At 69.1% G+C, this 57,671-nt stretch carries 41 protein-coding genes and 1 pseudogene (1 of these 42 only partly in view); 23 read left to right on the top strand and 19 right to left on the bottom strand.

Annotated features, from left to right (window positions below; translation table 11 throughout):
* From ABN034_RS11375 to holA, 4 genes and pseudogenes are all read left to right on the top strand, one after another.
* Window positions 1-253: the end of a phosphotransferase family protein gene (locus ABN034_RS11375; protein WP_349690960.1), read on the top strand. It extends 662 nt beyond the left edge of the window; the window shows 253 of its 915 coding nt (coding positions 663-915); its start codon lies off the left edge, out of view; it ends in the stop codon at window positions 251-253.
* Between the two features lie 363 nt (window positions 254-616).
* Window positions 617-1,624 carry a ComEA family DNA-binding protein gene (locus ABN034_RS11370; RefSeq protein WP_349690959.1) on the top strand — a complete coding sequence of 336 codons (1,008 nt, stop codon included), beginning with the start codon at window positions 617-619 and terminating at the stop codon, window positions 1,622-1,624.
* Window positions 1,625-1,983: 359 nt separating this feature from the next.
* Window positions 1,984-3,699 (top strand): annotated as a pseudogene (locus ABN034_RS11365) (ComEC/Rec2 family competence protein); the annotation flags it as partial.
* A 484-nt stretch (window positions 3,700-4,183) separates the two neighbouring features.
* Window positions 4,184-5,296: a DNA polymerase III subunit delta gene (gene holA, locus ABN034_RS11360; RefSeq protein WP_349690958.1), complete on the top strand. Its 1,113-nt coding sequence runs from the start codon at window positions 4,184-4,186 to the stop codon at window positions 5,294-5,296.
* A 332-nt stretch (window positions 5,297-5,628) separates the two neighbouring features.
* Here the strand turns inward: holA and rpsT are convergent, their stop codons facing one another.
* From rpsT to ABN034_RS11320, 8 genes are all read right to left on the bottom strand, one after another.
* Complete coding sequence (gene rpsT / locus ABN034_RS11355) at window positions 5,629-5,889, bottom strand: 30S ribosomal protein S20 (RefSeq protein ID WP_349690957.1); 261 nt, start codon at window positions 5,887-5,889, stop codon at window positions 5,629-5,631.
* A 425-nt stretch (window positions 5,890-6,314) separates the two neighbouring features.
* On the bottom strand, window positions 6,315-7,031 hold the full coding sequence (locus ABN034_RS11350) for an ABC transporter permease (protein ID WP_349690956.1): 717 nt from the start codon (window positions 7,029-7,031) through the stop codon (window positions 6,315-6,317).
* Window positions 7,032-7,077: 46 nt separating this feature from the next.
* Window positions 7,078-7,995 carry an ABC transporter ATP-binding protein gene (locus ABN034_RS11345; protein ID WP_349690955.1) on the bottom strand — a complete coding sequence of 306 codons (918 nt, stop codon included), beginning with the start codon at window positions 7,993-7,995 and terminating at the stop codon, window positions 7,078-7,080.
* Window positions 7,996-8,080: 85 nt separating this feature from the next.
* Complete coding sequence (locus ABN034_RS11340; RefSeq protein WP_349690954.1) at window positions 8,081-9,007, bottom strand: ABC transporter permease; 927 nt, start codon at window positions 9,005-9,007, stop codon at window positions 8,081-8,083.
* A complete protein-coding gene (locus tag ABN034_RS11335; RefSeq protein WP_349690953.1) occupies window positions 8,991-10,058 on the bottom strand; it encodes an ABC transporter ATP-binding protein in 1,068 nt (355 codons plus the stop codon). Before ABN034_RS11335 ends, ABN034_RS11340 begins: the two co-directional genes overlap by 17 nt.
* 102 nt (window positions 10,059-10,160) lie before the next feature.
* Window positions 10,161-11,120 (bottom strand): phosphotransferase family protein, encoded by a 960-nt coding sequence (locus tag ABN034_RS11330; protein WP_349690952.1) that lies wholly within the window; start codon window positions 11,118-11,120, stop codon window positions 10,161-10,163.
* A 481-nt stretch (window positions 11,121-11,601) separates the two neighbouring features.
* Window positions 11,602-12,138 carry a hypothetical protein gene (locus ABN034_RS11325; RefSeq protein WP_349690951.1) on the bottom strand — a complete coding sequence of 179 codons (537 nt, stop codon included), beginning with the start codon at window positions 12,136-12,138 and terminating at the stop codon, window positions 11,602-11,604.
* Window positions 12,135-18,695, bottom strand: coding sequence for an RHS repeat-associated core domain-containing protein (locus ABN034_RS11320; RefSeq protein ID WP_349690950.1), 6,561 nt, complete (start codon window positions 18,693-18,695; stop codon window positions 12,135-12,137). Before ABN034_RS11320 ends, ABN034_RS11325 begins: the two co-directional genes overlap by 4 nt.
* Window positions 18,696-19,240: 545 nt before the next feature.
* On the opposite strand from ABN034_RS11320, the gene ABN034_RS11315 reads away from it, so the two are divergent.
* The gene (locus tag ABN034_RS11315; RefSeq protein WP_349690949.1) at window positions 19,241-22,003 is read left to right on the top strand and encodes an ATP-binding protein; all 2,763 of its coding nucleotides are present in this window, start codon (window positions 19,241-19,243) and stop codon (window positions 22,001-22,003) included.
* 68 nt (window positions 22,004-22,071) lie between these two features.
* Here the strand turns inward: ABN034_RS11315 and lanL are convergent, their stop codons facing one another.
* The gene (lanL, locus tag ABN034_RS11310; protein WP_349690948.1) at window positions 22,072-24,762 is read right to left on the bottom strand and encodes a class IV lanthionine synthetase LanL; all 2,691 of its coding nucleotides are present in this window, start codon (window positions 24,760-24,762) and stop codon (window positions 22,072-22,074) included.
* Between the two features lie 354 nt (window positions 24,763-25,116).
* Complete coding sequence (locus ABN034_RS11305) at window positions 25,117-26,085, bottom strand: phosphotransferase (protein WP_349690947.1); 969 nt, start codon at window positions 26,083-26,085, stop codon at window positions 25,117-25,119.
* A 229-nt stretch (window positions 26,086-26,314) separates the two neighbouring features.
* Here ABN034_RS11305 and lepA point away from each other — a divergent pair, with 229 nt between their 5' ends.
* The 3 genes from lepA (at window position 26,315) to hemW (ending at window position 31,688) form a co-directional block, all read left to right on the top strand.
* A complete protein-coding gene (gene lepA / locus ABN034_RS11300; protein ID WP_349690946.1) occupies window positions 26,315-28,276 on the top strand; it encodes a translation elongation factor 4 in 1,962 nt (653 codons plus the stop codon).
* A gap of 127 nt (window positions 28,277-28,403) precedes the next feature.
* Entirely contained in the window at window positions 28,404-30,254 is a 1,851-nt protein-coding gene (locus ABN034_RS11295) for an AMP-dependent synthetase/ligase (RefSeq protein ID WP_349690945.1), read from the top strand.
* 183 nt (window positions 30,255-30,437) lie between these two features.
* Window positions 30,438-31,688, top strand: a complete 1,251-nt coding sequence (gene hemW / locus ABN034_RS11290) for a radical SAM family heme chaperone HemW (protein ID WP_349690944.1) — start codon at window positions 30,438-30,440, stop codon at window positions 31,686-31,688.
* 52 nt (window positions 31,689-31,740) lie between these two features.
* Here hemW and ABN034_RS11285 read toward each other — a convergent pair whose 3' ends face one another.
* Both ABN034_RS11285 and ABN034_RS11280 read right to left on the bottom strand, forming a co-directional pair.
* Window positions 31,741-32,622: a DUF3097 domain-containing protein gene (locus tag ABN034_RS11285; protein WP_349690943.1), complete on the bottom strand. Its 882-nt coding sequence runs from the start codon at window positions 32,620-32,622 to the stop codon at window positions 31,741-31,743.
* Window positions 32,623-32,642: 20 nt separating this feature from the next.
* Window positions 32,643-33,497 (bottom strand): MBL fold metallo-hydrolase, encoded by an 855-nt coding sequence (locus ABN034_RS11280; protein WP_349690942.1) that lies wholly within the window; start codon window positions 33,495-33,497, stop codon window positions 32,643-32,645.
* Between the two features lie 137 nt (window positions 33,498-33,634).
* Here ABN034_RS11280 and hrcA point away from each other — a divergent pair, with 137 nt between their 5' ends.
* The 6 genes from hrcA (at window position 33,635) to ABN034_RS11250 (ending at window position 39,508) form a co-directional block, all read left to right on the top strand.
* Window positions 33,635-34,654, top strand: coding sequence for a heat-inducible transcriptional repressor HrcA (gene hrcA, locus ABN034_RS11275; RefSeq protein ID WP_349690941.1), 1,020 nt, complete (start codon window positions 33,635-33,637; stop codon window positions 34,652-34,654).
* 76 nt (window positions 34,655-34,730) lie between these two features.
* On the top strand, window positions 34,731-35,864 hold the full coding sequence (gene dnaJ, locus ABN034_RS11270; protein WP_349690940.1) for a molecular chaperone DnaJ: 1,134 nt from the start codon (window positions 34,731-34,733) through the stop codon (window positions 35,862-35,864).
* Window positions 35,865-35,870: 6 nt separating this feature from the next.
* Window positions 35,871-36,227, top strand: coding sequence for a histidine triad nucleotide-binding protein (locus ABN034_RS11265; protein ID WP_349690939.1), 357 nt, complete (start codon window positions 35,871-35,873; stop codon window positions 36,225-36,227).
* A 220-nt stretch (window positions 36,228-36,447) separates the two neighbouring features.
* Window positions 36,448-37,482, top strand: coding sequence for a PhoH family protein (locus ABN034_RS11260; RefSeq protein WP_349690938.1), 1,035 nt, complete (start codon window positions 36,448-36,450; stop codon window positions 37,480-37,482).
* 157 nt (window positions 37,483-37,639) lie between these two features.
* Entirely contained in the window at window positions 37,640-38,107 is a 468-nt protein-coding gene (gene ybeY / locus ABN034_RS11255) for an rRNA maturation RNase YbeY (RefSeq protein WP_349327642.1), read from the top strand.
* Window positions 38,108-38,203: 96 nt separating this feature from the next.
* Window positions 38,204-39,508, top strand: a complete 1,305-nt coding sequence (locus ABN034_RS11250; RefSeq protein ID WP_502879009.1) for a hemolysin family protein — start codon at window positions 38,204-38,206, stop codon at window positions 39,506-39,508.
* A 27-nt stretch (window positions 39,509-39,535) separates the two neighbouring features.
* Here ABN034_RS11250 and ABN034_RS11245 read toward each other — a convergent pair whose 3' ends face one another.
* Both ABN034_RS11245 and ABN034_RS11240 read right to left on the bottom strand, forming a co-directional pair.
* On the bottom strand, window positions 39,536-40,822 hold the full coding sequence (locus tag ABN034_RS11245; protein WP_349690937.1) for a sensor histidine kinase: 1,287 nt from the start codon (window positions 40,820-40,822) through the stop codon (window positions 39,536-39,538).
* Window positions 40,819-41,475, bottom strand: coding sequence for a response regulator transcription factor (locus ABN034_RS11240; RefSeq protein WP_349327646.1), 657 nt, complete (start codon window positions 41,473-41,475; stop codon window positions 40,819-40,821). Before ABN034_RS11240 ends, ABN034_RS11245 begins: the two co-directional genes overlap by 4 nt.
* Before the next feature lie 193 nt (window positions 41,476-41,668).
* Between ABN034_RS11240 and ABN034_RS11235 the strand changes: the two genes are divergently transcribed.
* From ABN034_RS11235 to ABN034_RS11220, 4 genes are all read left to right on the top strand, one after another.
* Entirely contained in the window at window positions 41,669-42,265 is a 597-nt protein-coding gene (locus ABN034_RS11235) for a hypothetical protein (RefSeq protein ID WP_349690936.1), read from the top strand.
* A gap of 182 nt (window positions 42,266-42,447) precedes the next feature.
* Window positions 42,448-43,572 (top strand): peptidoglycan-binding protein, encoded by a 1,125-nt coding sequence (locus tag ABN034_RS11230; RefSeq protein ID WP_349690935.1) that lies wholly within the window; start codon window positions 42,448-42,450, stop codon window positions 43,570-43,572.
* Entirely contained in the window at window positions 43,569-44,366 is a 798-nt protein-coding gene (locus ABN034_RS11225) for an ABC transporter ATP-binding protein (protein WP_349690934.1), read from the top strand. Before ABN034_RS11230 ends, ABN034_RS11225 begins: the two co-directional genes overlap by 4 nt.
* The gene (locus tag ABN034_RS11220; RefSeq protein ID WP_349690933.1) at window positions 44,366-45,601 is read left to right on the top strand and encodes an ABC transporter permease; all 1,236 of its coding nucleotides are present in this window, start codon (window positions 44,366-44,368) and stop codon (window positions 45,599-45,601) included. The genes ABN034_RS11225 and ABN034_RS11220 overlap by 1 nt, the downstream gene beginning before the upstream one ends.
* Before the next feature lie 253 nt (window positions 45,602-45,854).
* Here the strand turns inward: ABN034_RS11220 and ABN034_RS11215 are convergent, their stop codons facing one another.
* The gene (locus ABN034_RS11215; protein ID WP_349690932.1) at window positions 45,855-46,631 is read right to left on the bottom strand and encodes an SDR family NAD(P)-dependent oxidoreductase; all 777 of its coding nucleotides are present in this window, start codon (window positions 46,629-46,631) and stop codon (window positions 45,855-45,857) included.
* Between the two features lie 100 nt (window positions 46,632-46,731).
* Between ABN034_RS11215 and ABN034_RS11210 the strand changes: the two genes are divergently transcribed.
* The 3 genes from ABN034_RS11210 to ABN034_RS11200 all read left to right on the top strand — a co-directional run bounded on the left by ABN034_RS11210 (window position 46,732) and on the right by ABN034_RS11200 (window position 49,121).
* Entirely contained in the window at window positions 46,732-47,079 is a 348-nt protein-coding gene (locus ABN034_RS11210) for a cytidine deaminase-like protein (protein ID WP_349690931.1), read from the top strand.
* Window positions 47,080-47,141: 62 nt separating this feature from the next.
* The gene (gene era, locus ABN034_RS11205) at window positions 47,142-48,080 is read left to right on the top strand and encodes a GTPase Era (protein WP_349691215.1); all 939 of its coding nucleotides are present in this window, start codon (window positions 47,142-47,144) and stop codon (window positions 48,078-48,080) included.
* A gap of 51 nt (window positions 48,081-48,131) precedes the next feature.
* Window positions 48,132-49,121, top strand: a complete 990-nt coding sequence (locus ABN034_RS11200; RefSeq protein ID WP_349690930.1) for a TIGR01777 family oxidoreductase — start codon at window positions 48,132-48,134, stop codon at window positions 49,119-49,121.
* Here ABN034_RS11200 and ABN034_RS11195 read toward each other — a convergent pair.
* Window positions 49,094-50,080, bottom strand: coding sequence for a GNAT family N-acetyltransferase (locus ABN034_RS11195; protein ID WP_349690929.1), 987 nt, complete (start codon window positions 50,078-50,080; stop codon window positions 49,094-49,096). The genes ABN034_RS11200 and ABN034_RS11195 overlap by 28 nt on opposite strands.
* Window positions 50,081-50,336: 256 nt before the next feature.
* Between ABN034_RS11195 and leuA the strand changes: the two genes are divergently transcribed.
* On the top strand, window positions 50,337-52,040 hold the full coding sequence (leuA, locus tag ABN034_RS11190; protein ID WP_349690928.1) for a 2-isopropylmalate synthase: 1,704 nt from the start codon (window positions 50,337-50,339) through the stop codon (window positions 52,038-52,040).
* A gap of 104 nt (window positions 52,041-52,144) precedes the next feature.
* On the opposite strand, the gene ABN034_RS11185 is transcribed toward leuA, so the two are convergent.
* Genes ABN034_RS11185 through ABN034_RS11175 form a run of 3 tightly spaced genes read right to left on the bottom strand, consistent with a single transcriptional unit; the run spans window position 52,145 to window position 55,108 of the window.
* Window positions 52,145-53,287 (bottom strand): Gfo/Idh/MocA family protein, encoded by a 1,143-nt coding sequence (locus ABN034_RS11185; protein WP_349690927.1) that lies wholly within the window; start codon window positions 53,285-53,287, stop codon window positions 52,145-52,147.
* A complete protein-coding gene (locus tag ABN034_RS11180; protein ID WP_349690926.1) occupies window positions 53,284-54,051 on the bottom strand; it encodes a ThuA domain-containing protein in 768 nt (255 codons plus the stop codon). The genes ABN034_RS11185 and ABN034_RS11180 overlap by 4 nt, the downstream gene beginning before the upstream one ends.
* 40 nt (window positions 54,052-54,091) lie before the next feature.
* On the bottom strand, window positions 54,092-55,108 hold the full coding sequence (locus ABN034_RS11175; protein WP_349690925.1) for a LacI family DNA-binding transcriptional regulator: 1,017 nt from the start codon (window positions 55,106-55,108) through the stop codon (window positions 54,092-54,094).
* A gap of 396 nt (window positions 55,109-55,504) precedes the next feature.
* Between ABN034_RS11175 and ABN034_RS11170 the strand changes: the two genes are divergently transcribed.
* The gene (locus tag ABN034_RS11170; protein WP_349690924.1) at window positions 55,505-57,616 is read left to right on the top strand and encodes an ABC transporter substrate-binding protein; all 2,112 of its coding nucleotides are present in this window, start codon (window positions 55,505-55,507) and stop codon (window positions 57,614-57,616) included.
* Window positions 57,617-57,671: the final 55 nt, after the last annotated feature.

The raw sequence follows: 57,671 nt of genomic DNA, 5'->3' as shown, positions 1-57,671 counted from the left end.
CTTCGACACGGCCACGCTCGTCGACTGGGGAGATGCCGCGTGGGCCGACCCGGCGGTGGACTTCGCGAAGATCCCGTTGCGAGCGGTGCCGTTCGCGTTGGAGGGGTATCTGGCCGGCGTGAGTGCGCGGTCGCGGGCAGAGGCGTTGCAGGGCTGGGCGGCTCGGATCCTGTGGTACCACCTGAGCTGGGCGCTGCACGGTGCCCCCAGGAACCGCGGACGGACGAACGCACCTGGACGGCACCGCCGCTGAGCCGGTTGCTCGAGGTGCTGCGTTTCTTCGCCCAGTCGCCGCCTGAGCCTTGGGCCTCTCTGGCCTGAGGATCCTGCCGACTGCCTCTCAGGACCTGCCGTGAAGTCCGAGGAGCGGTGACGTCGTGAGGTGGCTTGCCTGCCCCCACGACGGGCCGGGAGCTTGCCGGGGGCCGTGAGGTGCCCGGCCCCACGACGTCCGGGAGATACAGGCGGCCGGATTTTGTCCACAACCTGCGAAACAGCTGGTTCATCCACAGGTCTGGCGGCTTCCGCGGACGGCGGGCTCGCATCTCCCTACCGTCGTGGCGTGTTTCGTCGCCACACCACTCGTCGCCGGGTCCGGTCCGACACCGTTCGTGCGGTGCGCCGCGTCCAGGCTCTGTGGCGAGCGCCTGCGCGAGAGTTCCGGGTGGGTGGCTGGTTGCCGAGCCGGGCGGGCGGCCCGGTCCGTGGTCAGGGGGAGCCGGGCGGCGCACCCGACGGGAGTGAGGAGCCCGACGTGCCCCAGGAGCCCGAGCCGGATGAGCAGCCTGAGCCCGACAAGAGCTTCCCGTATGTCGATCGACTTCGGCATGACGACGGGTTGCTGGGTGACGACCGGTTGCTGGGTGACGACCGATTCCGGGATGAGGATCGGGTTCGGGATGAGGATCGGTTCCGGGTCGACGGCCGAATTCCGGGGGACGAGGAAATGGCCGGCGGGGAGCTGGGTGGCGTCGCCACCTGGGGTCTGCGGCGAGGACACCTGGTGGTCATCGCCGTGCTGTTACTGGTCGCCGTCGGCGGTGTCGGCGTCATGGTGCTCCGCGAGCGACCGGTGCGCGAGAGCGTCACTCAGCGTCCGATCGCCACCGCGTCGGTGGTGGCATCGACCAGTCCGGGTGCAACCGCGACCAGCGCCTCGCCGACACCGCCGACGCTGGTCATCCATGTGGCAGGGAAAGTCCGCAAGCCAGGTGTGGTCCGGCTTCCGGCAGGCTCGCGGGTGATCGATGCCGTCTTGGCATCAGGCGGCGCCCTGAACGGCGTCGACCTGGCCGCACTCAATCTCGCGCGCCCACTCGCCGACGGTGAGCAGGTCCTGGTGGGGGTCACCGCGCCTCCCGGCGTACCCGCCCCGGGTGCGCCCCTCCAAGGCGGTTCGGCTGCAGGCTCAGCCGGCACCGGCCTGCCCGCCACCCCGGTCAACCTCAATACCGCCACGCTCGAGGAACTGGACACACTGCCGGGAGTCGGCCCCGTGCTGGGGCAGCGCATCATCGAGTTCCGCACGTCGCAGGGCGGCTTCACCAGCATCGAAGAGCTGCGCAATGTCACCGGGATAGGCGAGCGGACGTACGCGGACCTTCGTGACCGGGTCACCGTGTGAGGCGTGCAGTGAGTGTCGTTCACCAGGTTCGCGGGCGCCTGGTTCGGAGCGTGACGAGGGCGTTTCGCCCGGGGAGGTCGAGCCGGCCCGGGCCGCCGGCCGCAGCTGGGCGCGGGCGGCCTCCGGCCCCGGCAGGCGATCCGGCTGCATCGCGTCAGCCCGTAGACGCCCGGCTGGTGCCGCTGGCCGTAACCGCCTGGCTGTGCACGCTCGTCGTTCCGCTGCTGCCTCGCCTGCCGGTGGTCGTCGCGGCGGTGGGTCTCGTCCTCGTGGCAATCGCGTTCATCGCCCTGGATCGGCGGCGGCGGTTCCACCGGCGTGCCGCGGCGCTGGCCGTGGTCTGTCTGGGCGGCGGCGTCATGTGCCTCGTGACGGTCGCCCACATCGCCGTGTCGCGAAGCGGACCCCTCTCCGACCTCGCCGCTGACTCCGCCGTGGTGACCGCCGAGCTTCGGGTGGGGACCGATCCGCTGCGGAGGGAGTCCAACCGCGGATTCCGGTCCACCTACGTCGTGGTGGAGGCGGACATCATCCGGGTCGTGGCACGCGGTACGACCACCCGGCTGAAGGCGCCGGTCGTTCTCACCGGATCTGTGGCATGGGTCGATGTCGACCCCGGCACCGTCGTACGCACCGTAGGAAGGCTCGCCGAGACCAGGCCCGGCGAACGAGAGGTGGCCCTCCTCGCCGCCCGGTCGCCCCCGGAGCTGGTCGAGCCTGCAGGCTGGCTCGACCGGGGGGCGAGCCGGCTGCGGGCCGGTCTTCGCGCCGCGGTTGCCGGGCTTCCGGAGGCCGAACGTGGCCTCGTGCCCGCCATCGTGGTCGGGGACGTGTCGGGCATGCCGGAGCACCTCGTCGACGACTTCCGTACGGCCGGCCTTTCGCACCTGACCGCTGTGTCCGGAGCGAACTTCACGATCGTGCTTGCGTTCGTCCTCGGTCTCGCGCGTTGGGCAGGTCTTCGATCGTGGGGCCTGCCGGTGCTCGGAGTGCTGTGTGCCTTGGGGTTCGTCGTCCTGGCAAGGCCTGAGCCGAGTGTTCTCCGTGCAGCGGCGATGGGGCTGGTCGGCCTCGCGGGGCTCGCGGCGGGATCGCGCCGGTACGGCGTTCCCGCCCTTGCCATCGCCGTAGTCGCCCTGCTCCTCGTCGATCCGTGGCTCGGGCGGTCGTTCGGGTTCGCCCTCTCGGTCCTAGCCACCGCGGGAATCCTCGTGTTGGCACCGGTCTACACCGCAAGCCTCGCGGGCTGGCTGCCACGGTTCGCCGCCGCGGCGGTCGCCGTGCCGCTTGCGGCTCAGCTCGCCTGCACACCGCTGGTCGCGATCCTGTCCGGGTCGGTCAGCGTGGTCGCGGTCGTCGCCAACCTCGTCGCTTCACCAGCGGTGTTCCCGGCGACAGTCTTCGGGTTGGTGGCCACCATCCTGGCGCCGCTGAGCGTTGGCATCGCCTCGGTTCCCGGCTTTCTGGCCGGAGTGGCGGCCCGGTGGATCGTCGAGGTCGGGGCGCTCGCGGCGCGGGCGCCCGGCGCGAGCCTGTCGTGGCCGGCGAGCGGGCCGGGTATCGCGGTACTGGTCGCGCTGTGCGGCGTCGGCGTTCTCGCCGCACCGGCACTGCTGAGGCGGCGCGGTCTCAGTCTCGTCCTGGCAGGCGCGGCCGCAGTGTGGATTGTCCATCCGGTCCGCATGCCCGTCCCCATGACGTGGATCACGGGCTGGCCGCCGCAAGGCTGGATCCTTGTCGCCTGCGATGTCGGGCAAGGTGACGCACTCGTCCTGCGGTCCGGGCCCCGCACTGGCGTGGTGGTCGACACCGGACCCGACCGCGCGAAGATGGACGCCTGCCTGGCCGACCTCGGCATCACGCGGGTTCCGTACGTCCTGCTCACCCACTTCCATGCCGACCACACCGCGGGACTCGCCGGAGTCGTTCGCGGTAGGACGGTGGGGGAGGTCGGTATCCGCCCACAGGCGCCCGCCAGCGAGAAGACCGTTCGTGTCGGGGACTCGGTGCTCGGAGCCGGCGTTCGGGTCACCGAGGTCGTCGCGGGTGAGCGCCGGCGGTCAGGCGACGTGACCTGGACCGTGCTCAGTCCGCACCCGGCGACGCCAGGGGCTAGGCCGCCTCCGGGTGCCACGTCCGGAACTGCGCACGACGAGGAGGGTTCGGCGGAGAACGACGCGAGCGTCGTGGCGATGGCCGAGATCCGGGGCATCCGGATCCTCCTCACCGGTGACATCGAGCCGGCGAGTCAGCGGGCGCTGCTGCGGTCCGGCCATGACCTTCGCGCGACGGTGCTCAAGGTTCCTCACCACGGGTCGCGCTACCAGGACCAGGAGTTCCTGCGAGCAACTGGCGCGACCATCGCGCTGATCACTGTCGGTGCCGAAAATGACTATGGACATCCCGCACCGACGACCGTCTCGACGGTGGAGGCGTTCGGCGGCACGGTGGCGCGGACCGATCTCGCGGGTGCCATCGCCGTCGTCAAAGACCGTGGTGGGCTGGGCATCGTGAGCCGGGGAGCGGCCGACGAGGGCGTACGAACCGACGCGGGTACGGATGGTGGGGCTGCCAGCGCTGAAGTCGGGCACGCGGAGTCGCAGGCGGGCGCGGGCCGGACCTCACGGTCGACGGGAGGTGAGACCAGGATTGTCGGACCTTCGTGGGATGCTGACGTCGATGGCAGCCAAATCTCGTTCCGCACCGGCCACTGGCGAAGCTCTCGGCGGGGTCACGCTCGTGCTCGGCGCCGAAGACCTGCTGGCCGATCGCGCGGTCGCGGCGGCAGTCGATGCCGTCCGTTCGGTCGATCCAGGAGCCGACCTCACCGAGATCGACGCGGTGAACCTGGCACCCGGGAGTCTCGCCGAGCTCACGAGCCCGTCGCTGTTCGCATCCGCACGGATCGTGGTGGTCAGGTCGGTCGAGACACTGCCGGCCGAATCCACCGACGCGGTCCTCAGCTACGCCGGCAGTCCAGAGCCCGATGTCGCCATGGTCCTGGTCCACCGCGGCGGGCAGAAGGGCCGGTCCGTTGCCGACAAACTCCGCAAGGCCGGCGCACGTGTCGTCGCGTGTGATCCGCTGCGGAGTTACGAGCTGCCCGGTTTCGTCCAACGTGAGGGCCGGGCGGCGGGCGTCCGCATCAACGACGACGCGGCGGGCCTGCTGGTGGATGCGGTCGGAAGCGACCTTCGAGTGCTCGCGGGGGCGACGGCCCAGCTGATCTCCGACAGCGCCGGAACGGCGATCACCGAGGAAGTCATCCGCCGATACTTCGCCGGTCGCGCAGAGGTCAACAGCTTCGCGGTGGCCGACGCGGCACTGGCGGGTCGCACGGCGCATGCGCTGGAGCAACTCCGCTGGGCGATGCGTGCCGGGGTCGCCCCTGTGCTGGTGACCTCCGCGCTCGCCTCCGGCCTGCGCGGTCTGGCCAAGCTCGAGGGTGCACCTCGAGGCCTGCGCGAGGGCGACCTGGCCCGTGAGGTCGGCGTGCCTCCGTGGAAGCTCAAGACGCTGCGCGCCCAGCTACGCGGCTGGAATTCCGAGGGACTTGCGTTGGCGATCCAGGCGGCGGCTCAGGCCGATGCCGATGTCAAGGGTGCCGCCGATGATGCGGACTACGCGCTGGAGAAGGCGGTCCTCGCTGTGAGCCGTGCACGACAGCACTAGCGGGACATCGCCCGGGTCCTGGTCCGTCTTTTCGACCAGAAGGGGCTGCGATTGGTCACCTCGGGTCCAGGTCACTGCACACTTGACCAGTGACTCTCCGGCGTACGGTGCACCGGTCTCGCTCGGTGCCCACCTCGGGCACGCCGGCAGCCGGGACGCAGGCCGGGTACGCCTAGATCCGGGAGCGACTGGCGGACAGGAGCCTCAGCAAGTGCCGCCCGCAGTCGACGTGGGAGTCGCGAGCCAGGCGTGACCTGGAAGAGACGCCGCCGCCTACACGGGGCCCGGGAGAGACGCGCCAGCTAGAGGTGACCTGGGGGACACGGCCCCGACTAGAGGGAGCCGGCCCGCTTGAAGATGGCGGACTTCTTGTTGGCCGCGTGATTCTTGTGGATCACGCCCTTGGAGGCCGCCTTGTCGAGCAAGCGGCCAGCAGCGCGGGCGGAGTCCTGCGCCGTGGCGGCGTCGCCGCTGTCGGCGGCCTCGCGGAATTTGCGAATTGCCGTCTTCACCGACGAACGTACCGACTTGTTGCGCTGCCGGCGGCGCTCGTTCTGCTTGATCCGCTTGATCTGGGACTTGATGTTCGCCACTGAGTCAATGCCTCGATCGGACGTTGTGCTGATGGACGATGGGAGCGTGCCGGACCAGGCCGGACACGCGAACGGACAGCTTACCAGCCGTCGGAGCCGGGCCTACACTCGCGAACGCGGGGGCGGCCGAGCCGGTGGCCAGCCGGAACTCAGCGCAAACGTGATCATGTCGATGATCATGAAGGCCCGCGGGTAGTGGCCGCCCTGTCGTGGGCGGAGGTGGGGCGCGCCCCGGCCCAGACGCTTCATGATCACCGGCATGATCAAGGGCCGCCGGGGCCGGCGGGCGAGCTGGCGGGTCTGGGTGCGCTGACTGGAGGGTGTGTGGGTGTGCGGGCTGGGGTGCGGGGCTGGGGTGCGGGGCTGGGGTGCGGGGCTGGCCGTCTCCCAGGACCGCCGGACCTTCCAACCTCCGGACCAACTCCCTACTCGGTCTCGGTGAGGGTGAGGGAGCGGAGCCGGTGGCCCGCGAACCAGGTCGCGGCCACGGTCACGGCGACGAGGAGCACCAGGGCGGTGCCCGCGCTCATGACCGACTCGATCGCGTCCTGCTTGATCACGCTGTCGGCGACGGCCAGAGCCCACTGCTGGATGCTGAGCGTTTTCGCCCCCGGTACGAATCCGCCGACGAAGCTCTCCCAGATCAGTGCGTAGACGAGCCCGAAGACCACCGCGTGCCGGGTGAGTACGGCCAGGAGCAGGAACACCGCGCTGTAGGTGAGGCCGGCGATCGCCGTGCCCACGCCGAACCCGAGAGCGACACCCCCGTCGAGACCCGACACGACGACTGCGGCGACGAACGTCGGTACGGCCGCGAAGGCGAGCAGGCAGCCAGCCGCGATGGCGAGCTTCGTCACGATGATGATCGGCCGCGACACGGGCTTGGCGAGAATGTAGACGATCGACCCCTCGTCGACCTCGGGCCCGATGACGCCGGTGCCGGCGATCAGGCCGAGCAGCGGCACCATGGTGCCGAGAGCGAACGCCTGCAGCAGCGGCGTACCCACCACCGAGTCCGGACCGGCGACGCCTCTGATGACCGCGGCAAGCGCCAGGAGGAGGACCGGCAGGATGAACAACAGCAGCACCCGGCGCTTGCCGAGGAGCGTGCTCGTCGTGAGTCTGGCGATGGTTGCGTTCATGGCATCCTCGTAGGTGGTCAGGCCGGGCGGGTCGGCGCTGTCGTGCTCACGCGCTGATGAGATAGGCGAAGACGCTCTCGAGGGACTCGTCGGACGGCGACACCTCGAAGAGCCGGACTTCGGCGTCCCGCGCCATCTGCGGCAGCAGCCAGGTGAACCGGGCGAAATCGACCGCCTGCACCCGGAGACACTGGTCACGTACGTCGAGTTCGACTCCCGCCGACGAACCGTCGGAGATGAGCCATGAGGCGAGCCGCCGGTCGTCGCTGGAGCGGATGACGTACTGATGTGGCCGGTCGGCCATCAGCCGGCGGATCTCCCGGAAGTCGCCGGACGCGGCATGTCGCCCCGCGACGACCACCTCGATGTGGGAGGCGACCTGCTCGACCTCCTCGAGGATGTGCGAGCTGAACAGCACGGTGCGTCCCTGCGCCCCCATCGAACGCAGAAGATCCATCAGGTGCAGACGCTGCCGAGGGTCCATGCCGTTGAAAGGCTCGTCGAGGAGCAGGACCGGCGGGTCGTGGACGAGAGCGGTCGCCATCTTGATCCGCTGTTTCATGCCCTTGGAGTACGTACCGACGCGGCGGCCCTGTGCGTACGCCATCTCCACCGTGGCGATCGCGGCCCGCGCGGCCGCCCGCGGGTCGGGCAGCTTGTGCAGCTTCGCGTTGGCGAGGACGAACTGCCAGCCGGTGAGGTTGTCGTAGAGGGCTTCGCGTTCGGGGACCAGGCCGATCCGCCGGTAGGCGAGATGGTTTCGCCAGACGGCGGAGTCGTCCAGCGTGACCTTGCCAGCTGACGGCGCCAGGAAGCCGCCCATCATGTGGATCAGCGTCGACTTGCCGGCGCCGTTAGGACCCAGGAGTCCGGTGACACCCGGACCGATGGTCATCGTGATGTCGTTGACCGCGACGACATTGCCGTACCAGCGGGAGGCACGGTCGATGTGGACGACGCTCATGCTGGTCTCCGTTCGCATGACCACAGCGGTGCCTCACTCCGGCACACCTCGTTCCTCGGCGTACCTGCGTGGGGGCTCCTCGCGCTCATGCGTTCGCCACCGTCCGGTATCGCAGGAGCAGCAGGCCGAACGAGCCGACGACGACCGCCGCCGCGGTGAGGACGAAGGCCAACAGACCGACGGTCGTGTCCGGTGGCGGAATCACGCCGGAGTACTCCGCCCCGAACGCGGTCACCTGCACGCCGTCGACCAGGGTGATCGGCGAGAGGAGTCCGAAGTAGCCGGCGAGTGTGGTGTTGTTCTCCGACTGCGCGATCCCAGAGGCGATCGTGACACCGGAGTAGCTGAGAACGAGTACCGTGATGATGGCCGCGACGCCGAATCCGCGCCGCGTCGTGAGGGACGCGATGACGCCGCCGACCCCGGCGAGCACGAGCGCGAGGACCACCACACCGGCCAACCCGGCGGCGAAGTTCTTCGTCTGCTCACCGAAAGACAACTTCGCCAGCAGGGTGCCGGCGTACAACACGATCAGCGGCGCGAGCACGAGGATCGCGATCGAGGTCGCGAGAGCGGCGAACTTCGCGGTCACGTAGTCGAGCCTGGTAAGCGGCCGGGAGAAGTACAACGTGATCGTGCGGAACCGCAGGTCGCGGGAGAACAACTGCGGTGCCTGCGAGGCCACGAAGATGCCGATGACCGCCTGGGTGACGACGAAGTACCGCTCATACGGAAGTGGCAGGTCCTGGAGCCTGGCGAACATCATGACCGCGACGACGATGACGGCCGGCAGGAGCATCGCCCCGGCGAGCAGGAACGGCAGCACCTTGGACTTTGCCGACCGTCCGAGACCGTAGGTCGACCGGAGGCTCTGTACGTACAACGACCGCAGGATGTACGCCCGACCGAGGCGAGCCCCGTCGTAGTTCCGGTAGCCGATGTCGTGGATGACGCCACCAGGTGCGGCAGCGCCGACCGGACCGGCAGGTAGGGCCTCACGGGGCACTGGCATGCCGTGCTCCTCCGTCGCTGTGGGCTTCGTCGGTGTGCGTTGCGTCGACATGAGCCCTGTCGACATGAGCCCCGTCGGTGTGGGCCCCGCCAGGATGGGCTCCGTCGACGTGGCTCGGTGCCTGCACTTCGTTGGCGCGGAAGACCTCCTCGATCCTGTGCCGGCGCTGCTGCATCCGGACCAGTCCGAGATGGAGTTCTGCCGCCGTGTCGCGTACGACGTCGTAGATGCGTTCGTCGGTGGCGTCGATCACCAGCATCCGGCCGTCGGGCGAGACCGAGTGGCCACGGGCGGCGAGGGCCTGGCCGAGCCGGTCACGCCCGATGGTGGTGCCCGCGCCGGAGTCGTGTGCACTCACCTCGACGAGGAGCATGGGGGTGGCGCGGGTGAAGTCAGCCGTCGAGGACGACCGCAGAAGCCGTCCACCGTCGATGATCACCACGTGGTCGCTGATCTGCTCGAGTTCGCCCAGCAGGTGCGAGGTGACCAGGACGGAGATGCCGAAGTCGGCACCGATCCGGCGGATCAGGGCCAGCATGTCGTCGCGGCCGGCCGGGTCGAGGCCGTTGGTCGGCTCGTCGAGGAAGACGAGGCTCGGGTCATGGACGAGTGCCTGGGCCAGTTTGACCCGCTGTCGCATGCCGGTGGAGTAGCCCCCGATGGGTCGGTAGCGCTCCTCGTACAGGCCGACGTGGCGGAGCGTGTCGGCGGTCCGTTCGCGAGCGCTGGCGGCCGGAAGCCCGGACATCCGCGCCATGTGGACCACGAACTCCGTTGCCGACACGTCCGGAACCAGGCAGTCGTGTTCGGGCATGTAGCCGACCCGGTCGCGGATGGCCGAACCGTCGGTGCTGACGTCGAGGCCGAGCACGCGGGCCGTGCCTGAGGTGGCCGGCGCGAGGCCGAGCAGGATCTTGATGAGCGTGGACTTTCCCGCGCCGTTGGCGCCGACCAGCCCCGTGACCCCCGGGCCGACCTCGATGCTGAGCTGCTCGAGGGCGGTGACGCGGGGGAACCTCTTGGTGAGGTCTTGGGTGGAGATGACGGTCACGGTCACGACGCTAGTGCACAGGGGCGCCTCTGACCGTCCATCTCCAGGACGAGGCGTGGCATTCCTGCCCGTAGGGGTTCCCCTGGTGATCCGGGCGAAGCGTCAGCCGACCCAGCCGCGGCGTACGGCGATCCAGGACAGGCATGCCTGCGCGTACCACGCCTGGTGCGTACGCAGATGCGGCGATCCGGGGACGGCCGGTTCGAGCGACGACCGGGTGAAGTAGCCGCTCAGCCCGGCGAGGGCCGCGTCGACCGCTTCGGGATCCACATCGGCGCCGAGGGGATGGGCGGCGAACAGGGCGTCGCCGTCGTAGCCGTCTCCGCGGGCGGAGATCAGCAGGGAGAGGAGGTCGAGCCAGGGCGCTCCACGGCTGGGCCAGTTCCAGTCGCAGATCCAGACCTGTCCGTCGTCGCCCATGATCACGTTGTCGTCGCGGAGGTCGCAGTGGACCACTGAGTCGCCGGCGAGGGCGTCCAGCGCCTGGTCCTCGAGGGTCGCGAGCTCGGCGACCTGTGGGTCGGGTGCGTCGGCGCCCGCGGAGGCGACCTGGCGCCAGTACCCGAAGTCGTCGGCCAGCCAGTCTCCGAGGGCGGGGACGACAAGATCTGGTGGTCCGGGCGTGAGGGCTTCCGCCATCGGTGTCAGTGCGGTGATGACGCGGGCGAGCTCGGTGGCGTCCCACGGCCGGGCCGGTGGCTGGCCAGGCACGTCGTCGAAGCACAGCACGACCCAGCCCTCGTGCTCTGAGGTCCAGCGCACCCGAGGCGTGGGCACGCCGTCGGGGAGCCGTGGGACGATCCGTGCCTCGGCCTGGTAGCAGTCGGCGATCACCGGGCTGTCCTCGGACGAGGCTGCCTTCACGAACGCGGTCCCGCCCTTGCCGTAGACCAGCCGGGACGCGAAACCCGGGGTGAACCCCGACCCCTGGTTGGCGACGGCGGTGACGGGCCCGCCGAGCCGTTCCTCGATGTGCGTACGAAGGAAATCGGGCAGGTCGGGCCACTCCGGCCGGAGCGCGGTTGCTCCGTGCGGGACCAGGGGTGCGGCTGGCGCGGTCATCGGTCGATCCTGACAGCCCGGGACCTCGCCCAAGTTCAGCGGGGTGGTCGGTCTCGGTTTCGTTCGGTCCGTCACGACAGCGGGCCGGTCCGCGCCTGACTAAATACTGACTGCTTCAACCAAGATACGGCCGATGGCTGAGGTGGTCGGGTTCTGGATCGCGCCTGGCGCCGCCAAGTCAACGATCCTTCCCAGGCGACGGAGTGTGAAACAGCGAGTGCTCGACGGGAGCCATCAGCCGGTCGAGGGCTCTGGTCGGCGCGGCGGCGTCGGCCGCGGCAACCACCACATGCACCAGCGTGCGCAGGTTGGTGGGCTGGCTGACCAGAAACTCACGGGCACGCTCGTGCACATCGACCGCGAGCAGCCCGAGACCGCGACGACGAGAGTCGTGACAGCGAGCAGGCCGTACAGCAGGACGTCGCTGACTGCGCGACGCGTATCTCGGCAAAGCGGCATGGGGGCAAGCGCAACGCAACGCTCAGGGAAGCAACGGATATATCTGCTCCCACGTGTCTAGTCGAGCGTCATCGAGGGCGTCCTTCATCATGAGCGCAGGTGTTAACAGATTCTTGATGAAACGGAGCTGGCGTATTTCTTCGATGTCGAGCTCCGTCCATCTTGACGCCAAGGCCCGGGCTTGCTCTGGGGCGATCGGAATCTCGCGAAAGAGTAGTTCTGCAGTCTGGTCCGCGCTCAGCAGATCGATTTCCTCGTTGGGAGAGACCTTCTGGAACAGGGCAGCGGTGAGGTTGAGCCGCCGAACCGCAGTCTCCCCGGGGCCCAGGGCACCAGCCGCACTGGCAGACTCGAGTACGTAACCCAGCGCACGACTGCTGGACCTCCACTCCGCAGCAGTCAATCCTACGCATTCATCAATGATGCGTGTGGTCAGCAACTGCACGAGGCCAAGCCACTCTTCCGAATCCATGCTGGCGACAACGAAGTTCTGGGAAGCCAGGGTTGCCACGAGCTGCTTTCGGTCAAGCCGAACAAGCTCCTGGAATGGACTTCTCATGGGAAGACGATGCCCGCCATTCCAAATGCTTCCTTCCCGATCTGAACACTCCTTGCCGATGCGCTGGCCGGTAGGCCCTGTAAGAAGTGACCGCTGTGCGGATTGATATCCAGCCCGAAATACCCTCCGGCGGACGAGCCGGCGATGTCTGCCTCTCCGGCTGCGCGTACTGGAGCACCTCGGCTGAGTACCGCATGCGATATCTCTTGTCCATTGACGAACTTCGGCTGGATCACAAGGTTGCCATCTTCCAGAACGGCCCACTTGACCGTCCCTGAGTTTACAGCTTCGTCGAACCCCGACGTTCCGGGCCGCGAAGGCGTCACTCCCAATCCGTCCGCGCGAGCGAGCTCATCATCGAGCTGGTCACCCATCTGGTTCGGGAAGGTGTCGCAGTTGTGGACGAGTACCGGCGTCTCACCCGCCAGCACATAGTACGCATGGGTGGTGTTGACGGTGAGGTCGTAGGTGATCTGCGTACCGGCGTACTCCCGTACGCCACCGACCCGGACGTCACCGCGGCCGGGCGTGAGAAGTCGCTCGCCGCGCCGGAGATCTCCTGCATCGATCCAGCGTTTGCTGGTCTTCGACCAGAAGGGGTGGTGGTCGGTTGTGGTGATCGTGTGCTTGCCACCGGCGGTGCGGACGGTGACGTCGACGAACCGCTTGTCGTGATCGGTCCGGATGGTTTGTGTGACTTGACGCTTCGCGGTCTTCCCGGTTCGGGGGTTGGTGGCAACTATCGTGTCACCTGGCTCGACCTTCTCGATCCGTTTGCGGGTGCCGTCGGCGAGCAGGACCACGGTCCCGGCTACGAAGCTGTTGCATCCTGGGCGTGTTGGGGGTGCTTTGCTCGGGCCGTCGGCGTTGTCGCCGGTCTTCTTGGCTTTGGACCTGAGCGCTTTCGCCTTGGCGGCTGCTCGTTCTGCTGCCTCCTTGGCGGCTCGTTTGGCCGCCGCTCTGGCGGCTGCTGCCTTTTGCGCCGCCTTCTTCGCCGCCGCGGCGGCGGCGTCCTTGGCGGCCTTGGCCGCGTTCTTCGAGCCCTTGATGATGGCGCGTGCCCATTTGATTTCCTTGGAGAACGTGATGACGGCCTTGCCGGCGCGGTAGATCGCCTCAGCAATCTTCTTCGCCTTGAAGATCTTGCCCCACGGCAGCATCCCGACAACCAGTGATACACAGCCGACGATGTCGCCCTTGAGACAGTTGAGCAGGTCGTTGATGCCGAGGAACTCCATGAGGACCTGGCCGCCGGCCTCCAGAATCACGTCGACCCAGCTCTTGCTCTGGATCTGCTGTGCCTTGGCCAGCTCCTCCGGGCTCGGCCCGTTGACCTCATCCGGGCTCGTTCCCGGGTCAGTCTCAACGGACGAGCCGCCGCCACCTCCGCCGCCGTCTGCGGCCAGCATGGCTCCGGTCGGGTCGGTATGGGAGAGCGGGTTGTTGTTGACGTAGGCGTACGACGAGATGGCCGTGAGGCTGTCGGGCATCGGGTCGGTGGCGGTGAACCGGCCGGTCCCAGGGTTGTAGTTGCGCGCCCGGAGGTAGTAGTTGCCCTCACCAAGGCTGGAGTCCTGGTACGCCCCGGCGAAGCGCAGTGGATTCTTCGGACCCGCCGCCGTGTCCGCCTTGCTCTTCGGTGCTGCGGCCACAGACTTGCCGGCCTTGCTCTTTGTCGCGGTGGGCGTCGGGCTGGTTGTCGGGCTGGCCGACCGGTCAGGCCCGCTGCCGAGCACGCCATCGAGCAGCCCACCATCCGAGCCGTCGGAGGACTTGTCGGACGAGCCTGCGAGCAGCCCGCCCAGCAAGCTCCCGCCCGAACGGTCCGATGAGCCACCGGACGAGCCACCCAGAACGCCGCCGAGCAGGCCGTCGTCGTTGCCCTGCTTGTCGCGGTTGCCAGTCTCGCCTTCGGCCGCTTCGGTTTCCTCGCCACCGCCGAGCGTTGGCCCGTCGCGCGGGTTGCCGAACGGGTCGTAGTCGTAGCCCGCCTCCACCTGACCGGTCGGCGACAGCATGGTGGCGACGCCGCCGAGCCAGTCGTGGGTGTAGGAATGCGCGCCGGTCGACGGGTCGAGCAACGCCAGCGGCTCGTCATCGGGACCGTAGCTGAAGCCGCGCTTTTCCAGCGTCTGCCCGTCGCGCCCCGTCACCGTGTCGAGCGCGATCTGCGGAAGAGCGCCGTTGATGTCCCACGCCCAACGCTGCGTCGCGGCGTTCTGGCCACTGCCCATCGTGGCGGACACTCGTAGCCCGGTCGCTTCATAGGCGAACTTGGCGTTCTGCCCGTCGACGGTGGCCTTGGCCAGGCTGTGGTCGAGGTTGTAGGCGAAGGTGTCCTTCCCGGCCCTGATCTGGTTGCCCTGCTCGTCGTAGTCGTAGCCGGTGGCGTGGACACCCAGGTCGACGTCGAGTCCCAGTAGAGCACCGATGTCCAGACTGGCGCCGAAGTCGTCGAGATCGAGCTCCAGAAGGGCGTCGATGTCCAGCTGCGCGTCGATGTCGGGGCCGGCTAGCTTGACTTGCTTCTGGAGCTGGTCGGCCGCGTCGTAGAAGTAGCGCGTGACGTCGTGACCCGCACTGCCGGTGCGTTTCTGACTGGTCCGGTTGCCTACCAGGTCGTAGGTGTAGTCGATCCGGCCCGCGGACCTGCCGTCACAGGAGATCGCGCCATAGCAGGCAGAGGTCACCCGATCTGCCTTGTCGTAGTCGTACGCCACCGACTCCGAAACCCCGCCACGCGTGGTCACCACCCTTGTCGGGTTACCGACCTCGTCCAGGTCGAGCGCGAACTTCGACACCGGATCCTGGACGCCCGGAGCCGGTTCTGAACCGGGCGTACGGGTGGTGCCGATGTCGGTGAGCCGGCCAGCGTCGTCGTAGCTCCGCCGCTCGACCAGCCCGGTCGCCTCCGGGAGCGTGGTAGACGTCCGCCGCCCCGCAACGTCGTAGCCGAATCGCCACGTGGCCGGGTTGGCGCCGGCAGCACCGTCGACGCTGGTCAGGCTGGTGATCCGGCTGTCCGCGTCGTAGTCGGCGGTGATCCGCGTACCGTCCGGGTATGTGCGGGAGCTGATGTTGCCCCGCGCGTCGTAGTCGTAGGAGAACCGCTCCTCCGCGCCACCCGCCCACTCACGGATGACCTCCTGGATCTGGTCCTCGGCGTCGTAGTTCACGTTGCGACGGCCGGTCGGGTCGCCGTAGGAGGTGATCTTGTCCTCGGCGTCGTAACCCCAGGTGTAGACCGGACCGTCCGAGCCGAGTGTCCGCTTCACCCGGCGCCCGACGATGTCGTAGGTGTCGACGATGGTGCGCTCGGCCCGCTCCTCGTCGGAGAGCTCCTCGTGCTTGCCGATGGTGATCATCGACACCGGGTTGTTCTCCGGGTCGTAGCCGATCTCTGCCCGCCGGCCGAGCGGATCGGTGCTGCTGGTCACCCGACCGGCCTCGTCGTAATCGAGCCGGGTCCGGTGGTGGTTCGGGTCGCGGACGGAGGCGAGCAGACCGTCGTCGTAGTAGTCGTAGACGGTGGAGCCGTGGGAGGGCAGGTGGCGCCGGTGCGACGCGTCAGGGGCGATCGCGGTACGGATCTGGTCGTCTTCCCGGTAGCTGTAGCGGGTGGTATTGCCCTTGGCGTCGGTGACCGCTGTCTGCCGGTTGTTGGCGTCGTAGGTGAAGGTCGTGGTGTGGTCGAGCGGATCGATCACCTTGGCGAGGTTGCCGGCCAGGTCGTACTCGTAGTGAGTGGTGAAGCGCTCCTTGTCGGCGCCATCGACGTTGCCGCGCGGCTCCGTCATGGCGACCATGAAGCCGTCGTCGTCGTAGGTCCAGGTCGTCTTGCCGCCGGTGGCCGTCGTGGCGCTGGTCTTGTTGCCGGCGGCGTCGTAGGTGAAGCGGGTGGAGTTCCGGCCGGAATCGGTGAGGCCGGTCTGCCGCCCGTTCCTGTCATACGTCAGTCGGGTGGTACGACCCAGCGTGTCGGTGGCGGCCGTCACGTTGCCGGTGTTGTCCCGGCGGAATGCCGAAGTCTTGCTGAACGCGTCGACCGTCGAGGTGGTCCGGTCGAGCGCATCGGTCTTGATGTCCTCGTGGACGACGCGGCCGTCTGGATAGGGACGGGAGATCCGCACGAGGCTGTCGTTGCCGTCGTAGCGGTACGTGGTGGTGAAGTCCTTGCGATCCGCCCCCGGTGCGTTTCCGCGCGGTGAGGTGACCGACTGCAGCAGTCCCTTGGCGTTGTAGGCGTACGTCGTGACGATGTCGGGCTCGTCGTCCAGGTGTACACGGGTTTTGGTGCGTCGCCCGGCATCGGAGTAGGCGTACGAGACCTTCCGGCGCGGGTCCTCGACCGAGCGCAGCGGACCGTCGGCGAAGTAGCGGTATTCCGTGTCGACCCCGGTCGGGGTCTCCGTCTCGACAATCCGGCCCACGGCGTCGTACTCCGTCCGCGACGAGTGGCGCTTGCCGGGCTCGCGCACGTCGACGATGCGGTCCTGGTCATCGAAGGTGAACCGGGTCGTGAACTCGTCCCGGTCGGCGTCTTCGACGGTCCCGCGCGGATCGACCACGGCGATCCGCCGGCCGGTGCCGTCGTAGGAGAACTCCGTCCGCCGACCCTCCGGTGAGATGATCGCGGCCGGCAGCCCGGCATTGATGTCGTCTGCGGGCAGGTATTCGTAGCGGGTCACCTTGCCGCGTTGGTCGGTGCGCGTGAGGAGCAGTCCACGCTCGTCGTAGGCGTAGCGGATCTTGTGCTTCTCCGCGTCGACGCTCTCGACCAGTTCGTCGAACCTGTTGAAGGTGTTCTTCCACTTGTTGCCACGCTCGTCGACGAACTCGATCGGGTTGTTGCGCTCGTCGTACTTCGTCCGCTGGTCGAACTTCATCGGCAGCGGCGCCGACCCGACCGTCTGGTTACCCCGCGCGTCGAATGCCGCTTCGTTCTGGTTCTGCCTGCCGTTGACCACGAGACTGCGGTTGAGCTTGCGGTCGTAGCGGTGGTTGTCGACGTCGCCGTTGCCCCGCTGGCTGTGGATCAGCACGTTGTCGTGGTAGCCGTCGTAGACGACCACGCCGTCGGCGTCGGTGGTCTTCGCCTCCTGCCTCACGGCGTTCCAGGCGAAGGTCGTCCGATGGCCCTGTGCGTCGACCTGCCGGATCACCCGGCCCGACGCGGAGTATTCGTTGCGGATCGCCACGACTCCACCGTCGTCCTCGTCGTGGCCCTCGTCCGTCTCCGGTTCCACCACCTCGGTCAGCAGACCGGCCGCAGAGTAGTGGTACCGCCACACGTGGCCCCGCGCGTCTTCGACCGCGACCAGCCGGGAGCGCCTGTCGTAGGCGAACTCGACGTTCCGGCGATCCGGGAGGCTGATCCTGCGGATGAGGCCATCCTCGATCCGAGCCTCGGCCTGGCGACCAGAGGCGTCGGTGATCTCCACCCCTTGCGCGGTGTAGGCGAGCCGAACGCCAACCTGGCGAGCGTTGTGGATCGACGTCAACCGGCCCTGGCCGTCGAAGTCGTAGCTGATCTGCTCGGGGGTGACGAGCGTCCAACCGGCATCGGTCTTGCGCAGCGTCGAACGAACGCCAGCCGGGCGCTGGTAGCGACCGTCGGCCAACCGGTACTCCACGATCGCGCCGTCATCGGCACGCACCAACGCGCCACGGTCCGATGCCGCGACCTGCATGCCGTATGACCAGGCCCAGCCGGAACCGAACAGACCATTCGCCGGGTTCGCCGACGAATAGATCCGGGTGGAGACGAACGGCACCCCGAACGAGGCCATCGCCAGGTCCTGCTCCACCCGGCTGAAGGCTCCAGTCGCCGTGTTCACGCCCACGCCGCGCACAGCCTGCCGGGCATCGGTCATGCCCAGGGCGTTGCCGCAGCCACAGCCCGCGGCCTGCCGGTCCGGAATCGGTGGCGGCAGGATCGTGCGCCGCGGATTGGCCCGCTGCGTGGGTACCGACGGCACCTCGCGGTCGGGAAAGACGGCGGTGAAGGTGAGGAAGTACCGCTTGGCCGGGTCGAGATCCCACCCGTCGGACGCACCGAAGGAGCGGCAGTAGTCGCGCTGTGCGGCGCAGCCGGACTGGCGCAGGTCGTCCCTGGTCAGCGACGTCGACGCCTGCTCGGTCTGCGACTCGGCGTCGAAAAGCGTCACCCGCCAGGACGTCCACGGCGCGTCTTCATCGACGTTGAAGTACGCCAGAAGCGACGTGTCGCCGAGCACGTAGCCCGGCCGCAGCAACAGGCGGGTGAAAACCGGAGTGTCGACCGGTTGCAGGTCCCCACCCCGACTCGACACGCGCAGCCACTCCTGCGCCGACAACTCTCGCGGCTCACTGCTGGCGAAGATTCCACGTGGCACGACCGGCGGACGTTCACCCGGCGCGAACGGCTTGTCCGGTGTCGCCGACGCCGGTGCCGCCCGGTCCACTGGACCGGCTCCCGGCAGCGCCCGCGGAGCCACCGCGGCCTCCGCCTCCTGACGCGTCTGTCCCGGTTGCAGGACCGACGCGATCAGGGCCAGCGCACAGACGACGACGGTCAAACGCACATGGTCAGCCCGGCCAGAGACGTGCCTCGCCACCCCCGCCACCCCCCATATCGGCCATCTGACGTATATCAGACGAAAAGACTTGAAGTGATCTTCTATCGGAAAATCCACCAGCAGGCAACACAGGGCGCCGGAAACGATCAAGGACACCCACCACGACGTGTCCGACTAGGCATACGTACGCACCTGCCTAGGCGCATCTACGTTCCACCGCGGCGGGAAAGATACGTCACCGCTGCGGATGTCGGAAGCTCCTCGCCAACCAAGGATGGAGACACCAACGAGACAAGAGAAAAGACGAGGGAGACAACGATGTTCGGTCATCCAGCTTTCAGCTTGACCGTCGCGCACGAGCGTCACCAGGCACTGATCGCCGAAGCGGATCGCCGCCGGCTCCTGGCGATTGCTCGTCAAGCACGAAAGGCACGCAAGGCACGCAGGAAACAAGCCGACACGTGGGGCAACGTGCCGGCGCCGGACGGGGCCAGGGCCGGCGCTGTGGCCGGTAGCGCTCCTTCTGCTGGCGGTAGCCTGACGCCGTGCAGAGAGCGCGCGGCGGCGCCAGCGCGGTGATGGTGGGACGTGACCGCGAGCTGCGCCAACTCCAGCAGCTCGCGGCGTCCAGTCACCCGCAGGTGGCGATCGTCGCGGGCGAGCCGGGCATCGGCAAGACGCGGCTGATCCACGAGCTGCTGGCCGGCCTTTCCGCCGATCCGGTCGTGCTGGTGGGGCGCGCCGAGCCCGGCTCACTGGCCCGCCCGTACGAAGTGCTGTTGGACGCGGTGGACGGTCGTCCAGGCGTCAAGGAGGATCTCCTGGACGCACTGGCCGAGCCCGCGCGCAGTCCGGTGGAGCGCCTGCACGCCGGCCTCGCCATCGTGAACGAGCTTGTCGGCGACCGGCGGGCCGTCATCGTCTTCGAGGACCTGCACTGGGCCGACTCCGAGAGCGCGGCGCTTTTCGAGCGGATCGCCGGCCAGACCGGGCCGCGACTGCTGATCGGGACGTACCGCCCGGACGAGGTGACGAGCCGCCATCCGGTCGCCGGGCTTCTTGGCCGGTTGGAACGCCGGCACACGGTCGCCCACGTGGCGCTCGAGCGGTTCGGTGAGTCGGACACGGCCGCGCTGCTCGCTTCCGTGGCGGGCGCGCCGGTTCCCTATCGCTCGGTGGCGGCGTTGCACCAGCGCACGGGCGGCAACCCGTTCTTCCTCGAGGAGCTCATCCGGGGCCACACCGGGGACGATCTCGCGTCACTGTGCGAGAGCCCGCTGCCGTGGAGCCTCTCGGAGGTGCTCCGGCGGCAGGTCGACGACCTGGAGCCGCGCGACCAGCGCATCGTGGAGGCTGCCGCCGTACTCGGTCATCGGGTGCCGTTCGACCTGCTTGCCGCCGTGACCGGTGCGGACGAGGACGAGCTGATCACGGCGCTGCGCGGGCTCGTCGCCCGAGGTGTCCTCGTCGAGTCCAGCGATGACGAGTTCAGCTTCCGCCACGCCCTGGTCCGCGAGGCGATCTCCGGGCAGTTGCTCGGCCGGCAGCAGCGACGGTTGCATGAGGCCGCACTCGAGGTTCTGCTCGCCACCGGTGGATCTGATCCCGCGATGATTGCCCGCCACGCACGTGCCGCCGGACGGTACGACGACATGGTCGAGGCGGCCCGTCGTGGTGCGGCGCTCTACCTGTCGATCGGATCGGCGTTCCAGGCTCTGCAGCTCGCCGAGGTGGGCATGGACGAGGTGGGTGACGACGCGGAGCTGCTTGCTGCGGCGGCCCAGGCCGCCTGGCTTGCCGGCCTTCTTGACGACGCCGTGGGCTACGCCCGCCGGTGGCGGGACCTGGCGTCGACGGCAAGCGACCGCGCCGATGCGTTGTACCTGTTGATCCGCCTGGCCTGGGAGTCCGACCAGACCCGCGAGATGGAGACGTTGACCCACGAGGTCGAGCAACTCGTCGCGCAGCTGCCGCCCGGTGCGATCCAGGCCCGGGCGATGACGGCGGTGGCCCAGTCGGCCGAGCTCCGAGACGACCTCGACGCCGCGGTGGAGTGGGCGGATCGGGCTCTGGCGCTGGCCGGCGAGTTCGATCTACCGCGCGTGCGCCTGGCCGCCTTGGTCGAGAAGGGCTCCGCGCTGTCCGACCGGTCGGTGACCAACGAAGAGGGCCGCATGATACTGGCAGGGCTCGTCGACGAGGCGGAGAAGCTGGGTGAGTGGGTACTCGCCGCCCGAGCGTTGAACTACCTCGTTCATGATGTTCCGCCGGCGTCGCCGAGCGAGCACGCCGACATGCTGGAACGCATGCGCGTCGACGCCGAACGGGCCGGTTTCGAGTCTCTCGCGGTCGCGGCGTACTTCCAGGGTCGGGCGCGGTTGGCGATGCGTGAGGGCAATCTGGACGCGGCGATCGCGACGTTGGAACAGGGCCGGAACCGGGACCGCGGGTACCTCCGCGGCCGACGTCGGGCCGACCATCACGCGGTCTTCCTGGCCGGGCTGTATCTCGAGGCCGGCGAACTCGCCTGCGTCGACGACATCATCGCCGAGCTGCGCACGGAGGCCGCGTTCTCGGGCATCACCATCCCCGGCCTCGCGTTCCATGTCGCCTGCCGGCGCGGTGAACTCGCCACCGCCGAGCGGCACCTGGACGAGATCTTCGTGGCGCTCGCCGAACAGCCATGGCGCAGCGGTGAGCAGGCGCACGACCTGATCTCGGCGGCGTTCTCCGTCGGCCTGCCGCTGTCGCAGGTCGTACGGATGAGCCGCGCGCTGCTCGGGGGCGACGTCCGGGACGACGAGCGGACGTTGGCGGAGGCGCAGGTCGGCGAAGCGCAGGGGGAGACCGCCGCGGCACTCGCCGGCTACCTCGAGGTGTCGGAGTCGTTCGCCATGCTGCCGTCGATCCGGGGTACTGCCCACGTCGGCGCCGCCCGTTGCCTGCTCACGCTCGGCAAGCGTGACGCGGCCGTCCAGCAGGTCACCGCGGCCACCGATCTGCTCGCCCGGTGGGGCGGTTGGCGGGTGGCTCAGCTCGACCAGCTACGTGCCCAGCTGGACCTGGCGCCCACGGACGACCGTTCCGCGGTCAGCGGCGTGGCGGCACTGACCAGGCGCGAACGCGAAGTTGCGCTCCTCGTCGCGGAGGGCCTCACCAACACCGAACTCGCCCAGCGTCTCTACATCTCTCCCAGGACCGTCGCCGTGCACGTGTCCAACATCCTGCACAAGCTCGGCGTCTTCTCTCGTACCGAGGTCTCCAGCGCGATCAGCCAGGTCGTCCCACCGGCCCGCGACGACACGTAAGGTGCGCGCGCCGGCTCCAGCATGGTGACGGTGGGCGTGTCCGTGAGCGGGTCCCTCAGTAGGACGCCCTAGGACCGCCGCACGTCCTCACCAGCGATCTCCAGCGCACGGTCCGCCAGGCAGCCGTCGACCATCCAGGGGCGCGGTCCGCCCCGAAGGAGACGGAGCAGGAACGACACGCTGTCGGCCACGTCGGTCTCCCCACCGGTGCCGGCATTGCGAACGCCGCCGTTGGCGACGCCGGTGCTGACCGGTGGGGCCACCTGGTCTGGGACGAGGAGCCTGCCCGCCCGCCGGCAGTGCCGGACGGCCATCGCCTCCGCCACCTCGCCGGCCCACGTCCGGTAGGTGTCGTCGCCGAGTACCTGGGCGGCATCCAGCAGGTAGTGCCCGCTGCCTGCCAGGCCGTGGCAGCCGTCGGACCGAACCCGCCACCTGGCCTTGTGCACGGCGACCGCGGCCGCCACGGCGTACGCACCGATGCCTGGCTCGCCGGTGACGGCGTACTGGCGTAGCAGGAAGGTCCCGATCCCCGCCGGTCCTGCGGATCGGTGTGGCGAGGGTGCCGGATGGTCCGGGCCTGCCGGCCACCAGGCGGCCCCGTCGGTGTCGGTCGTCGCGGCCTCGCAGAGAGTGTGGCCGGCCGCCACGGCAACCTTGGCGTACGACTCGTCGCCGGTCTCGTGTGCCATGAGGAGCAGGAAGTAGCCGATCCCGGCGACCCCGTGGGCGAACCCGTAGTGACAGCTGCCGGCGAGCGCGGATCGGGCGTCGGCGGGGACCGGCCAGAGCGGGCCGTGAGCGCCGAGTTGCGCTGCCGCGACGACCGTGTCGGCGTAGCCCTGTGCGCGGTCGAGCAGTTCCTCGTCGCCCGTGAGCCGGCCGATGTGCAGGTGGGCGAGCCCGGCCCCGGCGAGTCCGTGGGCGACTCCCGGGAGCGGCCAGTCGGTCGGCAGGGACGAGACCATGGCGCGCGCCTCGGCCACCAGCGCGGGATCGTCGAGTGCGACACCGGCGTCGGCCAGCGCCCAGGCCGTGCCGGCGCGCCCGGTGAGGAGGCCCGGCAGCGCACGCCCGGACTGACCCGGCGGGCGATGCGCGACCAACCGGGTGGACACGTCTCGGATGGCCGCCAGCAGCCGATCCTGGTCACGGGCGCTCGTGGACGCCTGGATCAGCGTGCCCAGGACACCTGCCGCGCCATGTCGCACAGTTCCGGGGTCGGTTCGTACGTCGGTCCCGCTGTCGGTCCGGTCGGTCGGGTCGGCCCTGATGTCACTGTCTGGCGGTACCGCGGCGGCATCCCGCAGATGGTCGAGCCCGTCGCTGACCAACTGCGCGACCGTGGGCAGGCGAACGCCGGAGTGACCGCCTGCCCCGGTGGACCGCCGCTCGGGCGACGCGAGGTACTTCTCCACCCGCGACAGGCTCCACCGGCAGTCGGGCGCCGTGGCGAGGAGGCCGAGGAGCGGTGGCGCGACGACCGCCGCGGAGGGGTGGTCCCGCGCCACGACCGTGAGCCAGGCGGCCAGCCGGTCCCGGATCGGCCGGTCCGCGGGTACGTCGAGAGGCAGGTCGGGTTCGGTTCCGGTGGCGAGGAGGAAGAACAGCGCACCGAGGCTCCACAGGTCCTCGGCCACGGTCGCGGTGAGCGATCCGTCCACGCCAACCACCTGGCGCGGGTCACGGCACTCGGGTGCCAGGTAGCTGGAGGGCCAGGGAGGCGGAGCCGGCTGCCCCGCGGGAACGGCGGCCTCCAGGTCGACGAGCGTCAACGCACCGTTGGGTGCCACGAGCACGCTGCCAGGGCTCAGGTTCCGGAGTACGATGCCTGCGGCGTGGACGCCGGCGACGAGCGCGACCAGCCGCCGCGCCATCAGCAAGATGTGACCGGTCGGAGTGACGACCGCTTCGCGGTGAGTCGCGTGTACCCAGTCGAGGAACGGCCGCCCCGGCGGGTGCTCGGTGGTGAGGAACCGGTCGCCGTCCTGGTCGAACACCTCGAACACCCGGGGGACCGGCACCTCACCGGCGAGGTGCCGCAGGGCCGCTGCTTCGAGCTGGAGGCGTTCACGCGCGTCGGCACCGGTGTGGTCGCCGCCGGCGTGCGCGCGGGCGTGCTTGACGAGTACCTCGCGATCGTTCGTACGGTCGAGGGCGAGATAGCGGCCACCGGTGACGGTCTGGTCGAGGGTCCGCCGCAGGACGAACCGCCCGTGCAGCACCGTCCCCGGCTGGATGTGCGGGATCGCATGGACCGGCGACGGAGGATCGAGCTCTGCCACCGCGTCGAGGTCGACCGGACGCAGGACGCCGTCATCGTCGAGGTCGTATGCATCCTCGAAGCGGCCATAGCGATAGTGCACCAGGCTGCCGGAGCGTACGGGGCGGTCGGCCATGATCCGCGGGCCGGGGAGCCCAGCGGTCGCGGCGTGGAGTGCAGTCGCGAGGTGGGGGGCCTCCGCGTCGTCGTGGGGATACACGGTGAGGAACCTGCCGCTGACCCGTGGGTCACAGTCCCCGCCGGTCAGCCAGCCAACGGCGTCGGTGCTCACCGCGAACCGGAAGGCCACGCGATGCTCGCGGAGTACCGGGACGGCGTGGGCGAGCACGGAGGTTGCCGAGGCCGGTGTCGCCGACAGGTGGATTAACCAGCCGTGGGTCCGCACCTGGTGGCCAGCTGGCACGACGGCACACCACCGCGGGTCGATGCGGAAGTCCCAGTCGCCCTCGCCAAGGAGTTCACGGACGGGGTGCACGAGGTCGGTGGGCCCGGGCTCATCCGCGCAGCCGGACGCGTTCGGGACGCCAGGGCGGTCCGAGCCGGATGTGGCTGGGCCGGATGATGTGGTTGGGCCGGTGGATGTGGTTGGGCCGGTGGATGTGGTTGGGCACGTTGACGGGGCGGGGCCGGTAGCTGCATGCCGGAAGGTCGCCGTGCCGTGGCCGGTCAAGGCGTTGAAGGCACGCTGGACCGCTTCCGCTGTTCCCCCCACCGATACCCCCTGCCGCGCGGACCTGCACAATGCGTACGCATATCACTACCAAGCGCGCACATCTGCGCGCAAGCCCGCCCGGATCTCGACGCGGCAACGAATGCTTGCGGACCGTCGTCAGGACATGCGTCGGCGGATCCACGCCGTCAGGGCATCGGCCACCACGCGCTGGTAGTCACGGATCGTCGGCAGCCCCGGTGGAACCGGTGCCCGGGACCTTTCAGTGAGAGCGCCCGTCACGGTGGCGAGGAGGGCGGTGACGTCGAGAGGATCCGCGTCCCTGGTGCAGGGGTGCCGGCTGAGCAGGTTGTCGACGTCGACGCTCGAACCGCTGATCACGAGGTCGAGTGCCGCGAGCGCGGTGTCGACCCAGCCGGCGCCCCGTGCGGCCCACGCCCAGTCGACGAACACGACTCCCGCATCGGTGATGAGTACGTTGTCGGCGCGGATGTCCCAGTGCACGAGGGACTCGCCGACAACGGCGGCCCGGGCCCGCTGCTGGTACTCCCGCAGCAGGTCGAGGCGTGCCACCGCCCACGGGTCGAGGTCGGCGGGTGGCGACTCCTGAAGAACGGCCCAGCCGCCACGGAAGATGCCGGCGTCGCTCAGGTCCGGGGCCTCGGGCCAGGGTGTCGGCGTGAGCGCCGCCGTGAGATCGGCGAGAGCGCCGAACACGAGGTCGGTGTCCTCAGCCGTCCAGGGGTGCGCCGGCTCCCGCCCCTCGATGTCGTCGAAGAGCAGGGCGATCCAGTCGCCGTCGTCGTAGGCCGACCGCATACGCGGCGTCCACGGCAACGCGGGCACGGCCTCCATCGTCGTGCGCTCCCGACGCAGCAGGCCTGGGCTGTCGGGGTTGAGTGCACCGCCCACGGCCTTGACGAATCCGCGCCGCCCGTCGGCGGTCACCAGCCGGGCGGCCGCGCCGGGGGAGAAGCCACCGCTCTGGGTCGACGCGGAGACGACCGGGGATCCGAGCTCGCGCTCGACCCACCGGCGGACCGGGGCCGGTACCTCGTCGTAGGAGATCCGCACGCCAGCTGCCCGGGTCGGAGCAGCGGACGGATTGGTGCCCGGCAGGGAGGACATCCGTCGATGCTGACAAACCCTCCGGACACCGACAACGCATTTCTCGGTCGACGCGCGTCGTCTGCCAGCGCAGTGTCGGTTGATCGAGGGCGATTCCGGGCCGCCTGCAGCCGACCTGTCCGATTCGTCCGGTGTCGATCATCGCCGAAGCACGCCGTGAGCGCCGGGCCCGTTGTCCGGGCATGGGATGATGAGGAGCGACCCCCATCCACACTCGAATGGACCGTCCGTGCCCGCTGCTTCTCTGCCTTCCAGGTCCGGGCCAGTTCCCGGCACCATCCCGCAGCCCGGCGAGACCGATCCGGCGCTCATCCGGAACTTCTGCATCATCGCCCACATCGACCACGGCAAGTCGACGCTGGCCGACCGGATGCTCCAGCTCACCGGCGTGGTCGAAGGGCGGGCCATGCGGGCGCAGTACCTCGACCGGATGGACATCGAGCGCGAGCGCGGGATCACGATCAAGAGCCAGGCCGTACGCCTGCCGTTCCGGGCGAGTGCGGGTGCCCACGCGGACACGTCGTACGTCCTGAACCTCATCGACACGCCCGGCCACGTGGACTTCACCTACGAGGTGTCGCGGTCGCTCGCCGCCTGCGAGGGTGCGGTGCTGCTGGTCGACGCCGCGCAGGGGATCGAGGCGCAGACGCTCGCCAACCTCTACCTCGCGCTCGACGCCGACCTGCACATCATCCCGGTGCTCAACAAGATCGACCTGCCGTCCGCGCAGCCGGACAAGTACGCCGCGGAACTCGCCGGCATCATCGGCTGCGACGAGAGCGACGTGCTGCGCGTCTCCGCCAAGACAGGCGAAGGCGTCGAGCACCTCCTCAACGAGATCGTCGCCCAGGTGCCGCAGCCGAAGGGCGACGCCGACGCGCCGCCCCGGGCGCTGATCTTCGACTCGGTCTACGACACCTACCGCGGGGTCGTCACCTACATCCGCGTGATCGACGGCAGCATCGCCAACCGCGAGCGGGTCCTGATGATGTCGACGAAGGCGTCCCACGACACCCTCGAGGTCGGCGTCATCTCGCCCGAGCCGAAGAAGTCACCGTCGCTCGGGGTCGGAGAGGTCGGCTACATCATGACCGGGGTGAAGGAGGTGCGGCAGTCCCGTGTCGGTGACACGGTGACGGTCACGAGCAACCCCGCGACGAAGGCGCTCGCCGGGTACCGCCACCCCAACCCGATGGTCTATGCCGGCCTCTACCCGGTCGACGGCGACGAGTACACCGACCTGCGCGAGGCACTCGACAAGCTTCAGCTCAACGACGCCGCTCTGCTGTACGAACCGGAGACCTCCGGCGCGCTGGGCTTCGGCTTCCGCTGCGGCTTCCTCGGCCTGCTGCACATGGAGATCGTCCGCGAACGCCTGGAACGCGAGTTCGACCTCGACCTCATCTCGACCGCCCCCAACGTCGTCTACCGCGTGGTCATGGAGGACGGCAGCGAGCACGTCGTGACCAACCCGAGTGAGTTCCCGTCGGGTGTGGGGGTGACGTCGAAGCAGGGGGCGGCGCCGAAGGGCAAGGTGGCAGAGGTGCACGAGCCGGTCGTGCGGGCGACGATCCTCACGCCGGCCGACTTCATCGGCGCGGTGATGGAGCTGTGCCAGTCGCGGCGGGGGCAGCTGCAGGGCATGGACTACCTGTCGGCGGACCGGGTGGAGATGCGCTACACCCTGCCGCTGGCGGAGATCGTCTTCGACTTCTTCGATGCCCTGAAGAGCAAGACCCGCGGGTACGCCTCCCTCGACTACGAACCCACTGGTCAGCAGGCCGCCGACCTGGTGAAGGTCGACATCCTGCTCCAGGGCGAGACCGTCGACGCCTTCAGCGCGATCGTCCACAAGGACAAGGCCTATTCCTACGGCGTCACGATGGCCCAGAAGCTCCGTGAGCTGATCCCGCGGCAGCAGTTCGAGGTGCCGATCCAGGCGACGGTCGGGTCGCGGATCATCGCCCGTGAGACCATCCGGGCCATCCGCAAGGACGTTCTGGCGAAGTGCTACGGCGGTGACATCACCCGCAAGCGCAAGCTGCTCGAACGCCAGAAAGAGGGCAAGAAGCGGATGAAGATGGTCGGCCGGGTGGAGGTTCCTCAGGAGGCGTTCGTCGCCGCACTGTCGACCACGGACGGTCCCGGGTCGGGTTCGGCCAAGGCAGGGTCGAGTTCCGGCAAGAAATAGGCCTCAGCCTGGCTATTCTGTGCCGAACGTGCCACAGCCCGGTGCCACTCACTACGGTGGAGTGAGCCCGCTCGGGGCCGTCGGGCGAGCCATCGGTACGACTGCGGAATTGAGGCGGAGGCCTGCGATGACCAGTGACCTGATCTGGGGTACGAATCCAGCCCAGCCTGACCAGTCGAAGGTCGACGACCGCGCACCCACGGTCGCGCGGATGATCCTCGACCGGATCGCGAGCACGCCCGAGGTGGAGGCCTACCGATACCCGGTCGGTGACCGTTGGGAGTCCGCGACCTGGCAGCAGACCGGTGACCGCGTACGGCGGCTGGCCGCCGGCCTCATCGCGCTCGGCATCGAGCCGGAGGAACGGGTGGCGATCGCCGCCGCCACGAGCTACGAGTGGATCCTGGCCGACTTCGCGATCATGTGTGCCGGCGCCGCGACGACGACCATCTATCCCACGACCACCTCCAGCGAGGTGGCGTACATCCTCGGCGACTCGCGCAGCCGGATCGTCTTCGCCGAGAACGACGAGCAGGTCAAGAAAGTTCGCGAGCATCGCTCGAAACTGTCCGAGCTGACCATGATCGTGACCTTCGCCGGGAGTGCCGACGAGGCCGACGACGTGATCACCCTCGCCGAACTGGAGGAGCGCGGCAAGGACTACCTCGCCGAGCACCCCACCGCGATCGACGAGGCTGCCGCCGCGATCGGTCCGGACAGCCTGGCGACGTTGATTTACACGTCCGGAACGACCGGCAAGCCCAAGGGGGTCCGGCTGACCCACGACTGCTGGACCTATGAGGGCGCCGCAGTCGACGCCGTGCAGATCCTGCGCCCTGACGATCTGCAGTACCTCTGGCTTCCCCTTGCCCATTCGTTCGGCAAGGTGCTCTTGACAGCGCAGCTGCAGATCGGGTTCCCGACGGCGGTCGACGGCCGGGTCGACAAGATCATCGAGAACCTCGCCGTCGTCCGCCCGACCTTCGTGGGCGCCGCACCACGGATCTTCGAGAAGGCCCATGGCCGGATCGTGTCGACGGTGGAGCAGGAGGGCGGTATCAAGGCCAAGCTCTTCGCCTGGGCGTTCGACGTCGGCCGCAAGGTGTCGGCGCTGCGCCAGCAGGGCAAAGAGCCCTCGGGACTGCTCGCCGTGCAGTACACACTGGCCGACCGACTGGTGTTCAGCAAGATCCAGCAACGCTTCGGTGGGCGGCTGCGCTTCTTCGTCTCCGGCGCGGCCGCGTTGAGCCGCGACATCGCGGAGTGGTTCCACGCGGCGGGCATCCTCATCGTGGAGGGCTACGGCCTGACCGAGACCAGTGCGGCGACGTGTGTCAACCTGCCGGGCAGGTTCAAGTTCGGCACGGTCGGGCCGGCATTCCCGGGAACCCAGCTGCGCATCGCCCACGACGGCGAGGTTCTGGTCAAGGGGCCGGGCGTGATGCGGGGTTACCACAACATGCCGGAGCTGTCCGACGAGGTTCTCGACGCCGACGGCTGGTTCCACACCGGAGACATCGGCCAGCTCGAGGAGGGCGGGGTCCTTCGCATCACCGACCGCAAGAAGGACCTGTTCAAGACCTCTGGCGGGAAGTACATCGCGCCCCAGCTCATCGAGGCGGCGTTCAAGGCGTTCTGCCCCTATGCCAGCCAGATCGTCGTCCATGGAGAGAACCGCAACTTCACCTCAGCGCTGGTGACCCTCGATCCCGACGCGATCGTTGGCTGGGCGGCCGAGAACGGGCTCGAAGGGCGGGCGTACGCCGAGATCGTCGGCTCGGACGCCGCGCGGGCGATGGTGCAGGGCTACATCGACCAACTCAACGCCAAGCTCAACCGGTGGGAGACCATCAAGCAGTTCGCGATCCTCGACCATGACCTCACCGTCGAGGACGGCGAGATGACGCCGAGCCTGAAGCTTCGCCGCAAGGCCGTCGAGACCCGCTACGCCGAGATCCTCGACTCCTTCTACGCCTGAGGCCCGGCTCCTCCTGAGGTCCGCCAGTCCCGCCGTCGCCGTAGGCGGGAATGATCACACATACGTGATCATTCTCCACAATGCGCGGCAAATTCGGCATGCATCGTGGGGACTTGGCGTGCATCGTCCAGGCTGCCGGCCGCACCAAGGGCCGCCAAAATGCGGACGACGGACAATGGGTGGGTGCCTTCCACATTGCCCGACGGCGATCCGGCTCCCGCGGACGGAGCTCTTCCGGGGCCAGCCCTCGCGGAGATCGCCGCGCGACCGTTCGGGATCTACGTTCACGTGCCGTTCTGCGCGACCCGGTGCGGTTACTGCGATTTCAACACCTACACGGCCGACGAGCTCGGAACGGCGCCCGGTGCCTCCCGCACGTCGTACGCCGACGCGGCGATCAACGAGGTCCGGCTTGCCCGCAAGGTCCTCGGTGATGCCGACGTTCTCGTCTCGACCGTCTTCGTGGGAGGCGGCACGCCGACCCTCCTCCCGCCGGAGGACCTCGGCCGGGTCCTGCGGAGCGTCGACGCCGAGTTCGGCCTCGCCCCCGACGCCGAGGTGACGACCGAAGCCAACCCCGAGTCGGTCGACGATTCTTCCCTCGAACGCCTGGGTACGCAGGGATTCACCCGGATCTCGTTCGGCATGCAGAGTGCCCGTCCACACGTGCTCGCGACGCTCGACCGGCAGCACACACCCGGCCGCCCAGAAGAATGCGTCTCCGACGCACGGGCCGCGGGATTCGCACACGTCAACCTCGACCTCATCTACGGCACGCCGGGCGAGAGTGACGACGACTGGCAAGCCAGCCTTGACGCGGCCGTCGCCGCCGGTGCCGACCACATCTCGGCGTACTCCCTCATCATCGAAGAGGGCACCCGGATGGCCGGCCAGATCCGCCGTGGTGTGCTCGCCGCCACGGACGATGACGTCCTGGCCGACCGCTACCTGCAAGCCGACGAAACCCTCAGCAGGGCAGGCTTCTCGTGGTACGAGGTGTCGAACTGGGCCCGGTCTGACGACGCCCGCTGCCGCCACAATCTCCTCTACTGGACCGGCGGCAACTGGTGGGGCGTCGGTCCCGGCGCGCACAGCCACGTCGGCGGGGTCCGCTGGTGGAACGTCAAGCATCCCTTGACATACGCCGAACGCCTCGCCGCCGCCGCGAGCCCCGCGCACGCCCGCGAAACCCTCGACCCGGCCGACCGGAGGGTCGAACGGATCATGCTGGAACTCCGCCTCGCAGCCGGCCTCGCCCTCGACGTCCTCGGACCAGAAGGCGTCGAGACCGCCCAGCGAGCGGCCGCTGACGACCTGCTGGAGGCCTCAGCTCTGGCCGCCGGTCGCGCCGTGCTCACCAGTCGAGGTCGCCTCCTTGCCGACGCGGTCGTACGCGATCTGCTGGGGTGGAGCACAGAGCCGGCCCGCACCTGACGACCGCACCTGACGACCGCCCCCGGCGACGTGCCCGGTTTCGGCGCGGTGATCACGAAGCAGCGTCCGCCGGACCGCCCACGGTCACGAAGTCGATGAGCTGCTCCACCGGACCCAACAGTGCCGGCTCGAGGTCGCGGTAGGTCCGGACACCTCCCAGGATCCGTCGCCAGGCCTGCGCGATGTCCGCCTGCTCGGCGTGCGGCCACCCCAGTGCCGCGCAGATCCCGTGCTTCCAGGGTGTCGCCCGCGGAATCCGTGGCCAGGCGTCGAGCCCCAGCCGCTCTGGGCGTACGGCCTGCCAGATGTCCACGAACGGATGCCCGACGACGAGCACGTACGCACCGAACGGCCCGGCCGCCACCTCCGCGGCGATCCGGCTCTCCTTGCTGCCAGGCACCAGGTGGTCGACGAGCACGCCGAGCCGCTGGTCGGCATCGGGCGCGAACTCGGTGACCACACTCGCGAGGTCGTCGACTCCTTCGAGGTACTCCACCGCGACGCCTTCGATCCGCAGGTCGTCGCCCCAGACCTTCTCGACCAACTCGGCGTCGTGGCGGCCCTCGACGTAGATCCGGCTCGCCCGGGCGACGCGGGCCCGCGCACCCGAGACCGCGATCGACCCTGACGCCGTGCGCCGTGGTCCACCCGCCGCCGAGGCTCCCGTGGCCGGCGGACGCAGAACGACCGGCCGCCCTTCCAGCAGGAACCCGGGCCCGTACGGATAGCTTCGCCGGGCGCCGAACCGGTCCTCGAGCACCACGAGTGTGCGTTCGATGCCGACGACCGCGCCGCAGAAGCCGGTCGTCGCGTCCTCGACCACCATGTCGGGCTCGACGGCGACGTCGACCGAGCGCCCGCGCTTCGGCGCCCGCCAGTCGCTCTCGAGAACGTCAGGTCCGTAACGGTCAGCGGGAGGTGAGGATCCGGCCATGGAGAGCGAGGGTAGCCGCCTCACACGAGCGGCAGTGTCCGCCGTCCGCGAGTGTCGCGCAGTTGTGTGTACCCCCGCCGGATCGCCTCGGCCAAAGCCTCCCGCGACCATGGCCACTCGGCTGCCTCCCACGCCCGCTCGATCGGCACCCGTTCCTCGACCAGGCGGCGGATCGTCCCGGCGACGCCCACGAGGTCGCCGCGCTGCTCCCCGACGTACGCATGGTCCACGACAGCGCCATGCCCGGGCACGACCGCTGTCCGCGTCGTCAACAGTCCCGCCACCACGTCGAGCGTCGCACCCCACTCGAGCGGGTACGAGTCGTCGCCGTACGACGGCGGGCCGGACTCCTCGACGAGATCTCCCACGTAGACCACGTCGGCGTCGGGAACCCGGACCACGACGTCGCCGTCGGTGTGGCCGCGTCCCGGATGCACGAGCTCCACCACCCGGTCGCCGAGATCGGCCATCGCGACCGACGCGAAGGTCCGTCCCGGCGGCACCACCTCCAGTGCGGCCATCTCCGTGGCCCATTCTGCGGACCGCGCCGAGAGCTCGGCACGCACGCCGTCGGCCCGCGCCTCGAGCCTCGCGGGCACGGACTCGTGGCCGTAGATCACCGCGTCGGCGAACCGGGCGTTGCCGAAGCAGTGATCGAAGTGCCAGTGGGTGTCGACCACCCAGCGCACCGGCGCGCGGGAGAGGCGACGCAGGTCAGCGCGCAACTCGTCGGCTTCGCCCAGGCTTGCCCGGGTGTCGACCACCAGGATGCCGTCGGCACCCACGACCGCCCCGATCGTGAGGTCGTACGACGGGTAGCGGCGGGCGAAGCAGCGCGGCCCGACCTCGGTCCATCCGTGCGTGTTCGTGTCCACGATCCACAGCCTCGCATCCGCTCAGGACGCACATTCGGGGCCTCTCCCCGTAGACTGGCACTCGGGTTCGGGGAGTGCCAGGCACATGCCGCTGCCCCACCCTCAGGTCAACCGTGACGCGAGGAGGTGCGGGCTCCATGCTCGACGAACGGAAGCTGGCCGTCCTCCGCGCCATCGTCGAGGACTACGTGCACACCGAGGAGCCGGTCGGTTCCAAGGCGCTTGTCGACCGGCACCACCTGGGCGTTTCCTCCGCGACGGTCCGCAACGACATGGCCGCGCTGGAGGACGAGGGCTACATCGCCCAGCCGCACACGAGCGCGGGCCGGATCCCGACGGACAAGGGCTACCGGCTGTTCGTCGACCGGCTGAGCACGATCAAGCCGATGTCTGGCGCGGAGCGCAGGGCGATCTCGACGTTCCTCGAGGGCGCGGTCGATCTGGACGATGTCGTCAACCGGACCGTACGCCTGCTCTCCCAGCTCACCCGCCAGGTCGCGGTCGTGCAGTACCCCACCTTGTCCCGGTCGACCGTCCGCCATGTCGAGTTGGTGCTGCTGTCCACCACCCGGCTGCTGATCGTGCTCATCACCAGCACGGGCCGGGTCGAGCAGCGTGTCGTCGACGTCGGCAAGGCCCCTGAAGACGCGCTGCTGGGCGATGTCCGGGCCCGCCTCAACGCTGCGGTCATGGGGGCGCGGCTCGCCGAGGTGCAGTCGCTCGTGGTCGACCTGCCTGAGGCGTTCGCGCCCGACGACCAGCCGATCGTCGCCAGCATCGTGTCGGCGTTCCTCGAGACCCTCGTCGAACGCCCGGAGGAACGCATCGCGGTCAGTGGCACCGCCAACCTCATCCCGCTCGGGCACGAGTTCCACTCCTCGATCCGGCCGGTACTCGAGGCGCTGGAGGAGCACGTCGTGCTGTTGCGGCTCCTCGGCGAGTCGACCGCTCCCTCCCGCCTCACGGTCCGGATCGGCCATGAGAACCCCTACGCTGAGCTGGCCGCGGCCTCCGTTGTCGCGACCGGCTATGGTCCTGGGGACGAGACACTCGCCCACCTGGGTGTCGTCGGACCCACCCGGATGGACTATCCGGGCACGATGGGTGCGGTCCGGGCGGTCGCCAGATATGTCAGTCAGATCCTCGCTGAGGAATAGCTTCTCAATGAGGCAGCGGGGTCTTAAGGAAGATGAGTCTCGAGGGAATGAGTCAGTGCAAGAGGCCACCCACAGCATGAGCCAGGACTATTACGAACTCCTCGGAGTCGGGCGCGACGCGTCCGCGGAGGAGATCAAGAAGGCCTACCGCCGGCTGGCGCGCACCCTGCACCCTGACGTCAACCCGGATCCGGAGACCCACGAGCGTTTCAAGGAGGTCACCCGCGCCTACGAGGTCCTGTCGGACCCGAAGAAGCGTGAGGTCTACGACCTGGGGGGCGATCCGCTCGGTGCGGCTGGACAAGGTGCGGGATTCGGGCAGGGTTTCTCGTTCACGGACATCATGGACGCGTTCTTCGGCGGCACGACCGCCCGCGGGCCGCGACCCCGGACCCGCCGTGGCCAGGACGCGCTCCTGCGCCTCTCGGTCGATCTGGCCGAGGCGGTGTACGGCGCCGTCAAGGAGGTCCAGGTCGACACGGCCGTCGTCTGCGGGAGCTGTTCGGGCAGGGGCGCCGCCCCAGGCACGACACCCACCAGCTGCTCGGTCTGCGAGGGTCGCGGCGAGATCAGCTCCGTCCAACGGTCCTTCCTCGGCCAGGTCATGACGAGCCGGCCGTGCCCCCGCTGCCAGGGGTTCGGCACGATCATCCCCAACCCGTGCCCTGAGTGCGCGGGGGAGGGCCGGGTGCTGTCCCGGCGTACCCTCGCCGTCCGGATCCCCGCCGGCGTCGACGACGGCACCCGGATCCAGCTGGCCGGCCAGGGTGAGGTGGGCCCCGGCGGCGGTCCCGCCGGCGACCTGTATGTCGAGATCCAGGTCGCCCCGCACGAGGTGTGGACCCGGCGCGCCGCCGACCTGCACTGCTCGGTGACGCTGCCCATGACGGCCGCGGCGCTCGGCACGACGATCTCGCTGGAGACGCTCGACAACGACACCGTCGAGGTCGACGTCAAGCCTGGCACGCAGTCCGGGCAGCGCCTGGTCGTCACCGGTCGAGGCGTACCTCATCTGTCCGGTTCGCATCGCGGTGACCTGGTCGTCCACGTCGTCGTGGAGACGCCGACGAAGCTCGACGCGGCACAGCGGGACCTGCTCACCGAGCTCGCCAGGCTAAGGGACGAGGAGAAGGCGACCGGCCAGTTCTCGTCCGAACGCCGAGGCGTCTTCTCGCGGATCCGGGACGCCTTCAACGACAGGGGTGTCTGAGCCGCCGTGGCACAACGATCATCCGACTGTGTGTTCTGCGGCATCGTCGCCGGCACGATCCCCTCGACCCAGGTCCGTGAGACGGACCGGACCCTCGCCTTCCGCGACGTGAGCCCCCAGGCACCCGTCCACGTTCTGGTCGTTCCCAAGGACCACTACGCCGACGTGGCCGAAGTCGTGGCTGCCGCTCCCCACCTGCTCCGGCTGCTGCTCGAGGAGTGTGTGGCGGTCGCCAGGGACGAAGGGATCGCCGACGACGGCTACCGGATCGCGCTCAACACCGGCGAGCAGGGTGGTCAGGCGGTCGCGCACTGCCACGCCCACGTTCTCGGGGGACGGCAGATGGCCGGTCAGCTGGGCTAGAAGAGCGCCCGTCGGCGGCGGGAGCCCGGGCCGTTGGCGGCGGGAGCCCGGGCCGTTGGCGGCGGAAGATCGCGTCGGATCGCCCCGGATCGGGAAAGTACGGAAGAAATACCCGTCCGCATCCGGTCCCGCGCGGGCTACCATGACTGTCGATTCACCGGCCAGGAGCCGGGTGTCAGCACGTTGGGACTACGGAGGAGAGGGCCGACCAAGGCCGCCCATGGGCAAGATCACCCCGTCACAGACCAAGATCGTCGTACCGTCGAGCATCTCCATGGTGAGCCTGCTCGGGCCGCGTGATGAGTTCCTCCGGGTCGCTGAGAAGGAGTTCGACGCCGAGATCCACGTCCGCGGCAACGAGATCACCGTGGTCGCGGAGCCTGATGAGCGGATCCTCGTCGAGCAGCTGTTCGACGAGCTGGTCGCCGTCGTCCGCTCCGGCCACGGCCTCACCTCCGACGCGGTCGAACGCAGCATCGCGATGCTCCGGGCCCGCGAGTCCGAACGCCCGGCCGACGTCCTGACGCTCAACATCCTGTCCAACCGCGGCAAGACGATCCGGCCGAAGACGCTCGGCCAGAAGCACTACGTCGACGCGATCGACGAGCACACCGTGGTGTTCTCGGTCGGTCCGGCCGGAACCGGCAAGACCTACCTCGCGATGGCGAAGGCGGTCCAGGCGCTACAGGCCAAGCAGGTCAACCGGATCATCCTCACCCGGCCGGCGGTCGAGGCGGGGGAGCGGCTCGGGTTCCTGCCGGGCACGCTGTCGGAGAAGATCGACCCGTACCTCCGGCCGCTCTACGACGCGCTGCACGACATGATCGACCCAGACTCGATCCCGCGGCTGCTCACAGCCGGGACGATCGAGGTCGCGCCCCTGGCATACATGCGGGGAAGGACGCTTAACGACGCGTTCATCATCCTCGACGAGGCGCAGAACACCTCGCCGGAGCAGATGAAGATGTTCCTCACCAGGCTCGGGTTCGGATCGAAGATGGTCGTCACCGGCGACATCACCCAGATCGACCTGCCGGGAGGCGGCACCTACTCCGGGCTGAAGGTGGTGCGGGAGATCCTGACCGGTCTCGACGACGTGCACTTCTGCTCGCTGACCAGCCAGGATGTCGTACGCCACAAGCTGGTCGGACGGATCGTCGCGGCCTACGACGCCTACGAAGGGCGCTCCGACTCCGACACCGGGGCGCGCCCGGTCGACGTACGCCGGCGGAAGCCCGGACCTCTGCGGCCCTGAGGGGACCTGGACGGACCCGTGCTGACGAACCCAGCCGACGAACGCGAGCTGAGGCGACGACCTGACGACCGGAGGAAACCGTGCGGGCCCGCGAGCCGTCTCTTCCCCACCAGAACGTCGTTTCGAAACCCCACCCGAGGCACTGCGTGAACCTTCCATGAGCATCGACATCGCCAACGAGTCCGGCATCGACGTCAACGAACGCGAGCTCGCCCGGCTGGCCCGGTTCGCCCTCGACCGGATGCGGGTGCACCCCCAGGCCGAGCTGTCGGTCGTCCTCGTCGACGAGAAGACGATGGCCGAGCATCACCTGCGCTGGATGGACGAGCCGGGCCCGACCGACGTGCTGGCGTTCCCGATGGACGAGCTCCGTCCGGGCCGAGAGGGCGAGGATCCGCCGCAGGGCCTGCTCGGTGATGTCGTCCTCTGTCCGCAGGTGGCCGACCGGCAGGCCAAGGATGCCGGACACTCGCGAGAGGATGAGCTCCACCTGCTCACGGTGCACGGCATCCTGCACCTGCTCGGCTATGACCACGGCGAGCCGGAGGAGCATCGGGAGATGTTCGCGTTGCAGGCGCGGTTGCTCGGCGAGTGGCAGCCACTGCGGCAGGGGGCGGGCCGCTGATGGACGATCGCGCCCCTGGACGTGAGGCCCGATGAACGGTTGCGCTGATGGACGGTGACCGCTGATGGACTGTGACCCGGAACGACGGCGGCGCTGATGGGTGGCGACACGGTTCTTCTCGTCCTCGCGGCCGTCCTGGTCTTCGTCGCGGGCGTTTTGGCCGCTGCCGAGGCCGCCCTCTCGACGTTCTCCAAGTCACGTGCCGACGGTCTCGTCGCGGCCGGGCGGCGGGGCGGTGAGCGGGTCCGCATGCTCGTGGAGGACAGCGCGCCCTACCTCAACACCGCACTGTTCCTCCGCCTCGCCTGTGAGCTGACCGCGACGATCCTCGTGGCAGAGGTGGTCATCGGCATGGTCCAACCGACGTGGGCGGCGGTTCTGACGGCGGCCGGCGTGATGATCGTCGTGTCGTACGTCGTCGTCGGCGTCGCACCACGCACGCTCGGCCGCCAGCACGCCAACCGGGTCGCCCTGGTCACCTCGGCGTTGCTGATCGGGCTGACGCGGGTGCTGGGGCCGCTGCCGAAGCTCCTGATCCTGCTCGGTAACGCGCTGACACCGGGGAAGGGCTTTCGTGAGGGGCCGTTCGCCACCGAGGCCGAGCTCCGTGAGCTGGTCGACATCGCCGAGGCCAGCCGGGTGATCGAGTCGGGCGAGCGGGAGATGATCCACTCGGTGTTCGAGCTGGGCGACACGATCGTCCGCGAGGTGATGGTCCCCCGGACCGACATCGTCGTCATCGAACGCCACAAGACCCTGCGCCAGCTGATGTCCCTGGCGCTGCGCAGCGGTTTCTCCCGGATCCCGGTGATCGGGGAGAACCTCGACGACATCGTGGGGGTCGCCTACCTCAAGGACGTGACCCAACGGGTCTACGACAACCGCCAGGCCGAAACCACCGAACGCGTGGAGCAGGTGATGCGGCCGCCGGCGTTCGTTCCTGATTCGAAGCCGGTCGACGGGCTGCTCCGCGAGATGCAGCAGCAGCGGACGCACCTGTCCATCGTGCTGGACGAGTACGGCGGCACGGCGGGGCTGGTGACGATCGAGGACATCCTCGAGGAGATCGTGGGCGAGATCACCGACGAGTACGACGTCGAGCCGCGCGCGGTGGAGCGCCTGGGCAGCGGCGCGGTGCGGGTCAGCTCGAGGCTACCGATCCACGAGCTGGGGGAGCTGTTCGACCTGGAGCTGGACGACGAGGACGTCGACAGCGTGGGCGGCCTGATGGCCAAGCACCTCGACAAGGTGCCCATCCCGGGCGCCAAGGTGACCGTCGACGGCCTCCGCCTGCTCGCCGAGGGGCCGGTGGGTCGGCGTAACCGCATCCCGACGATCCTCGTCACCCGGGTCGACGAAACCGAACGCGCGGCCGCCGCCGAGCGGTCGGAGGCCACCTGACGACTGGCGTACGACTCCGCCGGCAGGTCAGGCCGGCTCGACCTCCGGAGCGCCCGGGAGCGCGACGGTGACGACGAGACCACCATCGGGCCGTGGTCGGGCGACGACGTCACCGCCGTGCGCATGGGCGATGGATCGGACGATGGAGAGCCCGAGGCCGGCCCCCTTGGCGGTGACGAGGCGGTCGGTTCCGAGCCTGCGAAACGGTTCGAACAGCTGGGGGATGTCGTACGGCGGGATGACGTCGCCGCTGTTGCTGACCACGACCTCGACCCAGCCGTCGGGGTGCCGCCGGCTGGCGACGTCGACGAATCCCCCCTCGGTGAGGTTGTGTCGGATCCCGTTGTCGACGAGATTCTGGACGAGGCGTTCGAGCAGCACCGGGTCGCCGGCCGTGGGAGCTTCGGCTGCTTTGTCGCGCAGGACGATGCCCTGCTCGCGCGCGGCGCCGCTCGCGTGCGCGGTCACGTGGATCACCACGTCGGCGAGATCGACGGGGGTCCGTTCGACGACGTCGTTCTCGGAGCGCGCGAGCAGCAGGAGCCCGTTGATGAGCCGCTCGTGCCGGGTGTTGATCTCCAGGAGGGTCTCGCCGAGCTGTTGGACGTCGGGCGAGGCGTTCTTGCGGTGTATCGCCACCTCGACGAGGGCACGGTTGAGGGTCAGAGGTGTCCGCAGCTCGTGGGAGGCGTTCGCGACGAAGTGCCGCTGCCCGTCGAAGGACTTGTCAAGGCGTTCGACCATGGTGTCGAAGGTGTCGGCGAGTTCCTTCACCTCGTCGTCCGCGCCGCGGAGGGCGATGCGTTCGTGCAGGCTCCGGTCGGCGGCCTTGGCGTCGGCGATCCGCCGGGCGGTCTCGGTGACCCGGTGCAGCGGCGCGAGGACCCTTCCGGCGATCAACCAGCCGAACCCGGCGGCGGCGGAGCCGACCAGGCCGAGCGCGATTGCCCCCTGCGTGAGCAGTGACGTCAGCGTGGCGCGCCGGAGTTCGGCCTGCTTGGTCGCGACGTAGCGGGAGGCTTCGCTCGCGGTGAGCAGGTCGCCCTCACTGGTCCGGATGAACGCCTCGTCCGGCAGTCGAGTCCCCGGACCGGTGACGCGAGCGGTGAAGAGATGCGTCGCCTCCGGCATCCGCTGGCTGACGAGAACGTAGGTCACGGCCAGCAGGACGAGTCCAGCGGCGAAGAAAAGGCCGCCGTAGAGCAGCGTCAGCCGCAGCCGGAGTGTCGGGCGCAGCCAGCGCCGACGCCCGGCTGGGCGTGGGGCGTCCGCGCGTGGCGTGGCCGGGCGAGCGAGGCTGTGCGGGTCTGTCATGGGATTCGGTACCCCACTCCGGCGACGGTCTCGACCACAGGTGGGTTGCCGAGCTTGCGGCGGAGCTTGAGGACCGTGATGCGTACGGCGGAGGTGAAGGGGTCGGCGTGTTCGTCCCACACCTTCTCCAGCAGGTCCTCGGCGGAGACCACGGCTCCGTCGGCGCGAAGAAGCTCGGCGAGGACACCGAACTCCTTCCTCGACAAGGAGAGGTAGCGTCCGTCCCGGAAAACCTGTCGGCGTGCGGGGTCAAGGGCGATGCCGGCGCGTTGCAGCAGCGGGGGAGCCGCCGGGCGGGTACGCCTGCCGAGGGCGAGCACGCGGGCGGCCAGTTCGGGGAACGCGAACGGCTTGGAAAGATAGTCGTCGGCGCCGAGCGTCAGCCCGGCCACGCGGTCGCCGATCTCGGCGGCGGCGGTGAGCATGAGGACCCGCGCGCTCGCGTCGGACTCCACGAGGGTCCGGCACACGTCGTCGCCGTGGACGATCGGCAGGTCCCGGTCGAGGACCACCACGTCATAGTCGTGGACGGCGAGCCGCTCCAGCGCCGCATCGCCGTCGAGTGCCACGTCGACGGCGTGCGCGTCACCGCGGAGCCACTCCGCGATCGCTTCCGCGAGCAGGCGTTCGTCCTCCACCACCAGTACCCGCATCGTCGCCCCTTTTGTCCGCGTTCCTTGCCCATGATGCCGCCCCTGCGGGCCGCCTGGCCCGACTCGATGGTGACTCACCCGGTATTTCCTCGCCGTTAACGGGTCCGGAAACGCCGCGGAAACCGCCGTCGGAGTGGACTGGCCGTCCAATGGGGCCGGCAATCCGCTGGCCGTACGGACGAGGGGAGTGATCATGCGAGGTCGAGTGCCTGGGCGACCCGCGCTGGGAGCGGTGATCGTGCTGCTTCTGCTGCTGGTCGTGGCCGGCTGTGCCGGCACAGGGGGTGGCTCGGGCGATGACACCGCTCGCGTCGCCTCCGCCGACGACGGTGCCTCGGATGCGGGAGCGGCCGACACCGGTGGCGCCAGCGGCGAGGACGGAGCCGGGATGAGTAAGGAGGAGCGGGAGGAAAAGGCGCTGAAGTTCGCCCAGTGCATGCGTGAGAACGGCGTCCCGATGGACGACCCGGATTCGAGCGGGCGGGTGCAGATCCGCGTCAACGGCGACGATGTCGACCGCGAGACGGTCGAGCAGGCCCAGCAGGCGTGCCAGAAGTACGCCCCGTTCGGCAAGGAGGGTCCGCGGCAGGACCCGAAGATGGCGGAGAACATGCGCAAGTTCGCGCAGTGCATGCGGGACAACGGCGTACCGGACTTCCCCGACCCTGACGGCGGCAGGATGATGCTGGACAAGTCGATCGCCGGCGATCCTGACTTCAAGGCCGCGCAGGAGACCTGTGGCGAGAAGTTCCTGCCGAACCGTACGGGAGCGCCAGGTGGTTCCCAGTGAGCGGCACGACGGCAAGGGACGCCGCGACGCAGGGGCCACACGCACCGCAGAGCCCACAGACACCACAGACACCGCAGACGCCGCAGACATCGCAGAGCCCACAGACATCGCAGAGCCCACAGACATCGCAGAGCCCACAGACATCGCAGCCGCATGGCCGGCGCCGTGGCCGCGGGCGAAAGGTGGCGGGCGTCGTCGCCGCGGTGGCCGTCACGGGTGTGGTTGTCTCCGCCGCTGGCGGGATCGTGGCGCGCGAGTTCGGCCTCGGAGGTTTCGGCGCAGGCGCGTTCGGCAGTGGCTGGCTCGGCCTCGGCGGGTCCGGTTCGGGCTCGGATGGCGGCGCCGCGGAGGCAGCAGCCTCCACCCTGCCGCCAGCCACCGCGCAGGTCACGAGGCAGACCATGCAGAGCACCGAAACCGTCGACGGCGACCTCGGCTTCGGTCCCAGCAGCACGCTGACGAACCGCGTTCAGGGCACGGTGACGGCGTTGCCCGACAGTGGGCAGGAGATTGCCCGCGGTCAGGCGTTGTACAAGGTGGACGACCAGCCGGTCGTGTTGATGTACGGCGGGCTGCCGGCGTACCGCACGCTCGGTCCGGGAAGCGAGGGCGCGGACGTCAAACAGCTGGAGCACAACCTCAAAGCCCTTGGCTACAAGGGATTCTCGGTGGACGAGGACTACACCGACAACACCGCGGACGCGGTCGAGGAGTGGCAGGAGGACCTCGGCCTGACAGAGACCGGCCGGGTCGACCTGGGCCGTGTCGTCTTCGCCGACGGAGCGGTCCGGGTGGACACCGTCAAGGTGGGGCGCGGCGAGCCGGCGGGCCCGGGACTCGCGGTCCTGGACTACACCGGAACCGCGAGTCTCGTGACCGCCGACCTGGAGCTGTCCGACCAATCGTTGGTGACGAAGGGTGCCGAGGTGAGCGTCGAACTGCCCGACGGTACGAAGGTGGCCGGGACGATCGACCAGGTGACGACGGTGATCGAGCCCGCCGCCGACCAGAACAGCGATCCCGAGACGAAGCTCGAGGCCGTCATCTCGCTCGAGGATCAGAAGGCCACCGAGGACCTCACGGCCGCAGCGGTCGACGTGGTGTTCACCGCGTCCGAACGCAAGGACGTGTTGACGGTGCCGGTCACCGCTCTGGTCGCCCTCGCCGAGGGTGGCTACGGCATCGAGGTCGTGACGGGATCCACCAGCCGCTACGTACCGGTGACGACCGGGCTGTTCTCCGACGGACGGGTGGAGATCGACGGCGCGGGGATCGGCGAGGGCACCCGGGTGGGGGTGCCGAAGTGATCGAGCTCGTCGACGTGACCAAGCACTATTCCGGCGACGTCCACGCCCTCGCCGGTGTCTCGCTGCGGATCGGCACGGGGGAGCTGGTAGCCATCGTCGGCCCCTCCGGATCGGGCAAGTCCACGATGCTGAACGTCCTGGGCACACTCGACCGGCCGACGTCGGGGTCCGTCGCGCTCGACGGCTGCGACGTGGCCAGGTTGCCCGACCGGGACCTGTCCGCACTGCGGGCGCGGAAGGTGGGCTTCGTCTTCCAGCAGTTCCACCTCGCCGCGGGAGTCCCGGCGCTGGACAACGTGGCCGACGGACTGCTGTACGCCGGAGTCGGGCGGCGGGAGCGGCGCCGTCGCGCCACAGCGGCACTGGACCGTGTCGGGCTGGCGCACCGGCTGGACCACGAGCCGCACGAGCTGTCAGGTGGGGAGCGGCAGCGGGTGGCGATCGCCCGGGCCGTGGTCGGGGACCCGCCGTTGCTGCTCGCGGACGAGCCGACCGGCAACCTCGACTCGGCTTCCGGGGCGGCGGTGATGACGCTGTTGCGCGACCTCAACGCCGCCGGTACGACCGTGGTGGTGATCACCCACGATCGGGAGATCGCCTCGAGCCTGCCCCGGCATGTGAGCATGCGCGACGGCCGCGTGATCGCCGACACCATCGGGAGGAGGCCACCCACCGGCGTGTCGGGGTCATCCGGAGCCTTCGGCGCGTCGGGGGCATCCGGAGCCACCGGAGCCACCGGAGCCACCGGAGCGCCGGGCGGCAACGGCGTCCCGACCGGATCGGGGGTGTGGTGATGGCGACCCTCACCCAAGCCCGCGCTGAGACGGCGCCGCCTCGCCTCACGCCGGCCCGCCTGCGCCCAGGCGACGTCGTCCGGGTCGGCGGGGCCGGTCTGCGTTCGCGCCCCTTGCGGGTGTTCCTCTCCGCGTTGGGAATCGCCATCGGCATCGCGGCCATGGTCTCCGTGGTGGGGATCTCCACGTCGTCGCAGGCCGATCTGGACCGCCAGCTCGCGGCGTTGGGCACGAACCTGCTCACCGTCTCGCCCGGGCAGACCATGTTCGGGCAGGACGCGACCCTACCGACCGAGGCCGAGTCGATGATCGACCGCATCGGACCGGTCACGTCCACGTCGGCGGTCGGTCGGCTCGGCGACGCCAAGGTCTACCGCTCAGACCTGATCCCGGAGGTGCAGACCGGAGGTCTTGCGACGTACGCCGTCCGGCTGGACCTCCCGGACACCGTCGGTGCACAGGTCCGCACCGGGACCTGGCTCAACGCCGCGACGGGACGGTATCGCGCCGTGGTTCTGGGATCGGCCGCGGCCGAGCGGCTCGGTATCGGCCATGCCGGACCGGACGTGCGGATCCTGGTCGGTGGTGAGTGGTTCACCGTCGTGGGCATCCTGGACCCGGCGCCGCTGGCGTCGGAGCTCGACTCGGCCGCGCTGATCGGCTGGGAGGCCGCGGACACCTATCTGGGCTTCGACGGCTATCCCACCACGGTCTACACCCGGTCCGACGACAGTCAGGTGGAAGCGGTGCAGGCGGTCCTCGCGGCCACCGCGAATCCCGCGGCCCCGAACGAGGTGGACGTCTCACGCCCGTCCGACGCCCTTGTCGCCCAGCGTGCGGCCGGCGATGCGTTCACCGGTCTGCTGCTCGGTCTCGGGGCGGTGGCGCTGCTCGTCGGTGGGGTCGGGGTCGCCAACACCATGGTGATCTCGGTCCTGGAACGCCGAGCCGAGATCGGGCTACGGCGGGCTCTGGGTGCCACGCGGGGACAGATCCGTACGCAGTTCCTCGCCGAGTCGCTGCTGCTGTCGATGCTCGGCGGGATCGCCGGTGTGGTCCTGGGTGTCGCCGTCACCGTTGGCTACGCCTTCTACCAGGCATGGCCGGCCGTGGTGCCCACCTGGGTCCTGGTAGGAGGAGTCCTTGCCACGCTGACGATCGGCGGACTCGCCGGCGTCTATCCGGCGATCCGGGCCGCGCGCCTCTCGCCGACCGAGGCGCTCGCGGCGCCATGACGCACGTGCCGGCCCGAACGTGCCGCTCCGTGCCGGACAACGAGGCGCGCGACGGTGGCGGATGTGAGAGGCGGGCGGGCCAGCATCCGCTACCGGCCCGCGGCGGCCTCCGCGAGCGGGCGTTCCTCCATCAAGGTCGCGAACGTTGTGCAGACGGCGGCGTCGCGGCTGCTCGGAAGGGTCAGCGCGGTCGACGTCGGCATGGATCTCGTCGGTCCACACACGTCCCTGACAAGTGGTGGGGTGGGCCTGCCTACGCCGACAGACCGCCGTCGACCATGAAGGTCGCGCCGGTGACATACGACGCCTCGTCGCTGCCGAGAAACACGATGGCGTAGCCGATCTCGCGCGGATCGGCCTGTCGCTTCAGCAACGTCGGTGTGCCGGCCGCAAGCGCCGCACGCGCCTCGTCCAGGCTCTCGCCGGTCGAGGCCGCACGCCTGCGGACCTGAAACATCGTGAGCGTCGGGCCCGGGCACACGGCATTGACCCGGATCCCCTCGGCCGCGTGGTCGTGGGCCATCGACCGGGTGAGCGCGAGCACGGCCGCCTTCGTCGCGTCGTACTGCGCCATCCCGCTGCGACCACGCAGGGCATTGGCGGACGAGACGTTGACGATGCTTCCGCCGTCGCCGGAGGTGACCATCGCCGGCACCGCGAACTTCGAGCAGTAGCCGACCTGGAGCAGGTTGCCCTTGAGAATGGTGTCCCAGGAGCCGGTGTCGGCCTCCGTAACGGGACCGTAGACGCGGACTCCGGCGACATTGGCCAGGATGTCGAGCCGGCCGAACCGGCGTACTGTCTCGTCCACCGCCCGTCGCGCCTCGGCCTCCTCGTCCAGCCGGGCGCCGAGGGCGAGAACCCGGTCACCACCGGCGTCGATCTCGCGCGCCGCACGCTCGGCCTCGTCGGCGTCGACGTCGACCACCGCGACCGATGCGCCCTCCTCCCACAACAGTTGGGCAGTCGCCTGCCCGATGCCGCCTCCGCCGCCGGTCACCAATGCCACTTTGCCCGCAACACGTCCCATGCGGACGATCCTAGAAGTCCTTCGGGTGGACGAACGGATCCCGAAGGCCGACGGGCCTGCACCGGCCACAGGCTCTCGGTCGCCCCTCTAGGATCGGTCCGTGACCAGTCAGGAGCTCGATCCCGAGGACGCGAAGATCGTGACGCTCGCCCGGGCCACCCGATCCCGGGCAGGGAGTGCGCAGGGGGCCGCGGTGCGTGACACCACCGGACGCACCTACACGGCGGCCACGGTCTCGCTGTCGTCCCTCCAGCTCTCCGCGCTGCGCCTCGCGGTGGCCATGGCGGTATCCAGTGGCGCAGAGGGCCTGGAGGCCGCCGCTGTCGTGGCCGAGGAAGCCGCCGTGGCCACGGAGGATGTCGCGGCGGTGCGCGACCTGGGTGGCGAGGGCGTCCCGATCCTTCTCGCGGGTACGGACGGCTCGGTCACGGAGTCCGCGTCCACCTGAAGCCCTGAGGTCGACCTGAAGCTCCTGCTGCCAGAGCTCCAGCCGCGAAGGCGTAAGGGAGAATCAACGGCGTGAGCGAGAGTACGCAGGAGTACCGAAGCGGTTTCGCGTGCCTGGTCGGACGCCCCAACACCGGCAAGTCGACCTTGACGAACGCCCTCGTCGGCCGCAAGGTTGCGATCGCTTCGGCCCGGCCACAGACGACCCGTCACACTGTTCGCGGCATCGTCAACCGGCCCGAGGCGCAGCTCGTGCTGGTCGACACCCCTGGGTTGCACCGGCCACGCACTCTGCTCGGGGAGCGGCTCAACGCCCTCGTCCTCACCACCCTCGGCGAGGTCGATGTCGTCGGTGTGTGCCTGCCGGCGAACGAACGTATCGGACCAGGTGACCGGTTCCTTGCCGGCGAGATCGCGAAGGTCCGCCGGCGGCCGACGGTCGCCATCGTCACGAAGGCCGATCTGGTGGACCGGACCGCGATGTCCGAGCAGCTGCTCGCGGTCTCGAAGCTGGCCGACGACACCGGCATCACCTGGGACGAGATCGTCCCCGTGTCGGCCACCTCGGGGTTCCAGATCAACCTGCTCACCGATCTCCTCATCAGCCAACTTCCGGCTGGTCCGCAGCTCTATCCCGAGGGGGAGCTGACGGACGAACCCGAAGAGGTTCTCGTCGCGGAACTGGTTCGCGAGGCTGCGTTGGAAGGCGTACGCGACGAGCTTCCGCACTCCATCGCGGTGGTCGTGGAGGAGATGGGGCTACGCGAGGACCGACCCGACGACAAGCCGCTGCTCGACGTTCACGCCAACCTCTATGTCGAACGGCCGAGCCAGAAGGCGATCGTCATCGGTACGAAGGGCCGCCGGCTGGTCGACGTCGGCACCCGGGCACGCCACCAGATCGAGGCGCTGCTGGGAACGCCGGTCTATCTGGACCTGCACGTGAAGGTGGCGAAGGACTGGCAGCGCGACCCCAAACAGCTCCGCCGCCTGGGCTTCTGACCGTGGCATGGTGACGGTGCGGGCGAAGGACCGCGCGGTGAGGGAGAGTCTGTGAAGGTCGTGATTCCTGGTGGCACCGGTCAGGTCGGACGCATCCTGAGCCGCGCGCTGGTGCGGTCGGGTCACCAGGTTGTGGTTCTCAGCCGAGGCGACGGCCGAGGGCTGGCGCCGGGCGTCCGCCACGAGAGCTGGGACGGCCGTACGCAAGGAGCGTGGACCAAGGAACTCGACGGCTGTGACGCGGTGATCAACCTCGCGGGCCGCAGCGTGAGCTGTCGCTACACCGAGTCCAACCTCCGGGCGATGATGGACTCACGGGTGGACTCCACGCGCGCGGTGGGCGAGGCCATCGAGCAGGCGACGACGCCGCCCCGTGTGTGGCTGCAGATGAGCACCGCCACGATCTACGCCCACCGCTTCGACGCACCGAACGACGAGGCGACGGGCATCATCGGCGGAACCGAATCCGACGTCCCCGGCTACTGGGCGTTCAGCGTCGAGATCGCCAAGGCGTGGGAACGTACGCAGGATCAGGCCGACACCCCGCACACCCGCAGGGTCGCGTTACGCACTGCGATGGTGATGAGTCCGGACCGAGGTGGGGTGTTCGACGTCATGCTCCGGATGGTTCGGCTGGGTCTGGGCGGCCCGGTCGCGGGCGGCGCACAGTACGTCTCGTGGATCCATGAGCAGGACATGGTTCGCGCGGTCGACCTCCTGATACGCCGCGACGATCTCGCGGGACCCGTCAACCTGGCCGCGCCCGAACCTCTGCCGCATCGGGACTTCATCCGTGCCCTGCGTTCGGCGTGGGGAACCCGGCTGGGCCTGCCGGCCACCAGGTGGATGGCCGAGCTCGGCGCCTACGTCATTCGTACCGACACCGAACTGTTGCTGAAGAGCCGCAGGGTTGTCCCCGGTCGGCTACGGGACGCGGGGTTCTCCTTCGACTTCCCGCACTGGGCCGGCGCAGCCGAGGACCTCGTCGGTCGGGTCAGAGCGGAACGGCGTGGTCAGACGTCGCGTTCCCAGCTGTCGTAGCGGGCGGCGATCCGGTAGCCGAGGGCTTCGTTGACGCCGATCATGTGGGAGTTCGACTCGGCGTTCCAGGTGTCCACCCAGCGCACCTGTGGCTCCGCCTCCGCGAGCCACGCCATCATCTCCGCCTTGAGCAGCATGCCGAGCCGGTGGCCGCGGTGCGCCCGCGCCACCGCGGTGTCGTACTGGCCGCCCCATTCGGGCAGGTCCGGGTGGACGCCCACGATGGTGTGACCGGCCAGCGGGCCGTCAGTGCCGAGGCGGGCGATGAGGCGGTACATGTGGACGCCTTCCGCGGCGCGGCCGGCCTCGAAGGCACGGATCCGGGCGCCGTCGAAGACATCGTCGTCGACCTCCATGTCGCCGGTCGGCGCGTCGTTGATAGCTCCGGTCAGCTCGGCCACCGCGTCGAGGAGATCGTCCGGGATGGCCTCGGTCACCCGGAGCAGTGTGTAGTCACGGGCGGCCTCGCGGGCCTTCTCGCGCAGCTCGGCGACGCGCTCGTGGTCGACCGCCTGGAGGTCCTGGCGCCGGTGCACCTCGACCAGAACCTTCTTGAAACCCATCGTTCTGGCGAACTCCGCGTGCCCCGAATCCGCCAATGTGCCCGTCCCCACCAGCCTCCGGCCGGCCTTGCGTACCCGCTCCAATGCCTCGTCGAGTAGGCGCGTCCCGTGCCCTTTGCGGCGTTCGTCCGGATGGACCACGATCCCGACGCCGGCGCGGTGGAGGTTCTCGCGGTACGACAGGTGCAGCGACAGGTGGCCGATCACCCGGTCGGCTTCCCAGAGCAGCCACTTCTCGCCGGGCTCGCCGTCCCAACCGTGGGTGAGGTGCGCGACGTACGAGCGACGGGGCCAGGACGGGTTCCACGGCTCGTCGACCGCCCGGACGGCGTCGTCGAGAGCGATCGAGGCGTCCACGGCGGCGTCGTCACGGGGGTCAAGACGCTGGAGATCCATAGCAGCCAAGGGTGCGGCCAGAGGCGGCCGGAGAGCAACGGGATTTCGACCCCGAATCCGCCGATCGACCAGGCCACTTGCGCGGTCCGCCGGAGCGCCCGCTAAGGTGGGTCACCTCATGCGGTATGTGCGACTCCTCCTTCGCTGCCGCGGCGGGGCCCTCTAAGAGGCCGGGCTCCTCGCCGCGGAGTTCTTCGACGTCCTGGCCGCGCCGACACGTCAGCGAGAACCCAGCGAAGATCCCGAGGACTTTCCGATGCCGAACCGTCAGTGTCCCAGCGCCATGCCCTTTCATCGCTACCATGCGTTCCCTCCCGTCGAGCTGCCCGACCGCACCTGGCCCGACGCCCGGATCACCCAGGCACCCCGGTGGCTGTCGACCGACCTCCGCGACGGCAACCAGGCACTCATCGACCCGATGAGCCCGGCCCGCAAGCGGCGGATGTTCGACCTGCTGGTCAAGATGGGCTACAAGGAGATCGAGGTCGGCTTCCCGTCGGCGAGCCAGACCGACTTCGACTTCTGCCGCCAACTGATCGAAGAGGACCTGGTCCCCGACGACGTGACGATCTCCGTCCTCACCCAGGCCCGCGAGGAACTGATCGAACGCACCGCGCAGTCCCTGGTCGGTGCCAAGCGCGGCACGATCCACCTCTACAACGCCACGGCGCCGCTGTTCCGCCGGGTCGTCTTCGGCGTCGACCGCGAGGAGTGCAAGGCGTTCGCGGTCAACGGCACCGAGTGGGTGATGAAGTACGCCGACCAACTCCTCGCCGACACCGACTTCGGCTACGAGTACAGCCCGGAGATCTTCGTCGACACCGAACTCGACTTCGCCCTCGAGGTCAGCGAGGCCGTCATGGACATGTGGCAGCCCGAGGCCGGTCGCGAGATCATCCTCAACTACCCCTGCACGGTCGAACGGTCGACGCCCAACGTCTACGCCGACCAGATCGAGTGGATGAGCCGGCAGCTGTCCCGGCGTGAGCACGTCTGCCTGTCGGTCCACACCCACAACGACCGGGGCACGGCGATCGCCGACGCCGAGCTGGCCGTGATGGCCGGTGCCGACCGGATCGAGGGATGTCTGTTCGGCAACGGCGAACGCACCGGCAACGTCTGCCTGGTGACACTCGGGCTGAACCTCTTCTCGCAGGGCATCGACCCGCAGATCGACTTCTCCGACATCGACGAGATCCGCCGCACGGTGGAGTACTGCAACCAGCTACCGGTCCACCCACGTCATCCGTACGCCGGTGATCTCGTCTACACCGCGTTCTCCGGTTCCCACCAGGACGCGATCAAGAAGGGCCTGGAGGCGCACGAGCGAGCGGCGGTTGCTGCCGGGGTGCCGGTGCGGGAGTTCGCCTGGGAGGCGCCGTACCTCCCGATCGACCCGAAGGACGTCGGTCGTACGTACGAAGCGGTGATCCGGGTCAACTCCCAGTCCGGCAAGGGCGGCGTCGCCTACGTGATGAAGGCCGAGCACCACTTGGACCTTCCGCGGCGGCTGCAGATCGAGTTCAGCCGGATCGTGCAGGACCACACCGACACCGAAGGCGGTGAGGTCCCGGCCGCGGACATCTGGCGGATCTTCGAGGCGGAGTACCTCAACCCTGGCACGGATCTCGCACTCGACTCGGTGCACAGTTCGACGATGACGAACGGGCGCGACGCGTTGACGGTCGACGTCCTGGTCGCGGGGGAGCGGCGCACGCTCTCCGGTGAGGGCAACGGCCCGATTGCGGCGTTCGTCGACGCGATCGGTCAAGTGGGCATTGACGTTCGGGTCCTCGACTACAGCGAGCACGCGCTCGGCGCGGGAGGCGACGCCACCGCGGCCGCCTATGTCGAGTGCGAGGTGGGTGACGAGGTGTGCTGGGGTGTAGGTGTCGACGCCAACATCGTGAGTGCCTCGCTCAAGGCCGTCGTCTCCGCCGTCAACCGCGCCCGCCGCTGAACCGCGCCGCGGTCAACAGTCCCCACGATGCACGGCATGTTCACCGTGCATCGTGGGGAATTGGCAGGAGTCGTACGACGGCGACGCGACCGCGGCGGCCGGACTCAGGATGGCGGCGTGAGTGTTGTCCAGGAGCGGAGCACATCACCGACGGCGGCGTCGTCGACTCTGGCCAGCGCTTCGGCGTGGGCCTGAGCGAGGACGTCGGCGACCAGGACCCGTTGGCGGCTGCCGGCTGACGCGATCGCGGCGTGCACCATGGCGAGGCTCATCAGGTTGTCGCGTGCCTCGCCCATCGGCGGCCTGCCGGAACGCAACGCCTGAACGAAGTCCCGCAACGAGCCAGCGATTCCGTCGAGTGGATCCACTTCGCCGGTGTCGCTGACCGGCGCGGTCGCCCGGCCCTCGACGATCTCGAGGGTCGGGGGACCGTCGCCATCCCACAATGTCGTCCCGTGCTCACCGCTGGCGCGCCACGCGGAGTTCCAGGACGTCTCCAACCCCTCGCTGCACCAGCTGCCGGTGTAGACGAAGCGTGAGCCGTCGTTCATCTCGAAGATCGCGGTCGTCGCGGCGTCGCCGGCGTACCAGCTCCACGCAGGGTTGTACTCATCGCAGTAGACCGCGACCGGCTCGGCTCCGGTGAGGAACCGCACGCTGTCGAACGTGTGGATCGCCATGTCGAGCACCAGCGGATGGTCCATGGCGTCGCGGAAGCCACCGAAATGCGGGGCCTTGAAGAACTCCGCCACCAGGATGCCGAGCCCGCCCAGCTGCCGGATCATCCGCCGGAACGCGAACAGCTGCGGGTTGTAGCGGCGGCTCTGGCTGACCATGAAGAGCCGGTCGTACACCTGGGCCGCCGCTACCAGGTCCAGCGCCTCGGACAGCGTGGCCGCCAACGGCTTCTCACCCAGCACGGGCAGCCCGCGGCGCAGCGCCTGCATCGTCACCGCATGATGCGCCTCGGGAATCGTCACGTCGACCACGAAGTCGGCCGCGGTCTCGTCGACCAGCTCCTCCAGGGTGCCTGCCACCGGAACGCCGCTCAGCCCGGCCTCGTCGAGTGCGGTCTTGGCGGCTGTGACATCGAGGTCGGCGACACCGACGAGTTCGACGTCGTCCGCAGCCTGGAGGTTGCGGAGCCAACCGCGTCCCATCGCACCGACGCCGACAAGGATGGCCCGCAGGGGCGCGTTGTCGCCTGAGGAGTTCGTGCCGGACGAGCCGCTGGCGGGATTCGTCACGACTGCCCCTCCGCACCTTCGTCATACCAGCCGAGCGGGCTGTTGCGCAGCTTCGGGACCTCCCGACCGTCGCCGGTCGGCGCCGCCCACGCCACGGCGTTGCTGATGACCCGTCGTACCTCCGGCTGATGGTAGACGGGGTAGCCCTGGTCGCCCGGGCTGAAGTAGAAGATCCGGCCGTTGCCGCGGTAGAACACACAACCGCTGCGGAACACCTCACCACCGGTGAACGAACTGACGAAGACGAGCTCGTCCGGGTCGGGGATGTCGAAGACCTCGCCGTACATCTCCTGGGCGGGGATCACGATCGGACTGGGCACGCCGAGGGCGACCGGATGGTGCGGCTTGAGCGTCCAGACGAGCTCCCGGTCATCCCCCGCTCGCCAGCGCAGCGTGCAGGTCGTGCCCATCAGCCGGCGGAAGATCTTCGACAGGTGCCCGGAGTGAAGGACAACCAGGCCCATGCCGCCCAGGACATGGCGCTGGACCCGGGAGACCACCTCGTCACTGACCTCGCCGTGAGCGGCGTGTCCCCACCAGGTCAGGACGTCGGTGTCGGCAAGCACCTCTTCGGTGAGTCCGTGCTCGGTGTCGGCCAGGGTCGCGGTCCGCACGGCCGCGCCCGCTCCCAACTGGTCGCGGATCCCTGCCGCGATCGCCCCATGGATCCCTTCGGGATAACGCTGCCGTACGGCTTCCTCGGTCGTCTCGTGGACGTTCTCGTTCCATACGGTGACTCGGATGGTGCGCTCGCTCGTGCCCATGTCTCCCACAAGGTGATCAGCTGGCATTGGTCGTCTCGTGTCATGCGCGCCGGCCGCCATGGTCGGCGCGGGGTGGAGCGATAGTTTGCCCCTTGGTCCATCGTGCCGGGATCAACCCACCTCCCGACACCTCGCCCTCGATGCTGGCCAGAGCCAGCTCGACCGCCGTGCGGGTCATCTCCTGGACGGGCAGCTCCGAGCGCGCAACGGGAAGGTCGCTCGCCAGGTCAGGTGTCGCGCCGATCACGACCAGCGACATGTCGCGCGGGATCGAGTAGCCCGCCTCGCGCAGGATGGCGGGCATGGCGGGAACCTCGTGGTGCAGTATCACGGCGGTGGGCGCCGGATCGGCGGCGAGCAGGGCCTGAGTCCGGCGAACGAGCGTGCGGTGCGAGGACGACGAGCGCATGACGGTCAGGTGCACTCCGGCCTCCCGAGCTGCGGCACGGGCACCGGCCAGTGCCCGCGGGGCGTAGTTGAGACCGGCGCGAAACTCCGCATCCGAGGAACCCACGAACGCCAATGCGCGGTGACCCGCGCGCACGAGTTCCCGGACTGCCAACGCGGCCGCGCCTTCGAAGTCGTAGTCGGACCACGGCAGGCCGCCGCTGGCCCGCGGGCGCCCCAGCAACGCGGCGGGGAAGCCGAGTTCGTCGAGCACGGGGATCCGCGGGTCGTCGGTCAGCACCGACATCACGACGACACCGTCGGCCAGTCGGCTGCCGGCGACCCGGCGGAGTCCGGAGACGCTCTCCTCCGCCGACAGCAGCAACAGGTCGTGCCCGTGGGCGCGGGCAGCCGTGCTGACGTGGTGGACGAAGCGACCGCCGATCGCGTGGTAGGGCACCGTCTCCCGTGGGAAGGACAAGGCGAGGACCCGCGTCCGTGCGCCACGGAGTGCCCTGGCGCCCGCATGCGGGCGGTAGTCAAGGTCGCGGATCGCCTCCTCGACGGCCTGCCGGGTGGTGGCGGAGATGCTCCGGCGGTTGGTCAGGACGTAGGAGACGGTGCTGGGTGCGACACCCGCCCTGCGGGCGACGTCGGCAATGGTGACCACCGATGCTCCCTCCGGCCGTGCGGGCAAACCCAACATCTCATTTCGGCTCCGCGCCGAATCTCGTTTCGGCTCCGCGCCGCCTCATCCTCTCACTGACCACCGGACAGCAAGGCGACGGAACACATCGTCGAATCAATTCGATGACGTTCGACGATGCGGGCCCTGTCGGCTCGGACGCTACGGCGGCTGGAGAAAACCTGTCAAGCGGTCTCAATCCGCTGTGAGGCAAGGCGAGTGTGTCCGGTAATGGACACGAAGGCAGCACCCGCGGCTGCAGCCTTGACAGTAGTCCGCTGCTCCGGACTACTGTTTCGGCCACGTTTCTATGTCGAATCGAATCGACGATTGGCTGGCGGCCGACGCAGGCCGCCGATCGCTTCCTTGGAGGTCGTGACGATGGCGGCTCGCGACACACTCAGCCGGCGGGGATTTCTCTACAGCGCCGCGTTCGCAGTCGGCGGGGTGATGCTCAGTGCGTGCTCCGGCTCTGGCGACACGCCCGGTCGGGACTCCGGCACCAAGGCCCCGACCGGCAAGGCGGCCAAGGGTTCGGAGCCCAAGCCGCTGCCACCGCCGGCGAAGCTCAACGAGGCACCCAGCCTCGCCGAGCTGGTCAAGGCGGGAGACCTGCCGCCGGTCGCCGAGCGACTGCCGGAACATCCGTACGTCATCCCGCACCGGTGGGCCACGACGGGCAAGTACGGCGGAAGCATGCGGCTCGTGTCAGAAAGCACCGACGGCTGGGACATGAAGGAATACATGTACGGCCACTCACCGCTTCGCTGGCTCAACGACGGACTCGACCTCGGACCGGGCCTCGCGGAGAGCTGGGAGAGCAACGAGGACGCGTCGGAGTGGACGTTCCACTTCCGTGCCGGTCTGAAGTGGTCGGACGGCGAGCCGTGGACCACCGCGGACATCATGTTCTGGTGGGAGGACATGGTCCTCAACGAGGAGTACGCCGAAGGCATACCGGACGAGGCGCGCTCGGGGACGGGGAGTATCGCGAAGCTCGCGGCGCCGGACGACCTGACGCTCGTGATGACCTTCGACGCGCCCGCCCCGATGGTGCCGGACATGATCGCCAACTGGGTCAACCGGGGCATCGCCGCGTCGTGGATGGAACCCAAGCACTACATGCAGCAGTTCCATCCCAAGTACAACAAGAGCGTGCCGGAGAACTGGGCGGAGATCTTCGACGCGAAGCGCAACGCCACCACCAACCCCGAATCGCCGACCATGACCGGTTGGCTGCTGAAGTCACGTCGGGAGGGACGGTCGGCCACGTTCGAGCGGAACCCGTACTACTGGGTGGTCGACAAAGAAGGCAACCAGCTGCCCTACGTCGACACGCTGAACTTCGGCGTCGTCGACAATCCCGAGACCATGAAGCTGCAGATCCAGAACGGTCAGTTCGACTACGTACACGGGGCGTTCGCCGGTCTGAACCTCGGCGACGTGTCGGGCATCAAGGCCACGCAGTCGAAGAACCAGCTGGACATGATCCTGTGGGACAGCGGCTCAGGCACCGGATCGATCTTCTTCTTCAGCCAGGACTACGACGACCCCAAGATGCGCAAGCTCATCCGGATGAAGGAGTTCCGGCAGGCCCTCTCGCTGGCCTACAACCGTGCCGAGGTCCGGAAGTCGATCTACTTCAACACCGGTGACCTGACGACGGGCGGTTACGGGCCCAAGACCCGGGAGTTCCACCGCGGCGACGGCATGGCTGTCTACAAGCAGTGGCGTGACTCCTGGGTCGACTACGACCCCGACCGGGCCAAGGCCATGCTGGACGAGATCGGCGTGGTCGACAAGGACGGCGACGGCAAGCGCGAGATGCCCGACGGCACGAAGCTCGTCGTACGACTGGAGTATCCCGCCGACGAAGATCCAAGCGGCGAGCACATGCAGAAGAACAACATCCTGAAGAAGAGCTGGGACGCGATCGGCATCGACACCCGGCTCAGCCCGGTCTCGCCGGAGGCGTTGGACGACCAGTGGGCGCAGGGCAAGCTCATGACCAAGACGGCCTGGGAGACGAGCACCCTCACCTTCGGCGCCGACCTGCTGTGGCTCATGCCCATGGAGCCCTCCCGCTGGGCGCCGCTGCAGGGACAGTTCTACTCGGTCCGCGGAACCCCGGTGGAGAAGCAGCAACTCGACCTTGATCCGTACAAGCGGACTCCACCTCGGATGGAGCCCGAAGAGGGCGGACCCATTGAGCAGCTATGGGATCTCGCGGACCGTGCACGCGTGGAGCCGGACGCGGTCGCGCGCGACGGGATGTTCTGGGACATGGTGAAGATCCACGTGGAGGAAGGACCGTTCTTCCTTGGCGCGGTCGCGAACTTCCCCAGGGTCGAGCTCGTCAAGCAGGGCTTGCGCAACGTACCCACCCGCGAGCAGACGGCACTCGGCGGTCTCGTCAACGACTGGCACCACCCGACGCCCGCGGCGTACGACCCCGAGGCGTGGTACTGGGAGGATCCTGCCGGCACATCCTGAACCAGGCAAGGCGATCACGCGGAGGCAGGCGTGGGGAGGCTGGAACCAGACCGGC

It is taken from the genome of Actinopolymorpha sp. B11F2, from assembly GCF_040195635.1.
Lineage (GTDB): Bacteria > Actinomycetota > Actinomycetes > Propionibacteriales > Actinopolymorphaceae > Thermasporomyces.
Note: the sequence above shows the minus strand (reverse complement) of the source record. Positions and strands in the feature narration are given on the sequence as shown.

Bases quoted from the DNA above. Each gene is read 5' to 3' on its own strand.
- ABN034_RS11325 (WP_349690951.1), bottom strand. From the start codon at position 12,138: ATGAGAAGTCCATTCCAGGAGCTTGTTCGGCTTGACCGAAAGCAGCTC.
- ABN034_RS11345 (WP_349690955.1), bottom strand. From the start codon at position 7,995: ATGAGCGTCGTCCACATCGACCGTGCCTCCCGCTGGTACGGCAATGTC.
- ABN034_RS11195 (WP_349690929.1), bottom strand. From the start codon at position 50,080: ATGGATCTCCAGCGTCTTGACCCCCGTGACGACGCCGCCGTGGACGCC.
- ABN034_RS11250 (WP_502879009.1), top strand. From the start codon at position 38,204: ATGGGTGGCGACACGGTTCTTCTCGTCCTCGCGGCCGTCCTGGTCTTC.
- ABN034_RS11180 (WP_349690926.1), bottom strand. From the start codon at position 54,051: ATGGGCACGAGCGAGCGCACCATCCGAGTCACCGTATGGAACGAGAAC.
- ybeY (WP_349327642.1), top strand. From the start codon at position 37,640: ATGAGCATCGACATCGCCAACGAGTCCGGCATCGACGTCAACGAACGC.
- ABN034_RS11350 (WP_349690956.1), bottom strand. From the start codon at position 7,031: ATGAACGCAACCATCGCCAGACTCACGACGAGCACGCTCCTCGGCAAG.
- ABN034_RS11260 (WP_349690938.1), top strand. From the start codon at position 36,448: ATGGGCAAGATCACCCCGTCACAGACCAAGATCGTCGTACCGTCGAGC.
- ABN034_RS11240 (WP_349327646.1), bottom strand. From the start codon at position 41,475: ATGCGGGTACTGGTGGTGGAGGACGAACGCCTGCTCGCGGAAGCGATC.
- ABN034_RS11220 (WP_349690933.1), top strand. From the start codon at position 44,366: ATGGCGACCCTCACCCAAGCCCGCGCTGAGACGGCGCCGCCTCGCCTC.
- holA (WP_349690958.1), top strand. From the start codon at position 4,184: ATGGTGGGGCTGCCAGCGCTGAAGTCGGGCACGCGGAGTCGCAGGCGG.
- ABN034_RS11235 (WP_349690936.1), top strand. From the start codon at position 41,669: ATGCGAGGTCGAGTGCCTGGGCGACCCGCGCTGGGAGCGGTGATCGTG.
- ABN034_RS11295 (WP_349690945.1), top strand. From the start codon at position 28,404: ATGACCAGTGACCTGATCTGGGGTACGAATCCAGCCCAGCCTGACCAG.
- ABN034_RS11340 (WP_349690954.1), bottom strand. From the start codon at position 9,007: ATGCCAGTGCCCCGTGAGGCCCTACCTGCCGGTCCGGTCGGCGCTGCC.
- ABN034_RS11330 (WP_349690952.1), bottom strand. From the start codon at position 11,120: ATGACCGCGCCAGCCGCACCCCTGGTCCCGCACGGAGCAACCGCGCTC.
- ABN034_RS11170 (WP_349690924.1), top strand. From the start codon at position 55,505: ATGGCGGCTCGCGACACACTCAGCCGGCGGGGATTTCTCTACAGCGCC.
- ABN034_RS11215 (WP_349690932.1), bottom strand. From the start codon at position 46,631: ATGGGACGTGTTGCGGGCAAAGTGGCATTGGTGACCGGCGGCGGAGGC.
- ABN034_RS11245 (WP_349690937.1), bottom strand. From the start codon at position 40,822: ATGACAGACCCGCACAGCCTCGCTCGCCCGGCCACGCCACGCGCGGAC.
- ABN034_RS11305 (WP_349690947.1), bottom strand. From the start codon at position 26,085: ATGTCCTCCCTGCCGGGCACCAATCCGTCCGCTGCTCCGACCCGGGCA.
- dnaJ (WP_349690940.1), top strand. From the start codon at position 34,731: ATGAGCCAGGACTATTACGAACTCCTCGGAGTCGGGCGCGACGCGTCC.
- leuA (WP_349690928.1), top strand. From the start codon at position 50,337: ATGCCGAACCGTCAGTGTCCCAGCGCCATGCCCTTTCATCGCTACCAT.
- hrcA (WP_349690941.1), top strand. From the start codon at position 33,635: ATGCTCGACGAACGGAAGCTGGCCGTCCTCCGCGCCATCGTCGAGGAC.
- ABN034_RS11285 (WP_349690943.1), bottom strand. From the start codon at position 32,622: ATGGCCGGATCCTCACCTCCCGCTGACCGTTACGGACCTGACGTTCTC.